Origin of the sequence: Moraxella sp. CTOTU49803 (genome assembly GCF_032097965.1) — a bacterium.
Lineage (GTDB): Bacteria > Pseudomonadota > Gammaproteobacteria > Pseudomonadales > Moraxellaceae > Faucicola > Faucicola tetraodonis.
This window is the reverse complement of record NZ_DAMCJP010000012.1, coordinates 1-50952: the sequence shown is the minus strand read 5'-3', so window position 1 is coordinate 50952 and position 50952 is coordinate 1. Positions and strand designations below refer to the sequence as shown.

Here is a 50952-nt window from a genome sequence, read left to right as displayed (position 1 = left end):
GGCGTTGGCGTTGGCGTTGGCGTTGGCGTTGGCGTTGGCGTTGGCGTTGGCGTTGGCGTTGTACCAAGTTTTATATGGACGGCCGTAGGGTCAGAATAGTCCGCATAAAAATCTACTAATGGACTATTATCACTGAGTGTGGCAAATTGACCGTTACGTGCAGTAGCTTTAACCACATTTAGCCAAGTACTGGAGTTTGGCATTGCTTGAACGGCTTGAGACGCATTAATTTGCAATTTACCTTTACTAATATCTGCATTACCATCAACTAATAACTTACCATAATCGTCCGCTGTATTTAGACCTACCGCTAGAACCTCACCATCACGCATGGCGTAATCGCCATTTAGTTTTAAAGTGCCTTGGTCAATGTGAGTCTCACCGGTCCAAGCTTTACTAGCCGTGTTCATAGCTAGTAAGCCTGTGCCTTTTTTTATAAAGTTACCGGAGCCACCAATAACCGCCTTATCAAAAATATTTACATTATTGGCTAGTGTCTCAATTGTTCCACCTAAGTTGTTTATGCTAATCACATCTGTTGAGGTAAAATTACCAAATAACTCGGGTTGAGAGGCTGTCAATTGAATCGTCCCACCGTTTAAATTGATAGTAGAGGGTCTAGCTTGGGCATTACGATTAATTTCTGTAGTTTTCAATACGGCATCTTGAAATAAAGACAACTCTCCTTTTCCGAATCCACCAAAACTAATAATAGGAGCATTAAAATTAGAGCTATTGATACGAATAGAACCTTCCGCGTTTGGATTAAGACCCGCTCCGCCAATGTAAGTAACGCCATTCACCTGGGCATTGCTATCAGCGGAAACAAATAAATCACCCTTACCTTCTTCGCCAACTATTAGATCTCTACCAATACTCAAGTTGGTTTTTGAGATAAATCCAGCTTCTCCCGTACCTTGTTTGCCAATGACCATGTCTCTACCTACTGATAGAGAACTACCTGATGTAAAACCTACATCACCAAAACTGTTAGCTTTATTACCTAATATTAAGTCATTATCAATAACGACTTTACTATCTATAGTTGCACCAAGATGATTTTCCTTATTTCCTACTTTATTACTTTCATTACCTACTATCATGGAACCACTGTGAATAACTCCACCCGATACTGCACTTAAATAACCATGTCCTTGATAGCCAACCGTAGTTAATCCTGTTACATTGATATTACTTGTACCGCCTGTAGAATTGGATGCACTTGCTTCACCATAACTATTAACTGCATTACCTAGCAATAACGAGTCAGTACTATAACTAGAGAATACGTGCAATCCATTAGCATTACCAGTGTCACCAACAATAGTTGATTTTGTCTGTAATGCTCCATCGCGAATTACAGCAAATTCCGAACTAGAATCATATGAACCATTACTAATTATTAGTTTTTCTACTGATAATTTGCCGCCTTGAGAGGTATATGTTTTACCCCCATTGCTAATTGCCAAGCTATCAGCCACTACCTGTCCATTATTCTCAATGTCAAAGCTTTTTGCAAAGGTAGGGTCATTGACAATGATGTGTTTGGCAGTAAGTGATGTTCCAGTATTGGTTACTCTGTCACCATTAGCATTGTAGACAGGCTCATTAAGTACAGTCGAACCGGTTTGATAATAAGTATCTAATGCATGAGCAGGTAAAAGAGTGCCTATATTCATCAGTGATAATAATGAAATAGCTGATGATTTACCCAATTTACTCGATGATTTACCACGAGCTTTTGCCGTTTCAGCGACACACTGCCATACGCCCAATGATCTATTAAATACCACACGGTACACTTGATTCATAGTAATTCTCTATTATTTCTCTATCAGCTTTAAAAAATATTAATCATTTGAATTTAACAATTCGAAAATAGTTTGAAGTTAATTTGCTCAAAAGATTAGTATGAAACGAAAATGAATTATTACAGAATTTTTACTATACAATAATATACAGTAATATGACATTATTAATTTAAATAACCTACACATAAAACAAACATTTTTATAACATTTGTTTGTTTTTATAAAATAATATTAAGATTAAATTAATTCTTTTAGCTAAAATACAGAGGTCATTTAAAAATTTTAAAGGTAGGTCAGGATATCGTTGCTTTTATAGTATTTCACAATTTTGATGTTTATTGATATCTAATCGCATGAAATATAGCGCAATAGCTTTGGCGTTAGACGCTATGGAAGCCCTGATAGCGAGAGATAGATTTTTTTATTTGGAGTCACCACAAAATTTCGGAGAAAATAACACACTAAGTAATTTTGTCGATATAAAAAACCAGTTAAATCAAAAAACTCTATTTTTTTATTGTAAAGGCTCAGTCAAGATTGCTAAAAAATCAAATAATCAAGAAAATTTCCACAAAGCTCTTTAATAACAACTACTTAAAATTGAACAAATGTCCCAAAATTACTATATGGTCTGAATTAGTGCTCACCTTGAAGTGACTAATTTTTTAGCCTATCGCGAAGGAAATTCATTTTGCAGACCTATACCTATCATATTGTTAATGTCTTTGCTGACAATCACTTTGGTGGTAACCCGCTTGCTGTATTTCCTAATGCTGATGACTTAACTGATCAGCAGATGCAAGCGATTGCTCAGCAGTTTAATCTAAGTGAAACCGTATTTTTATTTGCTCCCACTGCTAAGCATGGCGTTCAAGCGGTTGCTGATTTACGCATTTTTACCCCAAATTATGAAATGCCATTAGCAGGTCATCCCACGCTTGGAGCTGCATTTGTTATTCAACAACTGCAAAATTTATTAAATAACTTTGTGTTAAACACCATAGCCAAGCCAGTAGAGGTCCAAGTTAATGACAGCCATATCGAACTGTCTTTAACAGGTTTTGAACAGCGCATCAGTGTCGCGACACATGAAGAGCTGGCAAAAATAACAGGATTGATGGCAGATGATATTGCCAATCAGGCTTATTGGATGAATACAGGGACTTCGCAATTACTATTAAACGTGCTATCAAAGCAGAAGCTATATGACGCTAAAATCAATAAAGAGCAACTGCAAACTATTTGTCAAAAAGACAACGAGCTTGCCATGCTATATTTGTGGTACCAAGACCACGATGATGTGTTTGTACGGTTTTTCTCGATAGAAAATAATCAAGTGGTGCAAGATAGCGGAACTGGGTCAGCCTGTGCCAATCTGGGTGCATATTTTATTTCACAAAACCAGCATCCAATCCATAAACGTATTTTTCAAGGTGATGAGATAGGGCGTCCTAATCGGTTAATGCTGAAAGTTGATGAGAAACAAACTATTTATGTGGGTGGCAATGTGATCGCGGTAGGTAAGGGTGAGTTTTATTTACCAGACGTATAACCAACTGAATTAAGCTTTAAATTGCTGGGCGAAGCGAAGCCTCAAGACTCCAATTGCAGAAGATTCAATAAATTATTGCAACCGCTGACATGATAATAATACCTGCTAGAATCGATAGCATCGACATGATCGCTGAATACACATATTTATCATTCATTTTATCTCTCCATAGAAAGGCTAATAGCCAAATCCCAAACAGCTTTGATAAAAGCAAATATTTCCACCAGCTAGGTTGAGTCAAAGGTTGGCCATCAAAGGGCGTAAAGCTAAACACTACATTGGAGAGCTTAAACATTTTTCAAGTATAATGGACGTGAAAACTTTTAGCATTGTTAAGCCATTGAATTGACTATAGCATATGTACTTTCAATCTTTACAGCCTCAACAGCCATTAAGCATTGTTGAAAAGCAGTACGAAACAGGGATGTGTGAGCCATTGCACAGCCATGTCTGTCATCAGCTGATTATTGTCAAACATGGCTTTATCCGAGTAACGACGCCTACTGGCCAATTTGCCATTACCCAAAATCGAGGAATATGGCTAACAAAAGGTACTGAACATAGCCTAACTATTTTAAAGAATACCCAAGTTTTATCCGCCTTTGTTGAACCATTGACACGGGCAGACCTACCCAATCGCAGTCAAGTGGTTGCCATCAGCGAGTTACTGCAAGCGTTGCTTGGCAGTGCCGTTGGTATTGACAGTCATTATCAAACCAATACCCGTGAAGCTTGGATCGTTGAGCTGATACTTGATGAACTTCGATGTTTAACACCGCTCGCAGAATTTGAAGTACCACAGCCCACTTTGCCTGAGTATCAAGCCTTGCTTGAAAAAATTAGCGAGCGACTCTCTCATCCATGGGCACTTGCTGATATTGCCCACCTGCTTAACATCAGTGAACGCACGGTATCACGGCAATTTACTCAGCAAACAGGGTTGAGCTTTATTGAATGGCTAAGACGGCTACGGTTGCAGTACAGTCTTGAGCTATTATTGCAAGGTCAAAGCGTAGTCGATGTGTCATTAACTGTTGGTTATGACAGTCCTAGTGCGTTTAGTACCGCTTTTAAACAACGTATTGGGCTATCACCGACCCAATACGTTGCTCAATATGAGCGATAATGATTTATGTTTACTTTCTATTCTAAAATTGATAACTGGCTCATCATCATATTTGTTATGGGCAGTATAGCATTGTTGATGTCTCCCTTCATTTATCATCGACACAAGCATATACCATTAGTTCAAAGTTATTTTGTGCTATTTTTTCCAACAGTATTTGCTCTGGTATTAATGTGGTTGCCTGTGTTTAAAACATCCTATCAATTGACCCAAATGGATTTAATCATACATAGTGGCTTCTCTAATACTGTCATTCCTCGCAATACCATTATTGATGTTAAGCCTAGCCATCGTTTAATAGCGTCGCCTGCCTTGTCCCTAGACAGATTGGATATCAGTTATCAAGTAAAGCCGAATAAAATCGAGCATATTTTGGTATCACCTGAAAATAAGAACGATTTTATCCAGCACCTAAACCTGCGTTAACAGCTTATTGCAATCTATCCGCTGCTCCAATCCCAGCGTTCAAAACCGCCTGCATGGACGTTTTTGCGACATCATCGCCAATCGCTACCCCATAAAACCGCTTATCATCTTCTTTTAGCACCACATAACAAATCGCTTGGCTATCGCTGGCTTTACCTAGACTATGCTCATCATACTGCTCAATGCTAAATCGTCTATCGAAATGGCTGTTAATCGCATTTACAAAGGCAGAGAGTATTCCATTGCCTATACCGTCAATTATTAACTCATTGGGGTTAGAAAATTCAACCATTAAATGGTAGTCACTGGCATTGTTTTTCCCAGTAAAGCCTTGTACTTGATAGCCTGTTTGCTGAGGTAAGTTTAAGCCATAACGTTCTTTAAACAACTGCCAAATCTCAGCCATACTGGCTTCTTTTTCATACTGGTGGGTAAAGTCTTTAACCTGTTGGCTAAAGTCCAGCTGAAACGCACGGGGTAATTTGATGCCATGATGAGTTTCAAGCAGCCATGCTGCACCGCTTTTACCAGATTGGCTATTGACCCGTATGACTGCTTCATAGGTTGCACCAATATCTTTAGGATCAATGGTAAAGTACGGCACATTCCAAATACTATTTGGATTTTCTTGACGTTTAGCGAAACCCTTTTTAATCGCATCTTGGTGAGAGCCACTAAAGGCAGTAAATACGAGTTCACCGGCATATGGATGTCGTGGATGAATCGGCAGCTCATTGCAATAGGTCATTACATTAGCCGTTTGTTGAAGGTTTGAAAAATCTAAGTTGGGATAAATGCCCTGGGTATATAGATTTAACGCCAGTGTTACCAAGTCAACATTACCGGTGCGTTCACCATTGCCAAATAAACAGCCTTCGACTCGGGTTGCCCCAGCAAGCATGGCAAGTTCAGCGCAGGCTACCCCGGTGCCCCTGTCATTATGCGGATGAATACTAATCGTAATATGCGATAAATCCGAAAAATTTTGCATAAACCATTCAATCTGATCGGCATATACATTGGGTGTATTCATCTCAACCGTGGCAGGTAGATTGATAATCATGGGCCGATCTGCTGTTGGTTGCCAGACATCTTTAACCGCTTCACAAATCTCTAGGGCAAATTCTCGCTCAGTAAAGCAAAAAGTTTCTGGTGAATACTCAAATTGCCATTGGGTGTTGGGATTTTGCTCACAATGCTGTTTAACCAACTTTGCCCCATTTACTGCTAATTCTATGGTACTGGCTTTGTCTTGGTTAAATACCACCTCACGAAAGACGGGGGCAGTGGCATTGTATAAATGGACAATCGCTTTGGATGCGCCTTGTAATGCGTCAAAGGTCTTAGCAATAAGTTCAGGACGTGATTGGGTAATGACTTGAATCCATACATCGTTAGGAATAAGCTTGTCATCGATTAATTGACGCACAAAGTTAAAATCGGTATCCGATGCTGAAGGGAAAGCCACTTCAATTTCTTTAAAGCCAATCGCCACCAAATGATTGAATAGATACAACTTCTTGTCCGTATCCATAGGGTTAATTAACGCTTGGTTGCCATCTCTTAAGTCAGATGAGCACCAACGTGGGGCAGTAGTAAGCTGATTGTTACACCAGGTGCGAGTGGAAAAGGGCTCAACTGTGAATCGTTGATATTTAGTTTGGGGATTGGTTAGCATGGTTATCTCCTTATTGGGTTAAACCATGCTATCGAAATTTTAGTGGTGATGCCTTCGAGTTTCGGACAGGATTCTTTGCTAGTGGTTTTCGGCAAATAATTGTGATGTTTAAATCACCCACACAATTTTGAAATTTAAAAAACAACTGTATTGGGCATTAACTATTAAATTACCCTATAGTAGCCAATTAAAATAGGAACTAATCATAGGCATCATCATATGAAACTACTCGGCATCATTGGCGGCATGAGTACCGCAAGTTCAATCAGCTACTACCAAAAAATCAATGAACAAATCAATCAACGTCTTGGCGCTAATCATGGGGCTAGGCTAGTGATTTATAATCTCGACTTTGAAGAAATTGCTCAACTACAAAAACAAGGCAACTGGCAACAAGCAGGTGAGATGTTAGCGGATGCTGCAAAACGCTTAGTACTCGCAGGCGTTGATGGAATCTTACTTGCCACCAATACCATGCACAAAGTCGCTGAGTTCATCACAGATGCGATAGATGTACCATTTTTACATTTGATTGACATCACGGCTCAAGCCATTGCTAAACAAGGCTTGGACAAAGTAGGATTGTTAGGGACTAGTTTTAGTATGACGGATGGCTTTTACCAAACAACTTTAGCCAAATATGGTATCCAAACGATTATTCCTAACGAATCTGATCAGCAAATCGTGCATCGCATTATTTATGATGAGTTGTGTTTAAACAACATTAAACGGAGCGCTGCCGAGCAATATATTCAAATCATTGAGACACTCAAAGCGCAGGGTGCACAAGCCGTAATTTTGGGGTGTACTGAAATCGGACTGCTTATCAATGAAGAAAATAGCCCCCTACCTGTGTTTGACACCACACTTTTACATATTGATTCAGCGGTGGCGTGGATGTTGGCTCAATAAAAATCAGCGATTACTAATGGGTTAAGTAGTCGCTTTATAAGAACCTGTTCACAATCTTTTCAATAACAAAGCGATGAAAGCGAAATTGGTAAATTGAAGGCTCGAATTTAAATGACGCTCACAGTTTTTCCATAAGCGTCTATTTTTCTCAAGCCAAGCAAACGAACGTTCTACAACCCATCGCTTTAGTATGACTTTAAACGTGTGCAATTCATCTCTTTTGGCAACTTCTGTGGTAACGGTTTCGCCTAAAATAGATTTAACACTATTAGCAAATGGCTCACCTCGATAACCGCCATCAACCATCACATTTTTTACGCGGCTTAATCGTTTGGTATTTTGACGAAGTAACGTTGTAGCACCGTCACGGTCGGTGATATTGGCAGTGGTAATACAGATAGCATGGGGCAAGCCTTGGCTGTCTACTGCAATATGGCGCTTAATCCCTGATACTTTCTTTCCTGCATCATAACCTTTGTACTTAGCAGTATCTGTGTTCTTAACGCTTTGAGCATCGATAATGATAAAACTGGTTTTGCCCTTACGTTTGTGCTTCTTTCGCGCTTTTTTGACCAATTTTTTTTAAGGCTTGGTCAAGAATGCTGTTGCCTTCTTCATCAAGCTCGCTCCATTTCTGAAAGTATGAGTGGACGGTGCGCCATTTGGGAAAGTCATGGGGCAGCTGTCGCCATTGGCAACCTGTTCTTAGTACATACAATAACCCACAAAATACGTCATAAAGGTCAACCGTTCTTGGCTTGGTCTTCTTCCTTGCACTTTCTAAAATAGGTAGTATGTGCTCAAATTGTTTTCGACTAATGTCGCTTGGATAGGCTTTTCTCATGGTGATTGATTCGGTTATTAATTGATTACGTAGCTTATCCTAGCATATTTTTTAATCGTGAACAGGTTCTAAAACATAACGGCTATACCAATCAATCACCGCCATCAAATACACAAAGCCCTTAGACAGGCGAATGTAAGTGATATCGGTACTCCACACTTGGTTACAGCGGGTGATGGGTACATTGTAAGCCCCCGACCATACCCCTATTGAGGTGGTATCCAGACATGTGGTAGCAGCTCATCAATCTGGCTATCAGGATGCGTCGGCAGACGACTCAACACATCTGCCAAATACGCATAGGGGTCAAGCCCATTAAGCCTAGCTGACTGGACAAGCGACATAACATTCGCCGCCCGCTGACCGCTCTCAAGCGACCCTGCAAACAACCAATTCTTTCTGCCTAACGCCCATGGACGCATCTGATTTTCTGCCCAATTATTATCAATCGGTAAATTGCCATCCTCAAGATAACGTGTCAGAGCCTGCCACCGTTTCAAACAATACTCAATTGCCTTAGTAATACTGGCATTCTTAGTCGTGCCTAGCCTTTTCTCCTGTAACCACGCATAAAGTTTATCCGCAACTGGTTTTGCCTTCTGTTGCCTGATTTGTCTAACTATTTGAGCATCTCTGGGCATTGGCGTTTGGTTTCTCTCAAACTGCTCATCAATCTTACGCTCAACGGCATACAGCGATTGAAACAATTCTAGTGCCTCAATACTAATAAGACTCTGCCCTGTCACATGAAGCTCATGAAACTTACGCCTAGCATGGGCCATACAACCCACTTCAATCACCCCTCGCCCAAATAATGGCTTATAGCCGTTATAGCCGTCGCAAACAAGCTTGCCCTTAAAGCCCTGCAGAAAAGCATTGGGATACTCACTACCCCGACCTTGGGCAAAATCATACACCACCGCTTTGATTGGGCTGTGCTTTGGGGTCACATACGCCCAGACATAGCCTTGCTTTAACTTGCCTTTAGCATCTTTCATGCCATAGCCATTTAATACTTTGACTGGGGTTTCATCGGCATGCACAATTGGCTGAATAAGCATGAGTTTGATTAATCGATTAACTAAAAACCCAAGCTGTACCCCACAACGTCCCACCCAATCGGCTAAGGTCGAATCAGATAAATACACCCCACTACGCTGATAAATCAGGCTTTGGCGGTATAAAGGCAGATGGTCAGCGTATTTACTGATAAGCACATGAGCCAGTAGTGCAGGCGTCGCAATGCTTTTATCAATGATTTGGGCGTCGGTTTTGGCTTGAACCAGCTTTTCACGGTTGCACTCAGCGTTACGGCAAATGTATTTAGGATAAACATGACGCTCACGGTAAAACTGCTTTGGCTTAAAGCCAAGTTTGTCTTGAACATCCTGGCCAATTTGCGTCATTTGACAGCCACACTCACAGGTAATTGACGGTGGTTCGTGGATGATGGTGTGAATGTCGAGGTTGTCAGGGATAACGAGGCGTTTTTGTCGTTTGGGTTTGGTTGGTGTTTCTGATTGTGTGCCTTTTTCTTGCGTATCAATCGGCTTGCTAGCAACCAGTTTGGCTCGCTCGTCATCGCTAAGATTGGCTAAGAAGTTGTCATGGGCTTGTTCAAGCAAGGCTAGGTCTTCTAGGGCGGTTTCTTTGTTTAGGTGGTCTTGTTTGGGGGTTAAGCCTTCGCTTTTTTGCCCAAACAGCCGATGGATAAGACGTTGCTGTTTGGTGATGGCGTCAGTGAGCTCTTGGTTAATGCGAGCAAGCTTAGCTTCGTATTGCTGCCTTTGAGCGTCCATTTGTTGTTGGTATTGCTGTTTGAGTTGCGCTGCTTGCTGTTGGTAATGTTGTTTTTGTGCGTCAAGCTGCTGTTGAAGCCGAGCGTTTTGGGCTAATAAATCAGCATAGCTTGGCGCAGTTGGGTCGGATGGGTGGGCGGTGGTCATGGTATGAGTTTGCCATAACCGCCCTGCATTGTCAGTAAATAGGCGGTGATAGTTGAGATTTAGCGGCTTTATGATAAAGTCAGCTTAGGTAAGCGGGGTGAGTATATCTTTGCCTAGGTTGTGCCAAGGCAAACCACTAACCAAGGCGTTAAATTGCTCGTGGCTGATGGTGAGTCCTGTGGTTTGGTTGGATGGGCTGTGATGTCGCATGAGACGTTCGCCAAGTCCGTGAAATTTGCCATCATCGAGTGTTCGGGTGCATAGCCATATGCCCAGGCCGTCATGGATGAGTATTTTTAGCCGGGTGCCTGCTTTGTTGTAAAATAGGTAGGCACAGTTTGGGCGGATGCCTGGGTGGTGCTGTAGGATGAAGGCGAGTAATTTGTTACTGCCACTTCGCATGTCCATGGGAGTGGTGGATAGCCATATTTGTTGGGGGTTGATAAGGGGGTTCATTGTAGCCCTCGCAGTAATTCAATAAGGCTGTAATTGTCAATTTGGTCGATGGTGAGTTTTATGGGCGTCCCGTTATGGCTGGGAATTTGTAGTTCTACGCCTGTGATGGTTTGAGCTAAGGCAGTTGCTTGTGGTGTTTGTTCGTGATGGCTTCTAGATTGCAGGGTGATAGGCAGAAAGACAGGCTCATGTTCAATGAGGTTAATATCGAAGTTTGGGTTGGCTAATGGTTGAGTTGCTGCGATTTTCTCGTCTCTGGCAGCTTTTATCCATTTCTGCAATAAGTTTGGGTTAATGCCATGACCTTGAGCTAGCCTCGCTATCGAGCGTTCGCCTGTTAAGGCTTGTTCTACGAGATAGGCCTTGAGTTCTTTGCTGTACGTTCGTCGCTTCGGTTTGGTTATGTCTATTTGTGCCATTCTAGTGCCCACTTCATTTTTTAGTGGGCACTATCTCGTATTTTTTAGAATGGTGGTAGATGGGATGGTCGGATGCTTACGGTACATTCCTTAGCAAATAGGGATAAACTTGATGCTCAGGATTAGGTTTACTCGTGTTAGGACGCTGGTAGATGGCATCTAGCCCCATTTGCCGTAGTAGTCGCCTGACTCGCTTTTGTCCCACTAGATGACCCAATTGCTTAAGGTGAGCTGTCATGCGTTTGACCCCGTAAAATGGGGTTGTGGTGTACTGTTCGTCAAGCAGGTTCATCAAGGTAACATCAAGTTCACTGATGGGCTTTGGCTGATAATACAGACTTGAGCGGTTAATACCAAGTAGTTCACATTGCTTACGAGTACTAAAATCCTTATTGTCAGGCTCTAGCAGTTGTTTACGAGCATTTAGAGTAGCTGTGAGGACTTTTTTTTAAGCCAGTCTCTCTCACTAATGACTTGCCCTAATTGCCGATGAAGTTCATCGATAGTGGTTTGCTGGGCTTGTTCGTTGTCTTGCTGTTTGGTGTTAAAGGCGGTTGGTATAACAGCCAAGGCTTGCTTTTTCCAGTTGCTGATTTGGGTTGCATGAACACCGTATTCAGCAGTCAGCTCATTGATCGTCTTTTGCTCTTTGATGGCTTCAACAGCAACTTTACTTTTAAATTCAGCATTATGACGTTTACGAACTTTTGTCATTAGATAGACCTCTTTGCTTAAGGGCTATTCTATCTTATTTGCTATGATTTTTTGGTCTAGTTTTCTGGGAGTATTATAAAACAAGGCAAACCTTCTTAAAACTTGAGATAAATCTTTTTATATATTCAGTTCTGCCGTAGGCATATATTCCCCATTTACCCAATCGTAAAGCTGGATATTACAAACACCATTCAAGCGATGCCCTAATACCATTGCAAAAACTGAGGGTGCTTTAATAAAGAGGTGTAATTTAGATAATTTATTCTCAGCCTTGAATGAAACTAAAGCTGATTTCGCTTCTTTAACAGCAAGATTGAGAGTTTCCATATTATCAATGACATTAGAACTTTCTAAATTCAGTCTAGGTAAGTTCTTTATTTCATTAATCGTAGAGTCAATGTCTTTACCTATAGCTGTGGGAAATCCGATAGTAACTATAGCTTCAGTTTTACCATGTAGTTCAATAGAGTTAGTTTTATTAAAAAACTGTCCCTCTTTCTGTTTATGGTCATCAGTGCGATAAGCGAGACCATTATGTTCTATTTCAAGTAGGAAATTACGTGTGGCACTAAAAACATAGCCAAGCATACATGCAGTGGACATTCTTTGTTTGCCATCTATAAGGAGGGTTCTACGGTCACCACTGTTATGAATGAAATCCCCAATCGATACTGCTTTTTTGATTAGGCTGTTCCAGTCGCTGGAGGTTTTTTGAGCACGATCAGGACCATTGAAATCACTAATATCTAAGTTTAAGTCTTGGTGCTGACTGGATGACGCTGAAAGATTAATTTTAATAGGATCTGATAGCCACTGGGTTCTATCTTCTTCAAGAGCATGGCAAATAAAATTTTCAAAGTCTTTGCGATGTATTGGGCCAAAAGAAGAACGAGAAATCAGGTTTTTAAACTGATCTCTTAACTGTTTGGCTTTACGTGTAGTGAGTTCGATATTGGATAATTTCTCTTCTATTTCGCCTATAAATACAGAGTCGCTATCTTCCGCATTGAAAGACAGGAAATCAACATGATCAAGTGCAAACTCAGCAAGTGAAGTTTCGAATCCCTTATCGCTACACCACTGAGTAATATCCTGACGACTTTTTTGTAAAATCACAGAATCTGCACTGTATGAAGAGCCAACGCCTCTAATTCTTTCAATCTGGGCAAGAAATGGGTGAAGTGTAGAGGTATAAAGTGGGCATACTAAACCAAAGCGAGTAAATTCACTTGAGGGAATATCAAATGCTTCCTTGAAGCGCTTAATTTCTTTCCAGAAGTCTGTAGAAGTCAGCGAATGATTTTTAGCTTCATACATGACACGCTGGAAATCTTTCTCTAAAGAGAAGTAGCAAACCTCAACGTCACCTATTGATTCACTCACAATGTGACTAAAAGCACTTTCAGATAGCCATAGTGGCAAGTTCTTTAATACAAAAGCATCCTGATATTCAAATCCTACTCGTGCAATTGCACCACCAGTTGATTGTTTTTCTAACAGACTTGCACTCATTATTATCTCTCTAAATCCAGGGTGGACCGGTAATAGGAACCATCTGGTAGGTAGGTGTGGGCGCTGCCCTCAAGATGATTGTTTTTTAAATGGAAAATCAGTAAGACTACAAAATTTGCACCCACTTTTGGATCGGACACTAATTCCCTCATGGTGTGATGGTCTTTACTGCTGGGTTGTACACTAAAGAGAGGATGGCTATGCCATTCACCTAAATAGTTAAATTTTTGATAATTATTGTTTGTTGATTTATGAAAAAGGCGGATTGCTTTAATAGCATCCGTAATCCCACGTACAAAGGATGCTATCGTTCCACTCTTTTGAACAGTTAATGAGCTAACTCTAAAATGGTTTGTACCTATATGCTCACCCATTAAAACACCGCCACATTCGTGGGTTCCAGACTTCAACAGGGCTTTTATCAGTAAAATTTGTATATCAGTAGGAATGGATATTTTCAGCATCAGTATTAACCTTTTATCGGTTCAGGCTCTTCAATAGAATTGCCATTTTCACTTTCAGATATTTGTTTATCTGTAGGAGATTCTGTTACTAACGCACCTGAACAATCGATAGGATGAGTATCAAAAGGACATTGAAATATCCAATATTTACGGAACCCTATTAAATATGCTGAATAGGGATAAGAGGATTGCTCATCAATTGTACATAAAGCATCTAATGTGAACTGCGTCATAGACGCTGCAAGAGCCGTTACATCTGCATCTGATGCAATATATGTTTGGTTTTGTGTTTGAAAGCCGTAATTATTAACCTTGCCCTCTGGAATTGGTTCCAACGTTTGTAAGACACCATAAATATGATTGCGAAGTTCTAAGGGGGAGGCATCTAACGTTGGGCGACTACGGGCCATCATTGCTCCACCACCGCCACCAAAGATTTCACCCCATACCATTGCAATATGTTTTCTTTTAGCAATTGCAGCTAATGTTAAGAAAGTATGTGTATTTGCTGTCGCATCAATAATCAGATTACATGTGGCAATCGCATTAGCGATATTGGAATTTAAATGAGGATTTTCCTGTCCACCAATTTGCATTTCATACGTTTCAACTTCTATGTCTAATACTGTTCGTTTTAATGCTCTTTCAACAGCATGGGTTTTAGCAAAGCCAACATCTAACCAGCTGAGTTCATTACGGACAAGATTGTGTGGGGCCAGAATATCATCATCAATAAGTAGAAAGTTTTTACAGCCCGACCGTGCCAGTGAAATTGCAATTTTACTTCCTAACGATCCAAGACCTACAATTGCTATCCTTGTATTATTGAGATGGCTAAATTGTGCTGGCAATCTTTGATTCTGATCATCATGTAGATTAATAGCAGGATAACTTACGAAAAGTGGTGCTGTATTATTAATCAAGAATAGTTCCAAGTTACCCTTTAAGTCATATAACAATATAGGCTGTATGGAATTTGTGAATTCCTCCTGAGCAGGCCATAAATTGCCTAAAAAGGATTCTAATGAAACTCGGTCATTTACGGATCCCTTTAGTTGAGGAACAGAATCAATTCGTATCGCCCATCCAGACAATTCAAATCTTTCATTGGAAAATGATGGTACGATGTCAGATAGAGGTTTGTTCTGAATATTTGTTGGAACAATAACGGTTTTGTCTCGAAAGCTTGAGATGGCAATCTTAAAGTCGATTTTCTCAGAATCACTACCCAAGAGTATGTGACGTAACATAGGTGTTTCAATGAACCTTTCTGAAACACCTCTTAATTTTTGACCTATTGTTTCAGAATGCCTAGATGGTACAGGTTCTACATTCATCTCCAATACAGTCATTGCATCTGTTAATAAAAGAAGCTGGGCACTTCTAACTAGATCCACTCCACTGATATTGGTATTCCAATTATCTGGGCCATATTCTAGACACAGCACTCCTGAACTACCATACTGGTGCAAGATACTCCATCTTTCACCAGATTTTTGTGGGCGTATATATGCTGGTAGCTCTGGGAAAAGCTCTGGATATACTAAAACACCATTAAAATCTATAGTTCCTATCTTTAGAGAGAAGTTCAAATGCAGTTCATTTGTGTCTGTTGAGTTCCACTCCTGAATCTTAAAACTATTTTTCTCTTTCTCAAAATCAGTCAATAACTGCCGTTCTTGAGCTAGGCGTTCTAATGGTGTTTTTAGCAGTTCCATTACGCAAAGCCTCCTGGTTTATTTGGATAAACAGGATTCGATGGAAATGTCAGTCCTATACCTAAAGCAGGGCGAATTAAAGAGCGCGACGTATTATCAGAGTTTGAGATTTTGTGCGATGCCGCTTTTGGAAAACGATTACCCATAATTTGGCGCCATAGAGCCAACGCTGCATCATCATCTACTTCATTTAAAGCGCTCCGTGCAAGAATAGCCTGTTCTTTTACCTTTTCATAAAAATCCTTGAATTCCTCTATTGTGACTGCAGAAAAAACATTATTACCTGGTACTCCAGGATCTTCTAAATATGGCATTACTCCTAATGACGCATAGATGCCATAAAAATCTTTGATCTCTTCCAAAAGATATACAAATAACTTTTCATAATTAGATTCGTTGTAATTCATATGCTTGGCCACTAAGCATTCTAATATAAATCCTTTAGGTCGTTTCAAATCAGGTAAGTTTTCACGACGCCACCATTTAAATAGCTTTACAAGTGGTTTAAATCGACCATTTGCTTGCTTATTCAGTTCGACGCACCACTCAGTATGCCCTGGAGGATTAGTAGCTAGCCACTCATCAAGATGAATATCTGGAATTAGATAACTGCCATATCCGTCTGAAATGATAGGAACAACATCCATGTCAACTTTCATAAGTTTAACATTTATTGAACGACGATTAATGGTAAGAGCTGTATATCCGACATCTTTTAAAGCTTCATTCACAGCATCTAAGACAACTTGAGGCTTATCATCTTTTGTGTGATTTGTAAGAGCAATAATATCTACATCAGGTCTTTGTGTAACCCCAGCTATTGTTGTTGGACGTATAGCTGTTTTTCTTTTATATGAACCTGATAAGAAAGTTTTAACGTGTACTTTACTAAACGTATTATGAACTTCTAAAGCGCTGCGCAAAGTGTTATGAGCACTTGAACAATCATTAACTGTTGTTGTAGATGGTTCAATATCGGAAAGTAGGTCAAGAAACTGTTGTTGAGTTGTCATAATATCCTCTAAGTCAATTTAAAAATATTTGCTAATATTAAATGCAATTAAGAAAGATAATCAGTCACTGTCAATTTCATTTCACAATTAATTATACTATGTTTATCAACGGAATCAGTTTTTGGATATATTGAACCGTCCCGGGATTGTCGGAGACAAGTTTACTTGAGTCAGGCAGCATAGCCTGACGGAATTAATGAACAATAGTAGATATTTTCCGCATCAATAGGCGATACGTATCCATTGGTAGAATGCAATCGTTCATAGTTGTACCAGTGTACCCAATCAAGGGTCGCTAGCGCAACATCATTTACGCCATCCCATTCCTGTTTCAAATAATCAATCACCTCCGCTTTATACAGCCCATTCACGCTTTCAGCTAGGGCGTTATCTGAGCGAGAAAATAGCGAAGCACTGCTTTGCCCGAGTGCAAGACGTAGGGCTATGCCCGAAGTGGAATCGCCTGTCGTGCCGACTGAGGCAGCAAGCCCCGATTGTTTAAGCCGTTCACCGTATTTAATCGATAGATACTGGCTACCTTTATCAGAATGATGAATTACTCCGCTTGGTCTATCTCTAGCGTCTAAGGCTTGATTTAGGGCATCTAAGACCAGCTGAGTGTCCATATGATTCGATACTTTCCAACCCACAATAACTCGCTTGAATACGTCGATGACAAAGGCGGTATAGACCCAGCCTGATTTAGTTTTAATGTAGGTAAAGTCAGCGACCTGAGGAGCACTGCTCCGCAAGAGTCTTTTCTTATTCGGGGCATCTGCGCTAAAGTTGCGTTTGACCAAATCATCGGGACTTTGTTGTCCTGGTCGCTGTTTGGTGGTGATTTTGCCTTTGCCTCGCCATACGCCTTGTATGCCTAGCTGTTTCATCAGGCGTTCAACCGTGCAACGACCTAGTTTGGGCATACAATCCTGCTTAAGCTTATGCCAGACTTTACGAATGCCATAACGACAGCCACTGGCTTGCCAAATCTGTTTGATTTGTGCCATGAGGTGCTTGTCGCTTTGTTTACGTCGACTTTGCTTTTCTGGGTTCTCTTGTTCATCTTTGATGCGATAGTAGGTGGATGGGGCAATTGGCAGTATTCTGCAAATTGACTCGACCCCATACTTTTTCTTTTCATCATCAATGAATTTGACCATTACTTCGGTTTGCGGTCGAGCTCCGCCTGGGCGAAAAAAGCAGCTGCCTTTCGAATGATTTCGTTCGCTTGTTTGAGTTCTCGGTTTTCTCGTTCAAGTTCAGCGATACGAGCAGCTTGGCTTTGAGTGGTAACGATAACAGGATTTTGCTTAGCTAGGTGCTTTTGATGCCATGAGCGTAAGGTTTCGGGCGTGCAGCCCTTGCGCAGCATGCTGCTCAGGTGCAATGCCTTGGATGGCCGCCCACAGTGAGGGATAATCTTTTTGTGATTCAATCAATAATTCGACAGCTCGTGTCTTAACTTCTGTTGGGTATTGTTTGCTTTTCATAAGGGTATTGTCTCAGAGTTTTAGGTCTCCGACAATCCCGGGACGGTTCAATCAGCGTGCATCTCAGAATTCGGATTATATAGGGGTTAGAACAGAAACGGAGAAAATAATATGCTAAGGTAAATTAAGTAATTTTGTCGATAATTTATCAGCTTGATGATAGGAAACCTATCCAAAAAACGAGCGTTTTTTTGGACATTATTAGGGTATCTCAAATATTCGACACCATTTCTTAACGCTCGATTTTTTGAATTTTGGGTAAAATTTAATGCAATTATCATAAATAAAAAATAAATAGTTGAAGAATTAAATGATAATGATTATCATTTGCAAACTAAAAATCATTATCATTTAAATTTTAGGGAAATTTATGTTGCAGACTGAGATTCAAAATCGGTTGGCTTTACAAAATCTAATCAACGCTTATTGCTATGAACTTGGGGTCGGGCGTTATATAGAGGTTTCAGAGCAAAATGAAGCGTGTTTAAATTTTTCACAACGTCAACCCTTACTTGAAGTGCCTTTGTTGCCTACGTCAATGTTATTACGAGTGCCTATTGACAAGGTAAGTCAGCTAGGTAATGTACGATTTTTGGAAGAGCCGACGGTATTTTTGAATGGTCAAAGCTGTGATTACACTGCATCAACAGTGGCAACATTGGTATTACAAAGTATTGCTTATTATCAATTATCATCTAACACCCAATCCACTACTGATAAATCACATGAGGTGTTAGGGCGTTGGTTACAAAGTTATGAAGGGTTAGGCAAGATACTTACCCATCGTTTAGATAATATTGATGATATTGTCAGTGCAGAATTAAATTTTGTGGAGACGGAACAAAATCTCATATATGGTCACACCATGCACCCAACGCCCAAAGGTCGAGATGGTTTTTATGCACAAGAATGGGAGCAATACGCCCCTGAAACACAAAGTAAATTCCAACTTAACTATTGGTTGGTGCAGTCAGATTATGTTACAGGTAACTGGGTGGACGGTGAAGATATTTATCAAGAGCTATTAACTAAGCTCACACCTTATTTAACAGACTATCAGCAAAAAATGCTACAGCAACACACAGATTATCGGTTGTTGCCATTACATCCTTGGCAAGCAAGATTTTTGCAACAGCAACCTTGGTATGAAACGTTGTTTCAACAGCAAAAAATCTATCCGTTAGGAGCAATGGGCTGGTATCTATCACCGACCACTTCGGTCAGAACGCTTGCCAGTTTTGATGCCCCTTGGATGTTCAAGCTTTCCCTATCAGTTGCTATTACCAATTCAGTCAGAATCAATTTAGCCAAAGAGTGTCAGCGTGGCTATTATGCTTGTCAAATCTGGCGAAGTGAGTTTGGCAAACGTCTAAAACAACAATACCCCACCTTGTCAGTCATTAATGACCCTGCTTGGCTTGCACTCACCATTGATGGTGAGGTTATTAATGAAACCATTTGTATTTTAAGGGACAATCCATTTGACCCATCTATACAAGTTTCAAATTTAGCCAGTTTATGCCAAGACCATCCGACTCGATGTACCAATCGAATTAAGACATTATTCCAAGCGATTAAAGCAAATACTGCCCAAGATAACACAGTCATTGCTAGCGACTGGTTTGACAGCTACTTAAAAGTAGGATTTGAGCCATTAGTGTCGCTTTATTATGAACATGGGTTGGGGTTTGAAGCCCATCAACAAAATAGCTTGCTTGAGTTAAAGGATTATTATCCAAGCCGATTGTGGGTAAGGGATAATCAAGGATTTGGCTATATTGCCGAGTACGCAGGCTCATTAATAGATGAAATACCCGCCTTAATGGATGAGGCAGAATGTGTTGTGCCTGAATTTTTTGCCAATGAGCGATTTGCTTATTATATTATCGCCAACCATCTATTTGGACTTATCACTGCTATTGCACGTACAGGTTGGGCAAGCGAAGAGCAACTACTCACGCAACTCGTCAATAGATTGATGGCATTAGAACAACGCTATCCTCATCGAGAGTTATTTGAGCTATTGCTTAGACAGGACATGCTTCCTTTTAAGGGTAATTTATTGACCCGTATGCAAGGGTTGGATGAATTGACTGCACCTGTTGAAACCCAATCTGTGTATGTCAATGTGCCAAATCCATTACAACCTATTTATTCACGTCAATTAAATAATGGGGTGCATTGTGCTTGATGTCATTGGTATTGGTTTAGGTCCTTTTAATTTAAGTTTGGCTGCCTTGCTTGTGCAAGCGAATGAATCAAAAAAAGCAGTAACCTCTAATATAACTTCTCTGTTTTTTGAAAAAAATAGTGATTTTAATTGGCATGAAGGAATGTTGTTACCAAAAACTACGCTCCAAGTCCCATTTTTTGCTGACTTGGTGACGTTGGTTGCCCCCACCAGTCGGTATGGTTTTTTGAATTATTTAAGCCATAAAAAAAGACTGTTAAAGTTTTATTTTTTAGAAAATTTCAAAATCCCTCGTCAGGAATACAATGATTATTGCCAATGGGCTGCTCATCAATTACCCAATGTGGTTTTTGATAGTCATGTAAAAAGTGTCGAAAAATCCAGCTGTGGCGTGGGCTATGTGGTTACTGTCATACAAAATGGCATCAGTCACCGCTACCATGCTCGTCATGTGGTCATTGGGACAGGTACACAGCCGACCTTGCCGAAAGTATTACAGGCTGTCGCTAATGACATGCCTAATCGTTGTATGCACTCTGCTAACTTTGCCCGTCAGTTTGATTTGTCCGCACTAAAAAAGCACATCGATATTCCACATATTTTGGTTATCGGGTCAGGGCAGTCCTCAGCTGAAGTGTATCGTCATCTGTTGCAACAGCAGTACACCGATAGCAAGCTTAATTATGAGCTAGACTGGGTAACACGGTCGTCAGGGTTTTTTCCGATGGAGTATTCGCCACTTGGGTTGGAGCATTTCAGCCCTGCTTATACAGAGTATTACTACCATTTGGATGAGTCTATCAAGGCTCAACTACTGTGTGAACAAGGTCTGATGTATAAAGGCATGGGCATGAGCACGATTCAAGATATTTATCAGCTACTGTATGAACGTACCATCGGTAATCGTCCTCAGCATTGCACCTTGATGGCAAACTGTCAGCTTGATTCCGTGGTAAGAGTCGATGAGCGTTTAGCGGTGCAGTTTTTTCAACGTCAGCAACAGCAGTCTTGCCAAAAGACTTATGATTGTATTATCGCTGGAACAGGTTATCAACATCAATTCCCAAGTTGTATGGATGCTCTGATGCCAGCAGTGGTAACAACGACTTTGGGACAGCCCAAAATTAGCCATGATTATCGTTTGATATTGGGTTCATCAACAGAGCATGTTGGGGAATTGTTTGTACAAAATCAAGAATTACACAGTCATGGCATAGGTACACCCGATCTTGGGCTGGGGGCGTATCGAGCAGGGGTGATTGCCAATCAAATTTTGGGCGAGCCTTATTTTGATACGCAAGCTTTGACGGTATTCCAAACTTTCGGTCATGCTAACAATGTGTCACATGATGAGGTGCCATAAATGAAATCAGCGATGATGACACAGCTACCCAATCAATTTAGTCGAAATTTTTATCAAAAAACCTTTTGCTTGCGTGCGTTACGCTATCCTGAAGATATGCCATTGATTTACCAATGGATGCACGCCGAACATGTTGTCGCTCAATGGCAATTACACCTGCCAATGCCAGCACTTAAAGCCCATATCGAAAAAGCTCTTGCTGATGACCACCAGCGTCTATACATCGTTGTCTGCGATGGGGTGGATATTGGCTATACCGAAGTTTATGAAGCCAAACGTGACCGTCTTGCTCGCTATTACCAAGCTAAAGATAGTGATATTGGCTGGCATTTATTGTTGGGTAATACGGATGCGGTGGGTCGAGGCTACCTAAAACCGACAGGGATGCTGATTTCAGAGTTTATTTTTGAACATACTGAGGCAACTAAAATTGTGGTAGAGCCAGATAGCAGCATTGAGTTATATCAATGGGTGACAAAGCAATTTGGCTATTTTTTGCAACGCTATATTGAGATGCCTGAGAAAAAAGCCAGTTTGTACTTTTGTCATCGTGAGGATTTTTATCAATCAAATGGCTATCAAAGTTTTTATCCAACAATCACAGATACTTTGTAATCCTAGCTTAGGGTCGTATGGGTAATTGCTGATATGTCAAAACACACACCACAGTCACTGTCAAATTCTGCTGTGATTTTTTCGCTCCTACTTGGCGGTGTAGTCGTCAGTCTCAGCAACAGTGCATTAAACCCCGCTATCCCACTGTTTATGCAAGTGTTTGGTGTTCCACTAGTGAGCGCTAGTTGGGTATTAAATGCTTATGTGATTGCCATGGCAATCGGGCTAATCATGGTGAGTTATTTAGCGACAATTTTTGTCCGAAAAACATTGTATTTGACTGCCCTTGCGGTCTTTGGTTTGGGGTCAATGATGGGTTATTTTTCACCCAGTATTGATTGGGTGATTGGGGCAAGGTTTTTACAGGGTCTAGCAGGGGGGATTTTGATTCCTTTGTCGGTAGGGATATTGTACCAAATCGTACCACATCAGCGTCAAGGTCAGACGATGGGGCTGTGGGGTATGGTGGTGATGTTGGGTTTGGCAGTTGGTCCATTGGTTGGGGCGTACTTGGTCAAGTGGTATGGCTGGGATGCGTTGTTTATTATCAATTTGCCTTTGATGGGATTGGCATGGGCTTTGGTCTGGCATTATCTACCACATCAGCAAGCTAAAATCCAGCAACGAAACTTGGATAAAAAAGGCTTGTTAGGGCTTTGTTTTTTGATACTGGGTGGTTTTGTGTGGGAGCGTGTGGCTCATCAATATACTGCTCAATTTTCTGAGTGGATGATGGTTGCCATGATCGGACTGGGTGGGATACTGAGTTATGGTAGCTATCGTTGGTGGCTCTATGAATATCACCATGCGACCCCTTTGTTACAGGTAAGCATTTTTGATAATCGTATCTATCGCTATTGCACCATTATCAGTGTGACGCAAACCATCGGCTTGATGCTGTATTTAATCTTGTTGCCAATGCTGATACAACAAGTCATGCACCACCCTGCCACATGGACGGGGTGGGTGTTGATGGCATCAACCTTGATAGCCAGTGTTACCACGCAATTAGTGGGCAAAATTGTTGACAAGCAGGGTGCTAGATTGCTCGGTTGTTGGGGTGTGATATTGACCGCATCAGCAAGTTTTGGTTTGGCTTGGCAGTTGGTGGATATTTCTATCATTGCTGTGGTCATATGGGTTTGTGTGCATGGATTGGGCGTAGGGCTTGCTTATATCCCAACCACGACCGTTGGTTTTAGCCAACTGCCTGCTGATAAAGTTACAGAGGGTGCATCGCTCAATAATATCAGTCGCCGAATATGTTCAGGGTTGGTGATTTGGCTTGCGATGGCGTATGTCAATTATCGTCAAACACAAGCCGTTAATGAGGTCGGCATTTTACAGGAGCTATTGTTATTAATAGGTGGGATGTTATTGCTTAGTTTGCCCTTTGCATTTGCATTACCAAGAACATCGAGTAGTTTCATCAATCAACAACAATCATAAATTTAAGGGGAATATTTTGACATCTAACGCTTTGCAAGTGTGGCAGTCGCCACTGGATACTGCAATTATTCACGAAGTTGAGCAACGGGTTATCCGCCAGTTGTTACAGGCATTATTGTTTGAAGATATTTTGTCAAACGTATGTGTGGTTGAGTGTTCAAGTCTTGAGCAGGGCTTGGTTCAGTTTAGTATCACGTGTCCGAACGATGTGGTATATAAAGCCATTGGGCGAGTGCATTTTAGCTTTGGCATGATTCGCTTATCTGATACGCCTGTAACCAAAACTTATCAAGGTATGCAAACAACAGTCCACCTTGATGATGTCATTAATGATGTGTTAATGCCATTAGAAGAGGCAACGCTTAAAGACAGTTTTATCAAAGAATTACGTCAAACGTTCATCCATGATTGCCAATCACGCCACCATAGACAGCAACATATCAAACAACTACACGAGATGACTTACGATGAGTTGGAAGGCTATTTGGACTTTGGACATCCGTATCACCCTTGTTATAAATCAAGACTGGGTTTTAGCTTAGAAGATAATGACCGTTTTGGTCCAGAATTTGCCCATCCGATACAACTGGTGTGGCTAGCGGTTAATACAGAGCTATTGGTCACTAACACCACGCAAGAGTTTGGTTATGCCAGTTGGTGTCGCCAATATCTTGGTGATGAGATTTATGAGCAGTTGTGTGAACGGCTATCGCAATATGAATTAGCTGTTGAGCATTTTGCGTTCGTCCCTGTTCATCCTTGGCAGTGGCAAGCGACATTAATAGAGGCATTGACACCCCTAATGCAAACGCATCAAGTGGTCTATCTTGGTGAAGTTGGCATGGAGTATTATGCCCAGCAGTCGATTCGTACCTTAGTTTATCACCCTACTGATAATAAAAAACACGCCCTATCGCCATCACCTTATCTCAAACTGGCAATGCACTTGGTGAATACATCAAGTACCCGTATTTTGGCAAAACATACAGTATTAAATAGTGCAACCATCACACATTGGCTAAAAACATTGGTGGCGAACGACAAGCAAGCCGTAGATTTGCAAGTGAATTTCTTGGGTGAAGTCATGGGGGTGAGCCTAAACCACGAACGCTTACAACAACAAGGCTATCATCACCCTGCAATCTATGGCGGTTTGGCAAGTATATGGCGTGAAAATGTTCATCAGTATTTAGGGCAAGGGCAGTCAGCATTCCCGCTCAATGGTATTAGTTATATTCAGCCAAATGGCAAACCTTTGATTGATAGTTGGTTGCAACGTTATGACATGGCAGATTGGGTGGGTCAACTGATTGACGTGACGGTTACACCGATTATCTATATGCTATTTGCCCAAGGCATTGCATTGGAGTGCCATGCCCAAAATATCGTTTTGGTGCATGATGATGGCTATCCCATCAAGGTGTTACTGAAAGATTTGCATGATGGCATTCGCTTTTGCCCTGATAAGCTGACTCACCCTAATACCAAACCTATCTTAGAGCAACTACCACAGGCACATGCAAGGCTTAATCGTGGCTCATTTATCGAAACAGACGATACCGCAGGTATTCGTGATATGACGGTTGCTTGTCTGTTTTTTGTGGCATTTGCTGATATTGCTATTTTTTTACAGACTCATTATCACTATTCAGAAGCCGTATTTTGGCAACAAGTGGCTGATAGTATTTATGCCTTTGCACAACGCTATCCCGAACATCAATCTCGCTATCAGTGCTTTGACTTGTTTGCTGAAAAAACCAGAATTGAATCACTGGCAAAACGTCGATTATTTGGTGACCGTGATTTTCCAATCAAATGGCTAGACAATCCATTGTCTCAGTTTAAATTGAAGCAGGGGTAACAATGTCTCTAACAGCTCCCAAGCAGGACAACCATACGACACCCTATCAGCCAATCGCTCACACGAGCGATGGTGATGCCAGTCAGACACTTTGTTTATCCGCTGAATGGCAAATCATGGCGAATATAATCGAATGTTGTTTACTAGAAAACTGGCTATCCCCCAATCATATTATCAGCACAAGCACCAGTCTGTTAATGCAGCAGCCCCTGTGGCTAAAGACTGCTTTATATTCAGCCTTGCCAACGGCTTACCATGACTTATTGGAGACGGATAGTGATTGTCTGCATCTCATTTTAGGTGATGGCTGTGAGATGATGATACAGGTAGAACATGGGTTTTGTAGTCCTTGGCGACTAAAAAAATCAACTTATCCTTTGGTCAGGCTTGCTCACGGTACTAGCATATGCGTTGAACAGATAAGCCAGCCAAACGACGCTGTGTGCTATCAAGTTATTATCGATAGCAAGGCATTATTAGCCCTGTTATTACAAGGGCTAGCCAATAATCCAGCTAACACAAGTAATAACCCACAAGGCATTAATCTGTTGCAAGAACAGCTGAAACTTGCCAAACGTGCCTTGCTTTGGTCACAGCAAAACGCTATCTCAAACCCTCATGTTACCCCGATTAATGCACAGGCTCACTGGTATCAGACATGGCGAGTGGCTGAGCAATGGGCATCCTTATGCGATAGACCCTTTCATCCGCTTGCCAAAGCAAAAATCGGCTTTGACCAAGCAGACTATCAAGCCTATATGGCTGAGTTTAACCAACCCATTTGCCTAAATTGGGTGGCGCTTGACAAGCGATATGTGATGTATGGTTCGGGCGTGGCAGATTTATCCCAACAGACCCCTGCTAACTTGCTACTATCAGCACCACAATACCAAGCCCTGAATCAAGAGGTGTGTGAAAAAAATCTCTCAACGACACACATTGCAATCCCTATCCATCCGTGGCAACTTCCCCGTATGCTTGAACGGTTGTATGGGACAGAGCATCAGCAAAAAATCGTGGTGGTTTTGGATTTTCAGGCATTGACGATGTTGGCAAGTTCATCCACTCGTAGCCTACTGTTAGACAGCCCTTCTGCTTACAGTACCAAACTGCCATTGGCTATTTTTGCACTCAATTCGCAACGCTACTTACCACCACTTAAGCTAATTAATGGTGAAAAAAATCAACGAATCTTACAACAGGCAAAGACGCTTGATGCCACACTCAAAGCCCAGTTGTATTTGTGGGAAGAAACACAGTGGTGGACATATATGGAGCAGGGGCATTGCCACGATAAAAGTAGTGATAACCCTTATTTTTATCAAGAAAAGCCCACGCAACTCGGCATTTTATTGAGACGATTGCCTGAAGAAGTGTGTCGTGATACCACTCGGCTTATACCCATGGCAAGTCTGGCTCACTATGGTTCTGACTATCATCTGTTTGATGAATGGTTCAAAGACAAGTTAGATGATATGTCACGACTACACACAGCCGTGCAGGAAGCATTTGCAGAAATCTGCGAGATATTTTTTGGTACGATGTTACGCTGTCTAAAGCTGGGATTTATCCCCGAGTTACATGGTCAAAATATCGTACTTGTTACCGAGCAAGCTCACACGGTTGGGCTATTGTTGCGTGACCATGACTCTGTGCGTATTTATTTACCTTGGCTAACTGAACAAGGCATAGCCGACCCCTGTTATTTGAGTCCGCCAAATTTTCGCAATCGACTGTATTGCCAATCTGCAATAGAGCTGGTGTTTTACTTTCAATCATTGGGTATCTTAGTAAATATCAGAGCCATTATTGAGAGCCTTGCCAACCACTATCAGATTGACGAAGCATCGCTGTGGCAAGTAGCTTATCAGCAGTTAACCACCCAATTAGCCACGCTGGCATTGGATGAACAACGCCGTATATGGTTAATTGAGCAACTGTTAGAGCAACCAAACTACCCATACAAAACCTTGCTATTGCCTATCGCTGAGCGAGGCGATGAACAACACGGAAGTATGCCAGCAGGAGCAAGCTTCACAACCAATCCTTTTTATCAAATATCTCATCAATTTTCTCAATAATTTTTTCAACAAGGTTTGGCAATGGCACGGATATCTCAAGAACTTATTGACGCTTATCAAACTATTAACACTTCAACCATTGGGCATCTCATCGGTGAAGGCTATGTTGCAGGTTTAAGACCGATTGCCCCATGTCAGAAAGTCTATGCAGGCAACTTGGTGACCGTGATTTTGAAAAATGAAAATACACAAGCAATTCGTCAAGCATTGTTAAATTGCCAATCAGGTGATGTGTTATGTATTGATGCTCGAGTATTGAATCATAGAGCTTGTTGGGGGGCGTTGCGTACTTGTATCGCTATGTATCATGGTGTCAGTGCGGTTATGGTATTAGGTAGAGTGACAGATTCACGAGCCATAGAGCAACTTGGTTTTCCTGTATTTGGGCTTGGTATCAGTCCTTTAACGACCAGTGCAACGCTTGATAATGCCAATAACAATGAAGATAACACTGCTTCACTGTATCAACCAATACACTATAGCCATGAAGGCTATGATATCACGCTCAATAACAATAGCTTGGTGGTACTAGATAATGATGGGGTGTTTGTACTATCTTCATCGCAAGCTATGTTACTCAAAAATGAGTTTCAATCAAAACAACAACAAGATGATGAAAAATTCTCAAGCTTCATGGGTGAATTTACTTAAAAGGTAAAATTTTTCAAAATCTTAAATAATAATGATTATCATTATTAATTAGATATGCTAACATTACTCAACTGTTACAAAACCAAAATAATTTGTTAGATTTGAGTGAGGATTCTTATGTACCAAAAAGCTTTTATAGTGACCCTGCTAGCAGTTGCGGTTAACCAACAACTGCATGCCGAAACCGCCAAAGCACAAATATCAGCGAACGATGATATACCTACCACAACGTTGGATGAGTTGACACTCTACGCCGGAATCAAATCAGGCACGGTATTGGCACAAAAAATCAGTGAAATGCCTGAAGTCACCCAAGTCATTAGCGAAAAACAAATTTCCCAACAAGCAGTAGCAGGTCGTACCGTCATTGATGTTTTAGGACAACTTGTGCCAAGCTTAGGTACAGGCAGTGGTACGGCGAGTAACTTTGGGATGACCATGCACGGCAGACCTGTCCAATACCTTATCAATGGCGTACCATTGACAGGCTCTCGAGATATTTCACGCCAAATCAATAGCATCAACCCTAAGCAGTTAGAGCGTATCGAAGTTTTATCAGGAGCAACCAGTATCTATGGGTCTGGAGCGACAGGTGGACTGATTAATCTAGTGACCAAATCTAGCTACCAACAAGGGCTACATGGTGAAAGTCGTATTGGCATATCGACCAATAATAATTTTAACAAAGAGGCGTTGGGTTATAGTGCTGGGCAGACAGTGACTTTTGGTAATGACAAGCTTAACGCCCGAGTAGATGTGGATTATGAATCAAGGGGTGGACGCTTTGATAGTGACAATAAACGCATTGCCCCAGAAGTTTGGCAAACGGATTTACAAGATACTGATAGTTTGAGCGTCAACACCAATCTCAACTATCAAGCCACACCCACACAAAACATCAATTTGGCGGCTACTTACTATAAAGACCAACAAGATACCGACTATGCCCCTGATTATGGCAAAGGGTTAGGTGTGCTACTCAAAGGCGATACACCATCAATGCAAGCCATCAAAGGGTTGCAATTAGACAATCAACCCTTTACCAAAAAATCCACCGTGAGCCTTAACTACAATAACAGTGATATCAAAGGCTCTAATCTGAACGTGACAGGTTATTATCGTCAAGAAGACGGACGCTATTATCCGACACCTGCCCCCATATCGATCAAACCTGCCTATCCCTTGATTGACAGTTTGGCGGTTGATAACGCAACCAAAGACAAATATAAAAAGAAACTGGCAAACAGTGCCTACAGTATCTTGCAATCAACAGCCGATATCAATGTGATGGGACTGCGTGCCGCCATGCAAACTCCCAGTACATGGCAAGATAAAAAGCTGTTATGGAGCTATGGTGCTGACTTTGAGCGAGAAACAGACAAACAGCATTACGATGGTAATGACCTTAAAACCTTTATTGACAGTAATGGGCTGAAGATTCAGCCAAATAATACACGCTACACCGCAGGCCCAAACAGCACCATTGATAAGGTAGGGGCATTTGTTAATTTAGATGCTGATGTCACAGATAAATGGCATGTGAGTGGCGGTGTTCGCCACCAAAACATCACCAGTAAGACGGATGCCTTTACCACTCGTAACGAAGCCCAATTACAAGATTTATTGGCTCAGTTCAAGTTGCCTTATCAAGCAGGTAGTGTGCCTGCAGGTGAAACCAAACATAACAAAACCTTATTTAATCTTGGGACAAGTTATAACATCGCACCCCAACAGAAAATTTTTGCCAACTTTTCCCAAGGCTTTAATCTACCTGATATTCAGCGAGTACTACGAGATGTGAATGTCGGCTTTAAGGTCAATTCTGATACGGTTGCACCGATTACAGTCAATAATTATGAGTTAGGTTGGCAGGGTGATTTTGACAAAACCAAAGCCAAAGTGGTGGGGTTTTATAATACCTCAGATAAAGTAGTGCAGTTTACCAAAGACTTTAATGTTGTCGCTGCTGATACCGATGAGAGAATCTATGGGGCAGAAGCCAGTATCAATCACCGATTTAATCAAGAGTGGTCAGCAGGCTCTAGTCTTGCTTATGGCAAAGGCGAATATAAAGATGCGGCAGGTACTTGGCGTGATTTGGGGGCATTTCGAGTAACCCCACTCAAAGCAACAGCGTACGCACAATATACCTTCCCACAAGGTAGTAGTCTTCGTTTGCAAGGTAGTGCAATTGGCGGTACAGATGAGGCTTATAACGATATGCTGGTTGCGGCGGTGGATAAGAATATTAGCAAATCTCGTGAAGCGAAAATCACAGGCTATGCCACACTGGATTTATTAGGGCAAGTCAAACTGGGTAAAGGCGATTTAGCATTTGGGGTCTATAATATCGGCAATACTCGATATCGTAGCGTGTTTAACCAATCCGCTGAAGCGATTGCAGGTCCTTTGGCAGGGCAAGAAGCCCAAGGGCGGACTTATGGGCTTCAATATAGCCTAAACTGGTTCTAAACCGTCTTTTGGCTACTTTCTGTAGTTAATCGGAAATTAAAATGAGCACCGCTCGCCCTGAGCCTGTCGAAGGGTGGCGGTCACTATGCTTCGACAGGCTCACCATGAATGACCTTGTTCATTATAATTCAGTTTTTACTATAATTTTCAAAACCCTATGCAACGCTATGCCAAAAACGTTATCTGCTTAGATGATAAAGGGTTTTAGCAGATTTTAAATCAGTGAATCAAAAATATCTTACTATGCAAACATTGCCACCTACACCTATCAGTGACCCTAATATTACCCCTTTTTTAGCAGACATTATTTCGCACATTAATGATGAGCATACCCATGACTTACGGACGATAGCCGAAGCCAAGCTGGGTGGGCTATCTCAGCAAATTGCTGTGTCGGTTGAGCAGATTTATCACCATGGCTTTGAGATGAAGGTCTGCCAGTTCGCCACTCATAACGCCATAGCCAATACGCCAAGCCAAGAAAAGCCCTTGCCTGTTTTGCACCGCTTATGGGTGGATTTTGACCAACCCATTGAGCAATTAGAAGATTTGATGATGGCGTATGTCAAAGTCCTAGAGCGTAGTCAACGCAAGCTCGGTAGATTGCCAATTCAGACGCTAGAGCGAAAATTTACGTTTCTAGAAGGGTTTTTTGTGACCGAGAATATGTATCGCATGGTATTAACTGCACCAAACGATACAGTCATTGACCAAGCAGGCTATGCGTATTTATTTGATATCGATGAGTCATTGATTGATAACACCAAAGATAGCAGACCCCGACCACACCGTTATTACACCCTTCGCCAAGTCACCCAAACCACATCAAATGCTCAAGTTTGGATAGATGTCTATGTGCATGGTGATAATCTTGGCAGTCGTTGGGCGACATCTCGCAAGCTTGGCGACACCATCACCACCCAGCGAGAGTTTGCCGAGCATGTTCATCATTTACATGATGGCAAAGCTTTGCTTATAGCGGATGAAACATCGTTACCAACTGTGGCACGGTTACTTGAGCAATGGCAAAATCCTATCCCACCTGTGGTGATGGTCATGACCCACAATGCCACCGAACAGGCTTATTTATCACACAGTACAAGTGCCACGCCTTATCGCTTAATTCAAATAAATCATTATGCTAGCCATGACATACAAGGACATATTCAGCAATTACTGGATGAACAGATGACCTTTGACAGCGTGTGGGGCGGACTGCAAGCAGGACTGGTCAAAACGCTAAGACCTTGGTTGCAACAAGCCTTAGCAATGAATAGACAACAGATGGTTTTAAAAGTTTATTGGCGATGATAGAGCATCGCTATGGCAGATTCTTAACTTTAACGCTAATAATTAATCAGCGTTATTCATTGTAACAAAGTTCTTAAAATTTAGACGAGATACTCGATGCTGACAATCAATCAAGTCGCTTGGCAACAAAGTAATACCCCCATACTTGAAGACATTTCCTGTGATATTGCCCAAGGCAAACTGTATGCCCTTATTGGTCAAAATGGCTCTGGAAAATCTTCACTCATCAAATTGATGGCAGGTGAAATATTGCCTTCACACGGTGATATCCGTGTTGATGATACGCCTTTACGACAATTAGGCGGTAAGGCATTGGGCAGAAAAATCGCCTATCTACCGCAGAATTTACCTGCGACCCACGCATTTACCGTGGAAGAACTGGTGATGTCGGGGCGTTACCCTTGGCAACGCTGGCTTAGTAAGCCCGTCCAAGCCGACCGAGATATTGTAGAACACAGTATGCACCAAACCCAAATTCAGCATAAAGCGACACAGACGGTTGCATCGTTGTCGGGCGGTGAGCGAGCAAGGGCATGGCTTGCCATGGCATTAGCACAGCAAACCCGCTATCTACTACTTGATGAACTTTTAGCCCCATTGGATATTGTCTATCAAGTCGAAATTTTACGTTTATTACGTCAGTTGGCAAAAGAACGTGAATTGGGCGTGGTATTGATTATCCATGATATCAATCTGTCTGCTCAGTTTTGTGATGATATCATCGCCCTTAAAGACGGTAAGCTCTGTCATCTTGGTAGCGTGCAAGATACTATGACCCAAGCGGTGCTTGAGTCGATATTTGGGGTGTCATTACGCTTGATTGACCACCCTGAACATGACTACAAGGTGGCAATCTTATGACAAAAACCAGCCAATACACGACCCATAATCGATTGGCTCAGTTAAGCCGTTGTTTTAGCATTGTTTTACTGGGCTTTGGTCTAGTCGCTTGTCATTCTAACACGACCACTGCCACCCGCGATACGCCTGCCTCTGTGCATACGACACAAGCAACACGCATTCTGACCCCTGATTGGGGAATTGCCGCCGAACTAACAGCTTTGGGCTATCCACCCATTGCCACAGGCGACTTGCGAATGTATGAGCAATGGATGGGAAAACCACTACCCAAGCAGACCATTGACCTTGGTATTCGTTATCAACCCAACCCAGAGCTTATCGCACAACTGAATGTCGATTTGGTGATTGATAACTTTTTTTATGAGCATATCCGCCCGATGTATGGCAGTGTGCCTACCAAGTCAGTGCTTTTTAAAGCCAAAGGAGATGTTGCTACTTGGCAAGACTTTGCTACGGCTACCATAGCACTGGGTCAAATCCTGCAAGATGCTGGCAACCCACAAGGCAATGAACGAGTACAGACTTACCTTACCCAAAGTCAGCAGGTCTTACAACAGCAAGGACAGCAATTTAGGCATCGTTATCCTAATATCAAAAAATTGGCAATCGTACAGTTTGCGGATGCAGGGCATTTACGTCTGTATGCTGACAATAGTCTATTTAAAGTTACAACTGACCAGCTCGGCGTATCGCTTGTCAACTTTCATCAAGGCAATAAATGGGGCTTTAGTAATATTGAGTTAGCAGAATTGGCAAAACTTGAGAACGACAGTTGTCTGATAGTGATAAAACCCTTTAGTCATATGCTACAAGCCGAACTTGATAAAAGCGTGCTATGGCAACAACTTGGCTTTGGTCATAAGCGGTGTATGGCTATAATAGACCCTGTTTGGTCATATGGTGGGGGTATCGCATCCATGCGTCAATTTGCTGACCACTTAAGCCAAACGCCCTTACAAGGCGTGGCACCGCCAAACCTGTCATCCCCACCATTGTCAAACACGACCAAGCCAAAGGGGTAAAAATGAAAAAAAGCGTTATCACCCAAAATACCCGTAGCCGTGTTGTGAATAAGTCTTTTGTTAAGCAATTTGTTGGCATTATATGTTGGCTTGGGCTGATTGTTGCTAGTAGTTATTATCTATTCGCTCAATTATGGCATGCCCCTATTGCTCATCTGTTTACGGCAAGCCAACAGTTAAGCGTGCAGGAGTTAGCCACACAGCTCAAGCTATTACCCACCACATTAGTAGCTATCATGGCAGGTGGGCTACTGGGGGTTGCCAGTCTGTTACTACAACAACTGGTAAAAAATCCACTGGCTTCGGATACCACATTGGCAGTGGGTAGCGGTGCTCAAATGGCACTGTTGATTGTCACCTTGTTTTTGCCGAATCTTGGCTTGTATGGTAATTTTTGGGTGGCACTGATTGGCTCACTTATGAGTATGGGGCTGGTGTGGCTGATGGCAATGCCAAGCCGTTTTAACCCTGTGGTTTTAGTTTTGTCTGGCTTGATTATCAATATTTTCTTTTCAGCTTTGTCCTCATTAATGATGTTATTTTTTTCGGAAAAATCTTTGGGTGTCATGGTTTGGGGTGGGGGTGTGCTATCTCAACTTGGTTGGCAAAGTACCCAGTTGCTTGCGATAACTACAATCGCTCTACCCCTTTTGGTTGTTCCTTTGCTCAAACCACTTAGCTTGATGAGCTTGGATGATACCCAAGCCAAAAGTCTGGGTGTGCCTATCTCCACGATACGAGCTTTGGTATTGGTACTGGTGGCGGTACTGGTGGCTTTGGTTGTCAGTCAGGTTGGGGTGTTAAGCTTTGTGGGGCTGGGTGCGGCAACTTTGGTTAATATCAGTCGGGTACGACAGTTAGCCAGTCGGTTGGTATTGGGGTTTTTGCTCGGTGGTGGGCTGTTATGGTTTGCCAGTAATGTGGTGATGATGCTCATGCAGAAAATGCCTGTGGTGATTCCTGTGGGGGCAATCACAGGTATTTTGGGTGCACCTTTGATTATTTGGGTGATTTTACGGCAGCGTCACCAAACGCTCGGTGATACGGCGACTTTTACCCACTATCGCCAGCGAGCCATTACTCCCATGACTTATGTAGGTTTAAGTTTGGCATTGTTTGTCATTATTATGATGGCATTGGGGTTTACCAAAAATATCCATACGGGCGGTTGGGGGCTATCATGGGATAGCGAGATGATTTATCAATTTCGCTTACCCAGAACGCTTAGTGCGGCTGCCACAGGAATTATGCTGGCAACGGCAGGTGTGATGATTCAATCTTATACCCGAAACCCGATGGCAAGCCCTGAAGTGCTAGGTATCAGCTCTGGCTCTGCGGTGGGGGTGCTGATTTATCTACTGATTGCCTCGTTATTAGGCTTGCCACTGGCATTGGGTAGTATTTTTGTCGGTGGTATTGTGGGTGCATTGGCAACCTTGTGGCTAATTTTAATGTTGTCTAAAAAATTAAGCTCGGATTATTTAATTTTGGTTGGGGTGGCGATAGGAGCGTTGATGAATGGTGTCCTAAGCTTAATCAATTTGGCAGGCGACCCAAGACTCCAATCGATATTAAGTTGGCTATCTGGCACAACGTATAGTGCCCGACCTGAAACCGTATGGTGGCTTATCGGCTTTGCCATTATCTTAGTCACTTGCGGTTGGCTATTAATTGAACCCCTTCGATTATTGAGCCTAGGGCGTTCAGTCGCCAGGTCGTTAGGGCTTGGTATTCGGATGGCAGATATGGCTGTCTTGTTGGTGATTGCTGGCTTAAGTACAGCGACTACCCTAGCAGTTGGTCCGTTAAGTTTTGTGGGGCTGATGATACCACACTTGGCAACTTATTTTGGGGCGGTTAATCTTAATAAACAATTACCGATTAGTATGTTATTTGGGGCAATTTTGATGGTAATGGCTGACTGGTTGGGTCGGTACGTGATTTTCCCTTATGAAATCCCTGCAGGCACAATCGCAGCTATCATAGGTGGTGTGTACTTTATGTGGTTGATGAGAAAAACATCTTAAATCTAGCTCATTAGGGGTTAGAACCTGTTCATAATCTTTTTAATAACAGAGCAATGAACGCCAAATTAACAAATTGCAAACTACTATTCAAACTACGCTCACAGTTGAGACTGGGATCAGCACAGAATTCGGAGAAAATAGTACGTTAAGGAATTTAGTCGAGTATTTTTAAAATTGATAAAGGTCAAGGTGTCTAAAAAACGTCGGTTTTTTAGACACTTCAATTTCCACAAAAAAACAGGGGCAAATCGCCCCTATTTCTGTCAATTAACTTGTCTATTAAATAGCGTCTAACAAACCCATAAATTTACCTTTAAAACAAAAACTTGGGTTAGCAGATATCGTAGGTGACTAATGCGTTTCTGCCAACTCAGTTAACATCGCCTGTCTTAAAATAGCATTCATCCGAGTTTGATAACCCTTGCCTTGAGACTTGAGCCATAGCAATACGTCACTGTCTATGCGTACCGTGGCGATTTGTTTGGTTGGCTTATAAAGCGGATTGCTAACAGCGTTCGCCCAAAATTCATCCGTCAACGGTGGGATATCATAATAGTCAATGTCTGCCTCATTTAATTTAGCAAGACGAGCCTTTGCTTCTTTGCTTAATTTAGGCGGATTGGTTAAATCAATACTTCGAGTAACGATTTTGCTCATAACGTTTCTTTTCCCTTTTATCTGCAGGACGGGCTGAGATAATACGGATATACTCCTCACCGTCATCATCAAACCAAGTATGGGCAACCAGAATAACAGCAATGCCTTCAATTTCTCCAATACTCTGCCATCGCATCTCACCATTCTCGATTCTATCTTGGCTCATCAAAAGAAAAGGGTCAGCAAATACGAGCATGGCTTCATCGAAACTAATGCCATGTTTTTCAAGATTACTGGCAGCCTTGTTCTCATCCCAACAGAAATTCATTTAAGCCTACTTTAAATCAATCTATTTAGTATTGTAAATACATTTTTGTAAATCTTAGTAGTAAAATGCCAAATCGTCAAGATAACTTGCTCATGCTTACTGATAATTATTCATGTGCTAACAAATCTAACCCTGCCTTTTTAAGCTCTCCTTTCGCCGTCACATAGTGGTACAGCGTACTGCTGGGAATATCACCCAGCTCCCTGCAAATCGCAGGAATACTTTTGGTTTGGTCTTGCATCAGATGCTGAGCATAACGAAGTTTCTCAGCCGTCATAATTCTAGGTCTGCCGCCTTTACGCCCCCGAGCCCTAGCAGCCGCAATCCCCTCTTTCACCCGTTGACGAATGATATTACGCTCCATCTCGGCAAACGCCGCTTGAATTTGTAAAAACGCCCGACCTGCAGGGGTTGTGGTATCCATCGGTGAATTGATGGCTTTAAAGCCAATGTCTTTTTCAGCGAGTTCATCAATCAACTTTATAAGATCACTGGCTAATCGCCCTAACCTATCCAAATCCAAAACAACAAGCACATCCCCTTTTCGCAAATAGTTGAGACAATCATCCAATCCTTTACGTTGGGAATTACTGCCTGATGCCTTGTCTTCAAAAATTCGTTCACAGCCAATTTCTTTTAACGCATCAACTTGACGATCGAGTAACTGCTTCCCTTCAGAAGTTGACACTCGGGCATAACCAATTAAACTCATGGTAAAATTCTCACGATAAAAGATAATTACCCAATCTTATCATATTTAGATAACTATGGCTTTATCATGAAATAAACATGATAAAAAAGCGCCGAATTGGCGCTGATATACAAAATCACGAAAAACAATTGTTTTTCGTGGGATTGTTACGTAAGTAATAGACGCTTTGTTGTAACAAAATTCGACAAAATTCTTTAGCGTGCTATATGATCCGAATTCTGTGCAGACCCCTAATATCGTCACCCAATTGCGAGAGATGGATTGTGAGTTGGTGTCGATTAAAGAAATTTTGATACCAGTACGACTTCTGGTAAATTGACCTTTCATCTATTTGCTTCCTTAGCAGAATTTGAAAGGGGGCGAATGGATGGATGACTTGAGAAATTAAAAGAGTCAGAGAAACAGATGATCCGCCAGTTGATGAGCGACCGCCAAAATTCAACAACGAATATTGCTCAGCAATTTGGGGTGAATTGGGTAACGGTTTATAAGGTGGTGCAAGATGCCAAAAAAGGGAAATAAAAATAAAACATTTATTAAAAACGCATTTTAAATATAAAATACCTGTATTTTTATCTCAATATAAGATTATTTTATATGTTTTTATTTTACGACATTTCTTTTTACCGCATTGAGTTTTTCATATTTATTTTGTCCCAAGATTTCTTGGCAACGATTTAACAGGGTTTGACGAATAAAGTTACTAACAGAAACTTCATGCTGTTCAGATAATTTACCGACCGTTGCTTCGATAATCTCCAATTCTTCAACATACAATGGCACAGAGATATTACGCCCATGCCTGGTGCGAGAGCGTTGTTTGGGCGTAAGGCTATTTGGCTCAATAACTACTTCATTTTTATTGCGAGTTATAACCTTCTCGACTGCCTTTATGGTGTCTTGCGTATCAGAATTAACATCTTGTACAAAATCCACTTGTTCACGGGCTTTTTTAAATCTATTTTCCGTCATTTATAACACCTCAATTAAAAACTCATTAAGCTCATCTTTTGCTTTGCTACTCCCCATTTCAGACACTGAAAGACTTTCAATAATCGCATCTCGAAATTGCTTACGGTCATGAATAACTGTATTAATCAATTTTAGGATAGGAAAATCTGTCAAATACTCTTTCGCTTGGTTGACTTCGTTATTTTTTGGATTAGCAGAAGCCTTGTTAATTACAGCAAAAACCTTTAACGCAGGATTCTTTTTGGTTGCCGCTTGGGCTTTATCCGCAATATAGGGAATTACTTCCAAATCAAGCAAACTGGGTTGCGTGGGAACAATTAATTTGTCAGAAACTAATAATGCCTCTCGGAAAATCTCAGAATCCCGACCTGCGACATCAATCAAGATATAATCATATTTATCGTTGAATGGTTCTAAGGTGTCCAAAAGATTGGCATGAACGGTTATGACATCTAACTTATTTTCCCGATGTTCATTCCATTGAAAAGCCGAACGTTGTTCATCCGCATCGACCAATAACAACTTGCCTTTGTTGCTGAGCGCCACTGCCAAATTGGTGGCTAAAGTTGTTTTCCCAACACCACCCTTACGATTGGCGATAGTAAAAATTACTGCCATTTTTTAATCTCCTATTTTTAAGGTATTTTACATCAAGAAAAAGATTATAGTAAGTGAATAATTAGCCAAATATAAATATTTTATAAAATAAAAATACCTGTATTTAAAGATTAAAATACAGGTATTATAAATTTTAAAATGAATTTTGATTTATGTCCCTTCAGGTATTAATTCAAAAAGTTGGCGCTTCAACTCGTCAAAATCTAGCGAATCATTACCAAAACCCTTATTCATCTGTCTTTGTACCCAAGCTCGAATAGCGGTAAAATTATCGAAATTGCTATCAACTTCTAAAAAGTTTGCAAGACCAAAGCCATTTTGCACTTCTAACTCTCTGATTAATCGGTTAGATAAGCGATTAGCTTGTTGGCTGATTTGTTTTTGGGCTTTTAACATTTTGTTTAAATGTTTTGCATTGACACCTAGCATGAAAAACTCCTTATGATTTAATCCATGATTGAAAGAATATTCAAAGTTGCGACTGTCCTACCACAAAATATGTTAAAATAATGCCAATTCATTACCTATATATAAAAATATAATTTCTACTTAAAGAAAAATATTTTCTATATGTAGGACATATTACCCGAATTATTTTCTACTTGCAATAAATTTTTATCTACATATAGGAATTTTATGTTAAAACTTAACTTACCCGTATTATTTGCTCAAAAAGGAATGCGAGTGAGCGATGCAGAAAAACGAACTAATTTGGCTCGCTCAACTCTATATCGACTTTATAACAATGAAGCCACTCGCATTGATTTTGATTCCATTGAAAAGCTATGTAAGCTACTTGATTGCACGCCAAACGATCTGTTCATCATCTCAGACGATTAATAAAAACATTTATTTTAATTTTAAAAAACATTATTAGTAGCACTAAAATAAACTAAAAATACACGTACTGTACGTTTATTAAAAATTTATTGTTATGTTACTTTTCGTTCAAGTAACTCCTGAATTTTCTGAAAGTCATTCACTTTTTCAGGGTCTTTTAGCATAGGTCTCCAACTGTCGATAAGTTCTTTGTAGCCACCTCGAAAACTCGGAGACATAAATTTACTGTTGGCAGTAGTAAATTCTTCAGCGTATATGGCAATTTTATTGATTTGACTATCAGTCAAACCTTTTACTACCCAGCTAGGATGATTTTTTTTACTGGACTGCTCTGATACACAATGGTTTACCGTCTTTATATTCGCGTCATTGGCTAATTGACGTTCTTTTAGCTCTACAGAAAATTTAAACCCTATAACAGTCCGCCCTTTCTTTTGTTGTTGAAAATCTACTAACAAATCTGTCTTATCATTAATTTCCTTGATAGAAGGCATTAGAACACGCTTTTTAAAGTCTGCCAAAATTTTATATTCGCTATCTTCAACCCCCATTTGACTACGGAAAGTTTGTACTTCAAATAATTTAGTTTTACCAGCTACTTTCCACTGAACAAGTAATTCATATAATCGTACAGAGTACACACTTTTCAGTTGTGCAGTCTGTTCAAGATAATATTGTGTAAAAAAATCCTCAAAGCCATCAATGCGAGTAATTGCTTCTACAACCGCCTTTGTAAAACAAATATTTATAGCTCCTTGGTTATCTAAATACTCAATCTGCTGAATCCAACGGCTTTTTACAATATTACCTTCCTTATTAATAAAACTAAATCTACGATTAAAAAGTGTCTCTTCCGCTTGTTTCATTAAAATATAACCATTCTGCAAGGTCGTATTAAATATTTCAGAATAACGCTTACCATCAATTCTTAATGGTTTATCTGTGTGTAATCCTGTCCCTGTCTCTCTGGCATCGACGATGCCAAGCTGAATAATTCTAAGTTCTGGCAAGCTTAATGTTTGCAAGGCTTCATTCAAACGATTTGATTTAACGACAAGATTTTGATTAGATTTAGGCGATACTTTTTGCTTATTCTTGAGTGAAAGGTCTAATTCGTTTTGTTTGGAAATATTTTGATTATTTTTTGGATTAGACATTTTAATTTCATCATTACTTATAATTTGAATTGTCAACATATCAAAAGTTCAATATATAGTCAAATATATTTTTGTCCACATATATGTAAATGAGTGTCCACATATATGTAAATGATTGTCCACATATATGTAAATGAGTGTCCACATATATGTAAATGAGTGTCCACATATGAGGGCTCTAAGCCTTGCTGGATAAGAATCACAGCAGTCTAAAAGGTATTAAAAGTAATTAAAATGTAATAAAAACCTTTTTTTCTTAAATTATATAAAAAAACTACTAATAAAATAAAAGATTGTTGATATTTAATAAGTTTTTGTACCGTTTTTCTTTAACATAGTGAGTATATAAATAAAATTTTAGTGGTATAAATAAAATATTTTAGAAATCAATAATATATGGACTAAAAAATAAATTATTGTAAATGGTTGTCCATATATGAAATTCATTTTCTCTAACATAGTGAGGCATAAATTCATTATACTTGGTCAATTTTAGACAATGAGTTAATTTCATGAATCATGCTGTACATAACAAATTGGTCTCTTTTATTTGGTCAATTGCAGATGACTGTTTAAGAGATGTTTATGTTCGTGGTAAATATCGTGATGTAATCTTACCTATGACAGTATTACGCCGTCTTGATAGTATTCTTGAGCCTACCAAACAAGCCGTTCTTGAAGAAGTTGAATTTCAAAAAAAGGATTTAGGATTAACTGAATTTGATGATGATGGCTTGCGCAAAGCATCAGGTTTTGTGTTTTACAATACTAACAAATGGACGCTCAAAAAACTCAAGGAATCAGCCAGCAATAATCAGCAATTGCTACTTTCCAACTTTGAGGAGTATTTAAATGGCTTTAGTGCTAACGTCAAAGACATATTAGTGCGGTTTAAATTACTTGACCAAGTTCGCCATATGGCAAATAAAAACGTTCTACTCGATGTTTTAGAGAAATTCGTTTCACCCTACCTAAATTTATCACCAATTGAGCAACGTGACCCACAAGACCAATTGCTGCCTGCTCTTAGTAATTTAGGAATGGGTTATGTTTTTGAAGAGCTGATTCGCAGATTCAATGAAGAAAATAACGAGGAAGCAGGGGAGCACTTTACCCCAAGAGAAGTCATTGAGTTAATGACGCATTTAGTATTTGACCCAATCAAAGATACACTACCTAAAACATTAACCGTTTATGACCCAGCGTGTGGTAGCGGGGGTATGCTGACCGAATCTGAAAACTTCATTCACGAAAAATACCCGCTAGACAATATGCAACGCACCATATTTTTGTATGGCAAAGAAATCAATGATGAGACTTACGCCATTTGTAAATCAGATATGATGATTAAAGGCGACAACCCAGAAAACATTCGGGTTGGCTCAACCTTATCAACCGATGAATTTGCAGGTACGCAATTTGATTTTATGCTGTCCAATCCACCATATGGTAAAAGCTGGGCAGGAGAGAAGAAAAATATCTATGATACCGACGGCAAAACCGTTTCTGATACCCGGTTTATCGTTACCTTAAACGATTATTGGGGTAATCCACAAGTAGTAGATGCAACCCCACGCTCTAGTGATGGGCAGTTATTGTTTTTGATGGAAATGGTTAGCAAGATGAAATCGAGCAGGGGAGGGGAAAAAGGCTCTCGTATTGCATCAGTGCATAATGGCTCAAGCTTGTTCACAGGTGATGCTGGTAGTGGTGAAAGTAATATCCGCCGACACATTATCGAAAATGATTGGCTTGACGCAATTATCCAATTGCCGAACAATTTATTTTATAACACAGGTATCACCACTTACATTTGGCTGTTATCCAACAATAAGCCAAGCGAACGTCAAGGCAAAGTCCAACTGATTGATGCCAGTCAAATGTATCGCAAGCTCAAAAAGAACTTAGGCAGTAAAAATAGCGAATTTAGCCCACAAGATATTGCCACGATTACCCAAACTTATCTTGATATGGCAACCATCCGTGGGCAGTTGGATGCTAAAGGCGAGCCAACAGGCATTGCTAGTCAAGTATTTGCCAATCAAGATTTTGGCTATCATAAGGTCAATATCGAGCGTCCTGACCGTCGTCACGCTCAGTTTACCGCCGAGTCGATTGCCAAGTTGCGTTTTGATAATAGCCTAAGCGATGCTATGAACACGCTATATGAACAATATGGCGATGAGGTTTATCAAGCTGAGTTTTATACCAAGTACAAAAACGATTTAAAAAAATGGGCAGAATCTGAAGAGATGGGCTTAAGTTTGGCTCAACGCAAAAAAATTCTTGATATTAAGACTTGGCAAAACCAAGTGTCCATCATGAACCATGCTAAAACGCTCTGGGAAGCTCTAGGAGATGTTTTATATACCGACTTTAATCTTTTTACCAAAAAGGTCGAGAACGTGCTTAAAACGCACGATATTAAGCTTAAAAACAATGAGCGAAAACAAATTCTTGATGCGGTCAGTTGGTATGATGAAACAGGTGAAAAAGTGATTAAATCTATCACTACATTAAAAGCCGATAAAATCCAAGCCTTATGCGAGCGATTTGGCTGTCAGCCTGAGCAATTAGCCGATTTTGGGTATTATCCTGCCCAAGATGTGGGTGTTGAGAATGCCAAGCCCGACCAGTATGTGATTTATGAAAGCAGTAGCGAATTACGAGATAGCGAGTCAATCTCGCTCAATCAAGGTATTTACGATTACTTTTTGGCAGAAGTACGACCGCATGTGAGCGAGGCATGGCTAGATATGGAAAGTATCAAGATTGGTTATGATATTAGCTTTAACAAGTATTTTTATCAGCATAGACCGCTGAGAAACTTGGATGAGGTAGCAAGTGAGCTGTTGCAACTAGATAAAGAGGCAGATGGCTTGATTCGAGATATTTTGGGCGGTTAGTGGGTCTGACTTTGCTATAATGCAAAGATATTTTTGATTTGTGCTAAGGAAATTTATGCCCACCAAGTTACCGCCTAAGCCTTATAAAACGGTACAACAACAGTTAGATACCTATAAACAGCGTGGCTTAATTGTTGATGATAATAAAAAAGCATTGGGCTATCTACGAACAATTGGCTACTATCGGTTGAGCGGTTATGCGTATGTGTTTCGCCAAGTGATGCCAGACGGTACAGTCGATAATGCGTTTGAGCCAAACAGCCATTTTCAAGACATCAAAGCCTTGTATATGTTCGATAAAAAACTGCGTCAGTTGGCATTGGATGCGTTGGAGCGAATCGAAGTGGCTATGCGAGTACGAATTGCCGATAGGCTTGGCTCATTTGACCCATTAGCCCATTTAGATGAACAGTATTTTGATGATAAGGTCAGGCATGCCGATTGGGTGGCTCGTTATGAAGCGGTGATAGCTCGAGAAAAACACAGCGATTTTGTCAAACATCATCAGCAGTATTATCACGATATTCCCGTTTGGGCAGGGTGTGAGCTGTGGGATTTTGGGGCGATGTCGATTTTGTATAAAATCATGCGACGGACGGATAAAGAAGCGATTGCTAGATATTATCGCTTGCCCAGTGCCAAATTGTTAGAAACTCAATTACACGCCTTCAATTTGATTCGCAATATCTCGGCACATCATGGGCGTTTATGGAATCGCCATGTGGTATTTAAAGCGTCGCTAAAGGGGTTGGAGCCAGAGTTTCAAAAGTTTGACCCTGCCAAGGTGTTGCTCTACTTTTGCCTAATGCAACGGATGTTAACGTTTATTTGCCCAAATTCGACTTGGGGACAGCGGTTTTTAGATACGTTGGATGAGTTTCCGCAGATGAGCAATAATAAAGTGAGTTTGGAGCAATTTGGCTTGCCAAAGTCGATGAGTTTGGCGGATTTGAAAGCGTGGCGCTTATGGCGATAGCGATTTTAAAATTTTTGGTTCGCTAGAAATAGATAGCCCCAAGACTTGTTATTCCCATAATGGGCAAGAACTTGGGGAGTTGTTGGGGCTAATTATATAGGTTTACCTATATTTTGTCAAATATGTATTAGATTTTCAATGGTTGTAAATTCAATGAGTTATGCAAAGTATGAGAGTTACAAAGACAGCGGTGTGGATTGGTTAGGGAAAATTCCAAGCGACTGGGATTTGTTAAAAGTTAAAAATATTTTTCGATTGGTGATGAAATTCGCCCCAAAAAATAATGATTGCGAGTTGCTTTCGGTTTATACGGATATTGGAGTTAAACCTAGAAAAGAGCTTGAAGAAAGGGGTAATAGAGCAACGACAACGGACGGCTATTTGATTGTAGAAAAAGGCGATATTGTTGTAAATAAGCTTTTGGCATGGATGGGGGCAATTGGTTTATCAGATTATGACGGCGTTACTAGCCCAGCATATGACGTTTTAAAGCCAAAAATGCCAATTGAAGGTATTTTTTATCATTTGTTATTTCGCTCACCGCAATGTACGTCTGAGTTAAAAAGACATTCTCGTGGCATTATGGATATGCGATTACGACTATATTTTGATAAATTTGGTGACGTTGTTGTACCTTATCCAAATATTGAAGTTCAAAAAAAGATAGTTTCTTTTTTAGCTGAAAAAACCGCCCAAATTGACCAAGCGATTGCTCTAAAACAACAGCAAATTGAAAAACTCAATGAATATAAACAAATCGTCATTCAAAATGCCGTCACTAAAGGCTTAAACCCCAACGCACCTATGAAAGATAGTGGCGTGGCATGGATAGGCGATATTCCAGAACATTGGGAAATGGTATCAATAAAACGTATTGCAAAAATAAGCCCTAAAGTAGATTTATCAAATTATAAACTCGATGAAAAAGTAACTTTTCTACCAATGGAAAAAGTTTCTTCAAATGGCGATATTGACTGTGAAATTTTAAAACCAATTCGAGAAGTAAAACAAGGATTTACCGCATTTAAGAAAAATGACGTAATTTTAGCAAAAATTACCCCTTGTTTTGAGAATGGCAAAGGGGCATTACTAGATAAATTAGAAACCGAAATTGGATATGGCTCAACAGAATTTCATGTCTTGCGAGCAAGTAAAAGGATTAAAGCGTATTACCTGTACTTAATTACTCACTCTTCAAATTTTTTGACATTGGGTGAAGCGATGATGACAGGCTCAGCAGGTCAAAAGCGAGTTCCAACCGATTTTGTTGCTAATTATCAATTTCCTTTACCACCAATGAGTGAGCAACAGCAAATAATTGAATACGTTGAAAATTTAAATCGTAAAATTAGCGATACAATCCAAAGCTATCAAACCCAAATCCACCGTCTAAAAGAATACAAAAACATCCTAATTAATCAAGCTGTCACAGGCAAAATAAAAATCTAACGAGCCACCCATGCAGAAACTTACCAACTTTAGCGAAAAAGAACTTGAAGACCATATCGTCACCGCCCTAACCGCTAACGGCTATCAACAAGGCAACCCTGCCGACTTTGACAAAATCCAAGCCATCGACAGCCACTATTTTTGGCAATTTCTGCATAACAGCCAACAAACCGCCCTAGACACCATCGCCAAACACAACCCAGACTGGCAAAAAACCATCATCCACCGCCTAAACAACACCATCAAAAAATACGGCATACTGCATATACTCAAAAAAGGCTTGGACGTGGACAACGCCAACTTAACCTTTCTTTACCCAAAGCCCCTAGCAAGCTCTAGCCAAATCGCCCGTGACAACTATCAACAGAATATTTTTAGCGTTACCCGCCAAGTTCGCTATAGCCGACATAACAGCAATTCGGTGGATTTGGTCATTTTTTTAAACGGTCTAGCTATCATCACGTTAGAACTTAAAAGCACTCACAAAAACCAAACCGCCCGTTTTAATGCCATCGAACAATACAAAAAAGATAGAAGCCCCGATGACCCGTTATTTAACTTCGCCCGAGCGATTGTCCACTTTACCCTAGACAACCAAGAAGCCTACATGACCACACGGCTAAACGGGGCAAATACCTTCTTTTTACCGTTCAATAAAGGCAACTACGGCAACGCAGGTAACCCACCCAACCCTAACGGCTTTAACACCGAATACCTTTGGAACGAAGTGTTACAGCCTGACAGCTTAGTTAATCTCATCAGCCATTTTGTGCGATTAGGCTGTGATAATCCCGACATCAAAAAGCCCAATCTTGGCGACATGACCCTGTATTTCCCCCGCTACCATCAAATGAGCGTGGTAAGGCGATTGGTGCAAGACGTCGCTGGCAATGGCGTTGGCAAACGCTATCTGATTCAGCATTCCGCAGGGTCGGGCAAGTCCAACTCCATCACATGGCTTGCCTATCAGCTTATAGAAGCCTATCCGCACAGCGAACAAGCAAAAGGGGCGAAAGGGCTAGAACAGCCGCTATATGATTCGGTGATTGTAGTGACTGACCGCAAAATTTTGGACAAACAGCTCAAAGACAATATCAAGCAGTTTAGCGAAGTCAAAGGCATTATCGCCCATGCCGAACGCTCAAAAGACCTACGCAACGCCCTAGAAAACGGCAAAAAAATCATCATCACCACTATTCAAAAATTCCCCTTTATCCTAGACGACATTGGCGAAATGGCGGACAAGAACTTTGCTATTATCATCGACGAAGCCCACAGCTCACAAAGCGGAATGGCTCACGATGGCATGAATACCGCTTTGGGTATTGATACCGATAACGAAAAAGATGGTGATATGGACGATAACCAAGACCGCATTATAAAGGCAATGGAATCACGCAAAATGCGGGGCAATGGCAGCTATTTTGCTTTCACGGCTACCCCAAAAGACAGCACCCTAGAAAAATTTGGCGAAAAACAAGCCGACGGTCGCTTTACTCCCTTTGACCTGTACTCCATGAAGCAAGCCATTGAAGAAGGCTTTATTCTGGATGTGGTACGCAATTACACCACCTTCAAATCTTACTACGAGATTCAAAAATCGGTCGAAAATGACCCAGCATTTGATTCTAACAAGGCACAAAAAGCCCTGAAAGCGTATGTCGAACGCCAACAGCAAACCATCGATGTCAAAGCCGAAATCATGCTTGATCACTTTATCAGCAATATTTTTGCCAAAAAACGCCTAAAAGGTCATGCCAAAGCCATGATAGTCACACAAAATATCGAAATGGCAATCCGTTATTACCAAGCGATTAACCGCTTATTAGAGCAAAAAGGCAATCCCTTTAAAGCCATGATAGCCTTTAGTGGTGAAAAAATCGTGGACGGCATTGGCTACACCGAGAGCCAAATCAACGGCTTTGAAGATAGCAAAACCAAAGAAAAATTTGATAGCGATGACTACCGAATTTTGGTCGTTGCGAATAAATATCTGACAGGCTTTGACCAACCCAAACTTACCGCCATGTATGTCGATAAAAAATTGCGAGATGTACTGGCAGTGCAAACCCTGTCAAGGCTCAATCGCTCGGCGAATAAGTACGACAAAAAAACCGAAGATTTGTTTGTGTTGGACTTTTTTAATGAGCTAAAACATATCAAATCCGCATTTGATAAATACTTTACCGTCACCACCCTAAGCCAAGCGACCGATGTCAATATACTTAGCGATATCAAAACTGAACTGGATGCGGTAGGCGTTTATGAACCCCATGAAGTCATTGACTATGCCGAAGCCTATTTTGGCGGTGCCAGTATGGAAACCTTGCAAGGCAAAATCAATATTTTGGCAGAACGCTTTAACCATGAGCTAGAACTTAGCGATGACGCAAAAATCGAATTTAAAATGCAAGCCAAACAATTTGTCAAACTCTATAGCCGTCTTGCATCCATTATGCCGTTTAACAAAATCGAATGGGAGCGATTGTTTTGGTTATTAAAAGCATTAATTCCTGAGCTTAACATTCGCACCCAGGAAGATGATGATATCGATGACTTGTTAGAATCGATTGATTTAAATACTTATGCGATTGAAAGAACGGCTTTAGGTTCAAAGATAACATTAGACGAAAAAGAAGCGGTTATCGACCCGAGCAACCCTAACGTGATTGGCGTACATACTGAAGCAAAAACCAACAACCTAGATAAAATCATCGCAGATTTTAATGAGCGATGGTTTAAAAGTTGGCATATTACGCCAGAAGAACAACGAATGAAATTTATCAACTTAGCACAACGAATTTATGACCATCCTGACTTTCAACAGAAGTATCTGACCACGAAAGATGAACAACATCGCAACCTAGAATTTGAAAAACTGGTCAAAGATATTATTGTCGAGGACCGAAAAAAAGAAATCGATTTTTACAAACTTTTTATCCAAGATGAAGCCTTTCAACTTGCATTTTTGAGTAATCTCAGACAAGTAGTTGATAGAAAATCACTATCAGACTTATCAAAATAAATTTGTAAAAGTTATTGCATAGTGAAAAAAAGGTTTGAACAATTTAATGATTCAAATCTTTTTTTATTAACCTAGTAACAACTTTGACTTACTGGATCATATTATCACCCTATGCCAAACTTACCACATCACTATCAAACAATTGGGCTCAATTATTAAAAAATCCCGAGTATACGATTCAAGCATCTGTTGTCAACAATGCAATATCATGTATCAAATTGGCGCACCCTATACCAAAACTATCACCCACAATAACACAACCTACTATTGTCAAAACTGCATCCAATTTAGACAGGCAAACTAAAAAATAATCCTTAAAAATAGAAAATACTTAGTCCAGAAGAGAAACGTAAGTAGTCTATAACCATCCCATCAATCTCATCGATTAGTAATTAAAATATATTAAATCTCTACTCAAATTTTTGAATAAAAAAGAAAAAACTGCATACCTTTTTAACTATATTTTCTACGATTTTTGGAAATTTTTCTATCAAATTGATAGATAAATTTTCTATAAAAACTAAAAATAATTATCTTTATTACGACGAATTACAAGCTATTTTTTCACATAAAAAAATCATACTTTTTGAGATTAAAAAATATTATTTTTATTTGAATTTTTTGAAAAGTTTATTAGATAAATAAAAATTTTCTGTCGAAAATTATGAATTAAAATTTTTAGTTTCTGGATTTATAGACGAACCATCTGAATGATTATTTATAGAATTAGTCGCTAAATTTTGATGTATTTTTGAATTATCTTGCATCGAGTTATTCGTAGTTCGTTGTAAATTATTTTCTAAACTCTCAAAATCTCTAATTGTTTTTAACTTGTTTATTAAAATTTTTAAAGCCTTCTTCTCTGATTTTTCTGCATGTTTTTCAATAATATTTAGGTGATATTTAGCAGATTTTGCATCATCAATACTTTTTAAAAAGCGACTAAATATAGCACCGATAGCCGCTATTTCTACTTTCTCTTTTTGCTCCAATGCTTGTTGAATCTCAGCCAACTCTTTTTGTAACTGTTCGGCAGATTTATTGAGATACTTACTCATACATTACTCCAATAAAACATGTTTCTCAGAAAATCAATCTCACCATACTAACAGAAGAGGATGGTTTGGGCAAATATTAGCTTTACTGTCTTTTGCTAGCTATGCTAAAATCAGAAATAATAACAAAAGGTGGCTAGTTTCGACATAGCCAGCACATGCAGAGACACCAAATTTACTAACGTAAATTAGTTGTCTCTGCGTTCTGGCAAAGGGGGCTTACCCCCTTTTGAAACCCCAAGCCCCCAGTTATCGCTTCACAAAGTTGCGTTCAAAATGGGTGCTTATTGGGGAGACCCCAAACCCCCTTAAACCAAAATCAAGCCTTATAA

Annotated in this window: 40 protein-coding genes, 3 pseudogenes and 1 other annotated feature; of the genes and pseudogenes, 22 read left to right on the top strand and 21 right to left on the bottom strand. The window is 40.5% G+C overall.

The window, feature by feature from the left end; genetic code table 11:
- A partial coding sequence (locus RT422_RS10610) for an ESPR domain-containing protein (protein WP_313422233.1) occupies nt 1–1811 on the bottom strand: 1811 nt, incomplete at its 3' end.
- A 353-nt stretch (nt 1812–2164) separates the two neighbouring features.
- Between RT422_RS10610 and RT422_RS10605 the strand changes: the two genes are divergently transcribed.
- From RT422_RS10605 to RT422_RS10590, 4 genes are all read left to right on the top strand, one after another.
- Entirely contained in the window at nt 2165–2395 is a 231-nt protein-coding gene (locus RT422_RS10605) for a hypothetical protein (protein WP_060994872.1), read from the top strand.
- Between the two features lie 107 nt (nt 2396–2502).
- Nucleotides 2503–3363 (top strand): PhzF family phenazine biosynthesis protein, encoded by an 861-nt coding sequence (locus RT422_RS10600; protein ID WP_060994873.1) that lies wholly within the window; start codon nt 2503–2505, stop codon nt 3361–3363.
- Between the two features lie 358 nt (nt 3364–3721).
- Entirely contained in the window at nt 3722–4489 is a 768-nt protein-coding gene (locus tag RT422_RS10595; protein ID WP_060994875.1) for a helix-turn-helix transcriptional regulator, read from the top strand.
- Between the two features lie 183 nt (nt 4490–4672).
- Nucleotides 4673–4915: a PH domain-containing protein gene (locus RT422_RS10590; protein ID WP_157797669.1), complete on the top strand. Its 243-nt coding sequence runs from the start codon at nt 4673–4675 to the stop codon at nt 4913–4915.
- Between the two features lie 4 nt (nt 4916–4919).
- Here the strand turns inward: RT422_RS10590 and leuA are convergent, their stop codons facing one another.
- Entirely contained in the window at nt 4920–6593 is a 1674-nt protein-coding gene (leuA, locus tag RT422_RS10585) for a 2-isopropylmalate synthase (protein WP_060994877.1), read from the bottom strand.
- A 219-nt stretch (nt 6594–6812) separates the two neighbouring features.
- Between leuA and RT422_RS10580 the strand changes: the two genes are divergently transcribed.
- Nucleotides 6813–7505 carry an aspartate/glutamate racemase family protein gene (locus RT422_RS10580; protein ID WP_060994878.1) on the top strand — a complete coding sequence of 231 codons (693 nt, stop codon included), beginning with the start codon at nt 6813–6815 and terminating at the stop codon, nt 7503–7505.
- A 48-nt stretch (nt 7506–7553) separates the two neighbouring features.
- Here RT422_RS10580 and RT422_RS10575 read toward each other — a convergent pair.
- The 11 genes and pseudogenes from RT422_RS10575 to RT422_RS10525 form a co-directional block, all read right to left on the bottom strand.
- Nucleotides 7554–8349 (bottom strand): IS5 family transposase gene (locus tag RT422_RS10575; protein ID WP_313422230.1). Its coding sequence is split into 2 segments (ribosomal slippage): nt 7554–8087 and nt 8089–8349, totalling 795 coding nucleotides; the frame shifts between segments, so codons are not numbered across the junction.
- A gap of 69 nt (nt 8350–8418) precedes the next feature.
- Nucleotides 8419–8526 (bottom strand): annotated as a pseudogene (locus RT422_RS10570) (DDE-type integrase/transposase/recombinase); the annotation flags it as partial.
- A 29-nt stretch (nt 8527–8555) separates the two neighbouring features.
- Nucleotides 8556–10295, bottom strand: coding sequence for an IS66 family transposase (gene tnpC / locus RT422_RS10565; RefSeq protein ID WP_313422228.1), 1740 nt, complete (start codon nt 10293–10295; stop codon nt 8556–8558).
- An 84-nt stretch (nt 10296–10379) separates the two neighbouring features.
- The gene (tnpB, locus tag RT422_RS10560; protein WP_138018975.1) at nt 10380–10751 is read right to left on the bottom strand and encodes an IS66 family insertion sequence element accessory protein TnpB; all 372 of its coding nucleotides are present in this window, start codon (nt 10749–10751) and stop codon (nt 10380–10382) included.
- Nucleotides 10748–11170, bottom strand: coding sequence for a transposase (locus tag RT422_RS10555; protein ID WP_007117400.1), 423 nt, complete (start codon nt 11168–11170; stop codon nt 10748–10750). The genes tnpB and RT422_RS10555 overlap by 4 nt, the downstream gene beginning before the upstream one ends.
- Nucleotides 11171–11249: 79 nt before the next feature.
- Nucleotides 11250–11884: pseudogene (locus RT422_RS10550) on the bottom strand (IS3 family transposase); the annotation flags it as partial.
- Between the two features lie 117 nt (nt 11885–12001).
- Nucleotides 12002–13396: a dsDNA nuclease domain-containing protein gene (locus RT422_RS10545; RefSeq protein ID WP_060996052.1), complete on the bottom strand. Its 1395-nt coding sequence runs from the start codon at nt 13394–13396 to the stop codon at nt 12002–12004.
- Between the two features lie 2 nt (nt 13397–13398).
- Nucleotides 13399–13860 (bottom strand): Mov34/MPN/PAD-1 family protein, encoded by a 462-nt coding sequence (locus RT422_RS10540; protein WP_000913089.1) that lies wholly within the window; start codon nt 13858–13860, stop codon nt 13399–13401.
- A gap of 5 nt (nt 13861–13865) precedes the next feature.
- Nucleotides 13866–15578, bottom strand: coding sequence for a ThiF family adenylyltransferase (locus RT422_RS10535; protein WP_099834601.1), 1713 nt, complete (start codon nt 15576–15578; stop codon nt 13866–13868).
- On the bottom strand, nt 15578–16591 hold the full coding sequence (locus RT422_RS10530; protein ID WP_060996055.1) for an SMODS domain-containing nucleotidyltransferase: 1014 nt from the start codon (nt 16589–16591) through the stop codon (nt 15578–15580). Before RT422_RS10530 ends, RT422_RS10535 begins: the two co-directional genes overlap by 1 nt.
- Before the next feature lie 170 nt (nt 16592–16761).
- Nucleotides 16762–18081: pseudogene (locus tag RT422_RS10525) on the bottom strand (IS3 family transposase).
- Nucleotides 17677–17793: a sequence feature (AL1L pseudoknot), on the bottom strand. (Overlaps the previous pseudogene by 117 nt.)
- Before the next feature lie 370 nt (nt 18082–18451).
- Between RT422_RS10525 and RT422_RS10520 the strand changes: the two are divergent.
- From RT422_RS10520 to fhuB, 12 genes are all read left to right on the top strand, one after another.
- Nucleotides 18452–20272 carry an IucA/IucC family protein gene (locus RT422_RS10520; protein WP_036602851.1) on the top strand — a complete coding sequence of 607 codons (1821 nt, stop codon included), beginning with the start codon at nt 18452–18454 and terminating at the stop codon, nt 20270–20272.
- Nucleotides 20265–21635 carry a SidA/IucD/PvdA family monooxygenase gene (locus RT422_RS10515; RefSeq protein WP_313422219.1) on the top strand — a complete coding sequence of 457 codons (1371 nt, stop codon included), beginning with the start codon at nt 20265–20267 and terminating at the stop codon, nt 21633–21635. Before RT422_RS10520 ends, RT422_RS10515 begins: the two co-directional genes overlap by 8 nt.
- Complete coding sequence (locus RT422_RS10510) at nt 21636–22250, top strand: GNAT family N-acetyltransferase (protein ID WP_007114887.1); 615 nt, start codon at nt 21636–21638, stop codon at nt 22248–22250.
- A 33-nt stretch (nt 22251–22283) separates the two neighbouring features.
- Entirely contained in the window at nt 22284–23699 is a 1416-nt protein-coding gene (locus RT422_RS10505; protein ID WP_309595179.1) for an MFS transporter, read from the top strand.
- Between the two features lie 16 nt (nt 23700–23715).
- Nucleotides 23716–25560: an IucA/IucC family protein gene (locus tag RT422_RS10500; RefSeq protein ID WP_096489723.1), complete on the top strand. Its 1845-nt coding sequence runs from the start codon at nt 23716–23718 to the stop codon at nt 25558–25560.
- A 2-nt stretch (nt 25561–25562) separates the two neighbouring features.
- Nucleotides 25563–27641, top strand: coding sequence for an IucA/IucC family protein (locus tag RT422_RS10495; protein WP_313422217.1), 2079 nt, complete (start codon nt 25563–25565; stop codon nt 27639–27641).
- Between the two features lie 21 nt (nt 27642–27662).
- A complete protein-coding gene (locus RT422_RS10490) occupies nt 27663–28292 on the top strand; it encodes an RraA family protein (RefSeq protein WP_007114883.1) in 630 nt (209 codons plus the stop codon).
- A gap of 117 nt (nt 28293–28409) precedes the next feature.
- Nucleotides 28410–30764, top strand: coding sequence for a TonB-dependent receptor (locus RT422_RS10485; RefSeq protein ID WP_313422215.1), 2355 nt, complete (start codon nt 28410–28412; stop codon nt 30762–30764).
- 243 nt (nt 30765–31007) lie between these two features.
- Entirely contained in the window at nt 31008–32075 is a 1068-nt protein-coding gene (locus tag RT422_RS10480) for an SIP domain-containing protein (protein ID WP_313422214.1), read from the top strand.
- A gap of 96 nt (nt 32076–32171) precedes the next feature.
- Nucleotides 32172–32936 carry an ABC transporter ATP-binding protein gene (locus tag RT422_RS10475; RefSeq protein ID WP_313422212.1) on the top strand — a complete coding sequence of 255 codons (765 nt, stop codon included), beginning with the start codon at nt 32172–32174 and terminating at the stop codon, nt 32934–32936.
- The gene (locus tag RT422_RS10470) at nt 32933–33958 is read left to right on the top strand and encodes an ABC transporter substrate-binding protein (RefSeq protein WP_313422210.1); all 1026 of its coding nucleotides are present in this window, start codon (nt 32933–32935) and stop codon (nt 33956–33958) included. The genes RT422_RS10475 and RT422_RS10470 overlap by 4 nt, the downstream gene beginning before the upstream one ends.
- 2 nt (nt 33959–33960) lie before the next feature.
- Complete coding sequence (gene fhuB / locus RT422_RS10465; RefSeq protein WP_060996097.1) at nt 33961–35985, top strand: Fe(3+)-hydroxamate ABC transporter permease FhuB; 2025 nt, start codon at nt 33961–33963, stop codon at nt 35983–35985.
- A 351-nt stretch (nt 35986–36336) separates the two neighbouring features.
- Here the strand turns inward: fhuB and RT422_RS10460 are convergent, their stop codons facing one another.
- The 6 genes from RT422_RS10460 to RT422_RS10435 all read right to left on the bottom strand — a co-directional run bounded on the left by RT422_RS10460 (nt 36337) and on the right by RT422_RS10435 (nt 39641).
- Nucleotides 36337–36642 carry a BrnA antitoxin family protein gene (locus RT422_RS10460; protein ID WP_007115214.1) on the bottom strand — a complete coding sequence of 102 codons (306 nt, stop codon included), beginning with the start codon at nt 36640–36642 and terminating at the stop codon, nt 36337–36339.
- Nucleotides 36614–36910 (bottom strand): BrnT family toxin, encoded by a 297-nt coding sequence (locus RT422_RS10455; protein WP_007115215.1) that lies wholly within the window; start codon nt 36908–36910, stop codon nt 36614–36616. Before RT422_RS10455 ends, RT422_RS10460 begins: the two co-directional genes overlap by 29 nt.
- 106 nt (nt 36911–37016) lie before the next feature.
- Complete coding sequence (locus RT422_RS10450) at nt 37017–37622, bottom strand: recombinase family protein (protein WP_060994412.1); 606 nt, start codon at nt 37620–37622, stop codon at nt 37017–37019.
- Nucleotides 37623–38225: 603 nt separating this feature from the next.
- Nucleotides 38226–38594, bottom strand: coding sequence for a hypothetical protein (locus tag RT422_RS10445; protein WP_060994414.1), 369 nt, complete (start codon nt 38592–38594; stop codon nt 38226–38228).
- Nucleotides 38595–39212 (bottom strand): AAA family ATPase, encoded by a 618-nt coding sequence (locus RT422_RS10440; protein ID WP_060994415.1) that lies wholly within the window; start codon nt 39210–39212, stop codon nt 38595–38597. It lies immediately after the preceding gene.
- A gap of 150 nt (nt 39213–39362) precedes the next feature.
- The gene (locus tag RT422_RS10435) at nt 39363–39641 is read right to left on the bottom strand and encodes a hypothetical protein (protein WP_099808731.1); all 279 of its coding nucleotides are present in this window, start codon (nt 39639–39641) and stop codon (nt 39363–39365) included.
- A gap of 207 nt (nt 39642–39848) precedes the next feature.
- Here RT422_RS10435 and RT422_RS10430 point away from each other — a divergent pair, with 207 nt between their 5' ends.
- Nucleotides 39849–40052: a helix-turn-helix domain-containing protein gene (locus tag RT422_RS10430; protein ID WP_060994865.1), complete on the top strand. Its 204-nt coding sequence runs from the start codon at nt 39849–39851 to the stop codon at nt 40050–40052.
- 92 nt (nt 40053–40144) lie between these two features.
- Here the strand turns inward: RT422_RS10430 and repM are convergent, their stop codons facing one another.
- Nucleotides 40145–41248: a replication initiation protein RepM gene (gene repM / locus RT422_RS10425; RefSeq protein WP_227522718.1), complete on the bottom strand. Its 1104-nt coding sequence runs from the start codon at nt 41246–41248 to the stop codon at nt 40145–40147.
- Nucleotides 41249–41721: 473 nt separating this feature from the next.
- Between repM and RT422_RS10420 the strand changes: the two genes are divergently transcribed.
- The 4 genes from RT422_RS10420 to RT422_RS10405 all read left to right on the top strand — a co-directional run bounded on the left by RT422_RS10420 (nt 41722) and on the right by RT422_RS10405 (nt 49565).
- Nucleotides 41722–44115, top strand: coding sequence for a class I SAM-dependent DNA methyltransferase (locus tag RT422_RS10420; RefSeq protein ID WP_313422205.1), 2394 nt, complete (start codon nt 41722–41724; stop codon nt 44113–44115).
- Nucleotides 44116–44170: 55 nt separating this feature from the next.
- Nucleotides 44171–45091: an Abi family protein gene (locus tag RT422_RS10415; protein ID WP_313422203.1), complete on the top strand. Its 921-nt coding sequence runs from the start codon at nt 44171–44173 to the stop codon at nt 45089–45091.
- 153 nt (nt 45092–45244) lie between these two features.
- Complete coding sequence (locus RT422_RS10410; RefSeq protein WP_313422201.1) at nt 45245–46540, top strand: restriction endonuclease subunit S; 1296 nt, start codon at nt 45245–45247, stop codon at nt 46538–46540.
- Between the two features lie 10 nt (nt 46541–46550).
- On the top strand, nt 46551–49565 hold the full coding sequence (locus RT422_RS10405; protein ID WP_313422199.1) for a DEAD/DEAH box helicase family protein: 3015 nt from the start codon (nt 46551–46553) through the stop codon (nt 49563–49565).
- A 662-nt stretch (nt 49566–50227) separates the two neighbouring features.
- Here RT422_RS10405 and RT422_RS10400 read toward each other — a convergent pair.
- Nucleotides 50228–50623, bottom strand: coding sequence for a hypothetical protein (locus tag RT422_RS10400; protein WP_060994927.1), 396 nt, complete (start codon nt 50621–50623; stop codon nt 50228–50230).
- Nucleotides 50624–50952 lie beyond the last annotated feature (329 nt).

Excerpts from the sequence above, each read along its gene's own strand:
- RT422_RS10490 (WP_007114883.1), top strand. The coding sequence starts at position 27,663 with ATGGCACGGATATCTCAAGAACTTATTGACGCTTATCAAACTATTAAC.
- tnpB (WP_138018975.1), bottom strand. The coding sequence starts at position 10,751 with ATGAACCCCCTTATCAACCCCCAACAAATATGGCTATCCACCACTCCC.
- RT422_RS10480 (WP_313422214.1), top strand. The coding sequence starts at position 31,008 with ATGCAAACATTGCCACCTACACCTATCAGTGACCCTAATATTACCCCT.
- RT422_RS10510 (WP_007114887.1), top strand. The coding sequence starts at position 21,636 with ATGAAATCAGCGATGATGACACAGCTACCCAATCAATTTAGTCGAAAT.
- RT422_RS10485 (WP_313422215.1), top strand. The coding sequence starts at position 28,410 with ATGTACCAAAAAGCTTTTATAGTGACCCTGCTAGCAGTTGCGGTTAAC.
- RT422_RS10530 (WP_060996055.1), bottom strand. The coding sequence starts at position 16,591 with ATGACAACTCAACAACAGTTTCTTGACCTACTTTCCGATATTGAACCA.
- RT422_RS10540 (WP_000913089.1), bottom strand. The coding sequence starts at position 13,860 with ATGCTGAAAATATCCATTCCTACTGATATACAAATTTTACTGATAAAA.
- RT422_RS10595 (WP_060994875.1), top strand. The coding sequence starts at position 3,722 with ATGTACTTTCAATCTTTACAGCCTCAACAGCCATTAAGCATTGTTGAA.
- RT422_RS10460 (WP_007115214.1), bottom strand. The coding sequence starts at position 36,642 with ATGAGCAAAATCGTTACTCGAAGTATTGATTTAACCAATCCGCCTAAA.
- RT422_RS10495 (WP_313422217.1), top strand. The coding sequence starts at position 25,563 with ATGTCTCTAACAGCTCCCAAGCAGGACAACCATACGACACCCTATCAG.
- RT422_RS10520 (WP_036602851.1), top strand. The coding sequence starts at position 18,452 with ATGTTGCAGACTGAGATTCAAAATCGGTTGGCTTTACAAAATCTAATC.
- RT422_RS10545 (WP_060996052.1), bottom strand. The coding sequence starts at position 13,396 with ATGAGTGCAAGTCTGTTAGAAAAACAATCAACTGGTGGTGCAATTGCA.
- RT422_RS10450 (WP_060994412.1), bottom strand. The coding sequence starts at position 37,622 with ATGAGTTTAATTGGTTATGCCCGAGTGTCAACTTCTGAAGGGAAGCAG.
- RT422_RS10505 (WP_309595179.1), top strand. The coding sequence starts at position 22,284 with ATGTCAAAACACACACCACAGTCACTGTCAAATTCTGCTGTGATTTTT.
- RT422_RS10455 (WP_007115215.1), bottom strand. The coding sequence starts at position 36,910 with ATGAATTTCTGTTGGGATGAGAACAAGGCTGCCAGTAATCTTGAAAAA.
- RT422_RS10435 (WP_099808731.1), bottom strand. The coding sequence starts at position 39,641 with ATGCTAGGTGTCAATGCAAAACATTTAAACAAAATGTTAAAAGCCCAA.
- RT422_RS10410 (WP_313422201.1), top strand. The coding sequence starts at position 45,245 with ATGAGTTATGCAAAGTATGAGAGTTACAAAGACAGCGGTGTGGATTGG.
- RT422_RS10445 (WP_060994414.1), bottom strand. The coding sequence starts at position 38,594 with ATGACGGAAAATAGATTTAAAAAAGCCCGTGAACAAGTGGATTTTGTA.
- RT422_RS10420 (WP_313422205.1), top strand. The coding sequence starts at position 41,722 with ATGAATCATGCTGTACATAACAAATTGGTCTCTTTTATTTGGTCAATT.
- RT422_RS10440 (WP_060994415.1), bottom strand. The coding sequence starts at position 39,212 with ATGGCAGTAATTTTTACTATCGCCAATCGTAAGGGTGGTGTTGGGAAA.
- leuA (WP_060994877.1), bottom strand. The coding sequence starts at position 6,593 with ATGCTAACCAATCCCCAAACTAAATATCAACGATTCACAGTTGAGCCC.
- RT422_RS10470 (WP_313422210.1), top strand. The coding sequence starts at position 32,933 with ATGACAAAAACCAGCCAATACACGACCCATAATCGATTGGCTCAGTTA.
- repM (WP_227522718.1), bottom strand. The coding sequence starts at position 41,248 with ATGTTGACAATTCAAATTATAAGTAATGATGAAATTAAAATGTCTAAT.
- fhuB (WP_060996097.1), top strand. The coding sequence starts at position 33,961 with ATGAAAAAAAGCGTTATCACCCAAAATACCCGTAGCCGTGTTGTGAAT.
- RT422_RS10535 (WP_099834601.1), bottom strand. The coding sequence starts at position 15,578 with ATGGAACTGCTAAAAACACCATTAGAACGCCTAGCTCAAGAACGGCAG.
- RT422_RS10475 (WP_313422212.1), top strand. The coding sequence starts at position 32,172 with ATGCTGACAATCAATCAAGTCGCTTGGCAACAAAGTAATACCCCCATA.
- RT422_RS10430 (WP_060994865.1), top strand. The coding sequence starts at position 39,849 with ATGTTAAAACTTAACTTACCCGTATTATTTGCTCAAAAAGGAATGCGA.
- tnpC (WP_313422228.1), bottom strand. The coding sequence starts at position 10,295 with ATGACCACCGCCCACCCATCCGACCCAACTGCGCCAAGCTATGCTGAT.
- RT422_RS10555 (WP_007117400.1), bottom strand. The coding sequence starts at position 11,170 with ATGGCACAAATAGACATAACCAAACCGAAGCGACGAACGTACAGCAAA.
- RT422_RS10405 (WP_313422199.1), top strand. The coding sequence starts at position 46,551 with ATGCAGAAACTTACCAACTTTAGCGAAAAAGAACTTGAAGACCATATC.
- RT422_RS10605 (WP_060994872.1), top strand. The coding sequence starts at position 2,165 with ATGAAATATAGCGCAATAGCTTTGGCGTTAGACGCTATGGAAGCCCTG.
- RT422_RS10415 (WP_313422203.1), top strand. The coding sequence starts at position 44,171 with ATGCCCACCAAGTTACCGCCTAAGCCTTATAAAACGGTACAACAACAG.
- RT422_RS10400 (WP_060994927.1), bottom strand. The coding sequence starts at position 50,623 with ATGAGTAAGTATCTCAATAAATCTGCCGAACAGTTACAAAAAGAGTTG.
- RT422_RS10580 (WP_060994878.1), top strand. The coding sequence starts at position 6,813 with ATGAAACTACTCGGCATCATTGGCGGCATGAGTACCGCAAGTTCAATC.